This window comes from Chitinimonas violaceus (assembly GCF_052601015.1).
The window spans coordinates 1342-46080 of record NZ_JBQXDJ010000036.1 but is presented as its reverse complement, the minus strand read 5'-3'; the positions used below and the strand labels follow the sequence as shown (position 1 = coordinate 46080).

Below are 44739 nucleotides of genomic sequence, written 5' to 3'. Positions count from 1 at the left end.
CTTTTACAACCGCCAACGACGCCACTCTCGGCTAGGTAATTTGGCACCGGCGGTGTTTGCAGAAAAATTCAGCAGGCAATTGGTCTGCATTTGAAGTGGGTGTGTCTACGGTTGTCAGGACAGGTCATGATCCCGATTCACGGTAATAATTATCGACGCAACTGCATCGATATTAGTATTGATAAGCAACGTTTATGGATGCAACAGAACCTCAATAGGATTAACACTGGACCTATATGACGGACTATTTCTGGCTGCCTGTTGTAACTAAATAAGAGTCAAGAATTACCCACTCCATAGGTGTCTAAGTAATCCAGCCCAGAGAGATTGGCTTAGGATGACCCCCTGCTTTTAAGGAGCTGGAAGACACACAAGTTGGCATTGCTACCTAATTCTGTTGCCGCCATTTTCCCGCTGAGGGTTATTGAATGCAGGCAATTATAATGGACGTCTCGGATAGGTAGAAGTGGTCATGACTAACTAGCATGACGGGCTGTCCATTTTTGAGCTGGTACCGAACCTCCGCTTTACGCTCCTGCAGTGCCTCGCCAAGGGGTGCAAAGCTTACGGTATCGGTAATTTCGAGCACGGTATAAACATTTCCAAAAACATCTTGCGCAGGAAATATGCGCGTCACTTTCGTATTCACTATTTACCTCTTTTGGTACGTTTGGGGACCAAGAGGGCAAAATGAATAAGCACTTTGTCGAATTGGCAGGAAATTTCCTGATTCAACAGGCAACACTATGCGCCATGTCGGCCAACAACCTTACGTTTCCGGTTGTAATTAGAGTTTGTCAAACCTTTCAAGGACAAAGTTCAAATAAAAATCGGACGCGCCTTGTCGAACCCGCTAGTTCTGCTTTTGGCTGAGGCTGTGTAAAAACGGGGGGTGCGGACGATTTCTTGGACTAATTTATGTTGCGATGCCCAAATGGCGCCGATATTGGACAGGGCTCATAGCCCCCAGCGATATCTTGATGCGCCGCTCGTTATACCACCGGATGTACGAGTCTAGTTCATGCATGAATCGCTCTACCGTTGTGCCAACCCAGTCACCGCAATAGTACATCTCATTTTTCAGACGCCCGAAGAATCCCTCGCACGCTGCGTTATCCGGCGAACACCCTTTGCGTGACATCGACCGAATCAGCTTTGCATCGTGTATCCGCGATAACCATCCAGGCGTCGCCTCAGAAAACGGAATTTAAAGCACGTTAGGCTTTTGTCATGCCTGATGCTAGGCTCTTGGCTAGTAGTCTAGCTACCGTCGACGGGTGGACATTAAATAGCCGGGCCGCGTCAGCGGCAGTTTTCTGGCCAGAATGCACCAGTTGGATGATTTCCTGCCGCTGCCTTAATGTGAGCTTGGGGCGACGACCTCCTACACGCCCATCTTTGCGTGCTGCTTCCAGTCCGTTCTTGGTCCGCTCCCTCAGCATCGCGCGTTCGAACTCAGCAAACGAACCAACGATTTGCATCATCATGCGTCCCGCGGAAGTGGCAGTGTTGATGGCTTCGGTCAAACTCTGAAAGTTCGCGCCAGATCCTTCAATCTTCTCCAATATCAGCAACAAATCTTTGAGCGAACGTGTAAGGCGATCCAATTTCCATACCACAACCACGTCGTTCTTGCGGAGTTGGTCAAGAAGCCTATTCAGCTCTGGTCTATCCCACCGACCACCCGATGCTTTTTCCTGAAAGATCAACTCGCACTTTGCTGCTTTTAGGGCAGCGATCTGAGCCAGAGAGTCCTGCTCTTGTGTCGAAACACGTGCATAACCAATACGCATTATTGCAAAATCCTGTTGCCATCAGATTATATTTTGCAATATGTTTTTGCAACGCACAAAGCCATTTGTTTTGTCGCCTCGGCTGCAATAGCACAAACGATCGTTTGTGCACCGATTAATATCAGGAACGCTTCAATTGCCCCGACGTTCCATCCTGTCCGCCGCCGAGCGGGAAAGCTTGCTGGCGTTGCCGGACACCAAGGATGAGTTGATCCGTCACTACACGTTCAGCGAAACCGACCTGTCCGTCATCCGGCAGCGGCGCGGCACAGCCAACCGCCTGGGCTTCGCCGTGCAGCTCTGCTACCTGCGCTTTCCCGGCCTCATCCTTGGCGTCGATGAGCCGCCGTTTCCGCCCTTGTTGAAGCTGGTCGCCAACCAGCTCAAGGTCAGCATCGAAAGCTGGGACGAATACGGGCAGCGGGAGCAGACCCGGCGCGAGCACCTGGTCGAACTGCAAACGGTGTTCGGCTTCCAGCCGTTCACCATGAGCCACTACCGGCAGGCCCTCCACGCGCTGACTGAGCTGGCCATGCAAACCGATAAGGGCATTGTGCTGGCCAGCGCCTTGATCGACCATCTACGGCGGCAGTCGGTCATTCTGCCTGCCCTCAACGCCATCGAGCGCGCCAGCGCCGAGGCGATCACCCGCGCCAACCGACGCATCTACCACGCCTTGGCCGAACCGCTATCGGACGTGCATCGCCGCCGCCTCGATGACCTGCTCAAGCGCCGTGACAACAGCAAGACGACCTGGCTGGCCTGGCTGCGCCAGTCGCCAGCCAAGCCGAACTCGCGGCACATGCTCGAACACATCGAACGCATCAAGGCGTGGCAGGCACTCGACCTGCCTTCCGGCATCGAGCGGCTGGTTCACCAAAACCGACTGCTCAAGATCGCCCGTGAGGGCGGGCAGATGACGCCCGCCGACCTGGCCAAGTTTGAGCCGCAGCGGCGCTACGCGACCCTGGTGGCGCTCGCCATCGAGGGCATGGCCACCGTTACCGACGAAATCATCGACCTGTACGACCGCATCCTGGGCAAGCTGTTCAACGCCGCCAAGAACAAGCACCAGCAGCAGTTCCAGGCGTCCGGCAAGGCGATCAACGCCAAGGTGCGATTGTTCGGCCGCATCGGTCAGGTGCTGATCGAGGCCAAGCAAGCTGGCCGCGATCCGTTCGCCGCCATCGAGGCCGTTGTGTCCTGGGACGCCTTCGCCGAGAGCGTCACCGAAGCGCAGAAGCTCGCGCAACCCGAGGACTTCGATTTCCTGCACCGCATCGGCGAGAGCTACGCCACGCTGCGCCGCTACGCACCGGAATTATTGGATGTGCTCAAACTGCGGGCAGCGCCCGCAGCCAAGGACGTGCTCGATGCCATCGAGGTGCTGCGCGGCATGAACAGCGACAACGCCCGCAAGGTGCCTGCGGACGCGCCGACCGCCTTCATCAAGTCACGCTGGCAGAAGCTGGTGATGACCGACGCCGGCATCGACCGACGTTACTACGAACTGTGCGCGTTGTCGGAAATGAAGAACGCGCTGCGCTCCGGCGACATCTGGGTGCAGGGCTCGCGCCAGTTCAAGGATTTCGAGGACTACCTGGTGCCGCCCGCGAAATTCACCAGCCTCAAGCAGGCCAGCGAATTGCCGCTGGCCGTGGCCACCGACTGCGACCAATACCTGCATGAGCGGCTGACGCTGCTGGAAACGCAGCTTGCCGCCGTCAACCGCATGGCGCTGGCCAACGAGCTGCCGGACGCCATCATCACCGAGTCTGGCCTGAAGATCACGCCACTCGATGCGGCGGTACCTGACAGTGCGCAGGCCCTGATCGACCAGATGACCATGATCCTTCCGCGCGTCAAGATCACCGAACTGCTGCTCGAAGTCGATGAGTGGACGGGCTTCACCCGACACTTCATGCACCTGAAGTCGGGCGACCTTGCCAAGGACAAGAACTTGCTGCTGACGACGATCCTGGCCGACGCGATCAACCTGGGCCTGACCAAGATGGCGGAGTCCTGCCCCGGCACGACCTACGCCAAGTTGGCCTGGCTACAAGCCTGGCACGTCCGCGATGAAACTTATGGGGCTGCGCTGGCCGAGTTGGTCAACGCGCAGTTCCGGCATCCGTTCGCCGAACACTGGGGCAACGGCACCACGTCGTCGTCGGACGGCCAGAACTTTCGCACCGGCAGCAAGGCCGAGAGCACCGGCCACATCAACCCGAAATACGGCAGCAGCCCAGGGCGGACGTTCTACACCCACATCTCCGACCAATACGCACCGTTCCACACCAAGGTCGTCAACGTCGGCGTGCGCGATTCGACCTACGTGCTCGACGGCCTGCTGTACCACGAATCCGACTTACGAATCGAAGAGCACTACACCGACACAGCGGGCTTTACCGATCACGTCTTCGCGCTGATGCACCTCTTGGGCTTCCGCTTTGCGCCGCGCATCCGCGACCTGGGCGACACCAAGCTCTACATCCCGAAGGGCGAAGCCGCCTATGACGCGCTCAAGCCGATGATCGGCGGCACGCTCAACATCAAGCACGTCCGCGCTCATTGGGATGAAATCCTGCGGCTGGCCACCTCGATTAAGCAGGGTACGGTGACAGCTTCCCTGATGCTCAGGAAACTCGGCAGCTACCCGCGCCAGAACGGCCTGGCGGTGGCGCTGCGCGAACTGGGCCGCATTGAGCGCACGCTGTTCATCCTGGATTGGTTGCAAAGCGTCGAGCTGCGCCGCCGTGTGCATGCCGGGCTGAACAAGGGCGAGGCTCGCAATGCGCTGGCCCGGGCGGTGTTCTTCAACCGCCTGGGTGAAATCCGCGACCGGAGTTTCGAGCAGCAGCGCTACCGGGCCAGTGGTCTCAACCTAGTAACGGCGGCCATTGTGCTGTGGAACACGGTCTATCTAGAGCGGGCAGTAAACGGACTGCGTGGCAACGGCTATACCGTCGATGACACCCTGTTGCAGTACCTGTCGCCGCTTGGCTGGGAGCACATCAATCTGAGCGGCGATTACCTTTGGCGTAGCAGCGCCAAGCTCGGCGCGGGCAAGTTCAGGCCACTGCGCCCCATGTCAATGGTTTAGCAATTTTTGTAGAACGACTTCCATGCCAATTCACTACTCAAGAAAACTTACGGGAAGAAACCGAAGCAAAGACGCAAACAGGCAGCTCGGATTTATCTTGGCTTTCGTTGCAGGCGCTGTCAACGCAGGAGGCTTTCTAGCTATTCAGCAATACACCTCGCACATGACAGGCATTGTATCCGCTATGGCCGACCATATCGCCCTGGGCGCATATGACCTTGCGCTGGCAGGAATTAGCGCACTGTTTTCATTTCTTATCGGGGCGGCATGTTCTGCCGTGATGGTGAATTACGCTCGACGCCACAATATGCACAGCGAATACGCCTTTCCGCTTCTCGTAGAAGCAGGATTGTTGCTGTGTTTTGGCTTGCTAGGAGCTTGGCTTTCTGACATCAACAGCATATTTGTTTCCGTCACCGTGATGCTGCTGAGTTTCATTATGGGACTACAGAACGCACTTATTACCAAGCTATCCAGTGCGGAAATTCGTACGACTCACATCACAGGAATCGTGACAGACATTGGCATTGAACTAGGGAAACTCTTTTATTGGAACTGTGCACACCCCGATAATCCCTCGAAGGTAATGGCAGACCGACCGCGCCTGAAAGTACTGATCTCATTAGTCTGTTTTTTCTTTATGGGAGGCGTGACTGGAGCACTGGGATTCAAGCACGTCGGTTACGTTGCAACTGTGCCGCTAGCGTTGACGCTCATGGCCCTTGTTGTCGTACCAATCGCTGACGATCTCAATGATTTTGCTAAAAATCAAAAGAGTCGAAGGCGACCTTAACGTGCTTTATTTTCCGTTTTCTGAAGCGACCCCGAGAAGGCATCTCGCATTTCAGTGCTCCACACCACTGTTTCGTTCTCGTCGTTCGCCTCCAGGGCCGTCGCCCAGGCTTCATCGGGTCCCGGTCTGCCATCGGCAGATTCCAGCCGTTCCAATATGGCAGCCAGCGTCAGGCGTCCAGACAAGTCGCGTCGGCAGCGGTCCAGGGCACTCATCACCGCCCCAAGGGGATGTTTCAACAGGACTTCCACTATCGCCGCTTTGGCGTGTTCGGAAAGTAACGTGCCGGTCAGTTCGGCCGTGACGGTCAGGGCTTCCAGGATCTGAGGGGCGCTCATATCAACCCCTTCCGCTGCAGGATGGCCAGGGCACCGTTGTGGCTTTCCAGATTGGCCTGAGTGGCTTCTGCCTGCTTGGCGGCAGTCCCTGTCATTTGCTGGCCACGGCTGCAGTCAGTGCGTACACGTTGCAGGGATTTCAGCAGCAAGCCGATCGGATGGCGCTCCCGGACAAACCAGGCATCCTGGTGGCTCACGTAGTAGGCCGCCAGGGTGGGCGCTTCCTCGCCGACCTGTTTGACGATGTGTCTGACCTGGCTGTTCACCATGGCGCTGCGGATGGGGTCCACCCCATAGCGTTGCCAGTAGGCGGCGGCGTAGGCATTCCAGGTGGCGGTGTTCAAGGTATTGGAGGCGGCAGATTTAGGCTTCGTGGCAGCGCCCGGCAGGGTGTCTGCAAATACTGATGGTTCTACCTGACGGTTCAATGACGGTTCTTTATTAGAGCAATGTGCAACCGTTGCACCTACCCCCTGCAGGATTTGCACATTCGGGGGTGCAACCGTTGCACATGCAAAATCTGCACGTGCAAACGTTGCATGTGCAGAATCTGCACTTTCCAATGCATTGCCGCGTCCTGCCACGGGATCATTCACTGCGTTGGCATGCGGGTGTTTCTGCCGCACTCCCCCGGACGGAACATACTGGTCCAATGTCAGGGTGTACCGATTGGTCTGGCGGGTGTTGCCTTGTTGTCTTTGCTCGATCTGGAGCAAGCCATGATCGGCAAGCCAGGCGACTTGGTTGATGACAGAGCGAGGGGACATGCTGCACAAGTTGGCCAACTTACTCTGCCCTGGCCAGCACTCACCGTCTTCGTTGGCGTAGTCCGCCAGTTTCAGCAGGACCATTTTGGGGCTCAAAGGGATGGCCATACTCCATACATCGCTCATCAGCTTGATACTCATGGATTCACTCTCTTTCGTTTCTGATTCAGATGGGTATTCGGTTTCTTGCGGCAAGCCGATCCCCTTGCGCCCCGAAGGCGTTTGAAAATCGACGGGTGTTCGGTCGTGCATGCCAGTAGCGGCAATCCGGCAGAGGGTTGCCGGGGCTACTTGGCGATATCGCCAGCAAAGGTGTGCTGGCTGGGGCGTTACAGGGCCTAGCAGGCGCTCAATGCTGCTAATGGGCAAAAGCGTTACTCAGCCACGCTTACGGGGCTTGTGGAGCCTTGCAGGTTAACCCCCCCCTCCCTTTCAAAAAGCTGGCCATAAAAATGCGGTTAACCCGGCGGTCTAGGGCATGAGGGGTCAAAACTTTTGACCGCCCCCCCCTGGTGGATACGGACTGAATCCGCTGGAACCGTGCAGACCAGATAGGGGCTGGCCATACCGTTTCGGCAGCGCAAAAAGCAAAAGCCCCGAGCGGTGAGCATCGGGGCTTCATTTCTTCCGGGCGCGCGCTGGCAGCCATACGGCAATCCAAACACGCACTCAAGCGGAGTCAACAATTGATGAACAGATTATACGTCGGTAGTCTCGCACCGACAATGCTGCTGTCACCTGCAGATCCCGCACAAACAGTACTGCGAGGGGTTCTTACCGCTGGAAAACAAAAGCCCCGAGCTGGAGCTTCGGGGCTGCATTTTTTCCGGGCGCAACAAAGGTGCCGCACTGGCACCATTTTTACACGCACGGGGCGGAGTCAACATTGATGGGCGGAGTATACCCGCATTGGCTCGCTTGATGGCGTGCATATTGGTTTTCATCCACTTGGGCATCGGGCTCGCTCAAAAGCAAACGCCCGACTGGCAAAAAGCTCAGTCGGGCGCAGAAAATAAAAAAGCGCTGGAAACCACCTTTTCAGTGGATCAGCGCGTCGTTACTAGCTTCACATTTCGCCTAGGCGCAGCGGTAGAAAATAGCGGTTTTGAGATTATCACTCGCCGCCTAAACTTGCCTAGTTGTGACGTTCCCTAGCAGGAGATAAAACAGTTGTTAGAAGCCACCTCATCAGTGGATCAGCCCGTCGTTACTAGCTTAGAACGTAGAAATGGAACCTAGCGTTTTCTAGGATGCCACTGGTGGGCTGGTTTTGCACGTAAACCCAGCAATATTGGGTTATCCCTAATGCGGTGGAATCCTACGTACTCGTTACTCGAGTCGGATATGGTGTTTAAGACAATAGGGAAGCTATCGATACGCCCAAGCGGTGATTTTCCGGAAGCTTGACCCGGTAAATTAAGGTTGTTCGTTAGCAGATGAAACATCAAAAAGCCGGTGCGGATTGCTCCTGCACCGGCCTCTACTCAAAAGCACTTGATACTCAATCCAGTTTAACTGGAAGATGGGATTGCAGGTTTGCAGTGATCAAGTGCTTCTGCCTCGCCTTCTAGCGCTCTAATAAGGCAGGAAGCGCCGGGTGCTTGGGATTTATTTACTTCAGCTAATATTCTGTTCCTTTCGTCTACACTTAAGCTGCTAAAGAGCTTTGCGTACTCAACTTGAAGACGATATTCGCCAATAAGTGCTCCTTTGAGTAGCCAGTATTGTGCTAAGTCGGCAGCCCCGCTCGTTTTGTAATAGTAAAAGAGCGCTATAGTTGCCAGACCATCGCCATTGCTTGCTTTTTCGCTAAGCTTTATCAATACAGGGTCCTCTATGCCGCTATCGATTTTAGGTAAGAAAAAATAACCTAAAGCAATTACTGCGAATATCGAGATTACAATTACTAGCTTCTTTTTCATTTACCACTCACTTGAAGGGTAATAGGTCTTCCACTTTCCAGGGAAGTAGGGAACCCCTCTTCCGGTAAATGGAATTTTCATTGAATGCCAAGGACCTAAATCCCATTCTCCAGCGGTGAGCGTTCTAGAGTCTGGTGCAGTCACTTTGGTGTCTAGCTCTTGTGACAAGTTCTTAGCAATGTTTTTGTCACCTTCACCAGTTCTACAGGCATCAAGTGTAACTGGCATTTTATCTTTCCACTTTCCACTATTCCGGATGAGATCGGCCAGTTGTCTTGCGTCGAGTCCAGAAACGCGATCAGGATTACCGTGAGAATGAACCGTCAAAATACCTGGAATATCAGGAGCGGCAACTGCAGCTGGATAATTAGCGTCGCCCGGTTTCAGAAGAATCATTTTTTCCAGTCCCAGCGGATCGCTGAAGGACAGAGGGTTCCCGCCCACATAGACGAACGTATTAATTCCCCCTTCTAATCCAATCGGATCGGATTCCAAGTAACGGCCGTTCTTCGGGTCGTAGTTACGGAAGTAGTTGTAATGGGTGCTGGTTTCCTTGTCGAAATATTGACCAGGGAAACGTAAGTTGAAGGCGTACTTACCACCCGTGCCTTCCGGGTCTTCTTCAGCTGCAGAAGCACCGAAGGGCTCACCCAGCTGCCAGGACCAGATAGCGTGCTTGGTGGCATCGGTGATCAGACGCGGTGTACCAAGGTGGTCGGGATGGATGTTACGAACATCCAAACCGTTATCGACCAAGGCAATCGGAGTGTCGCCTAGGTAGATGTACTCGCGCTTGGTGACACCCAATTGGTCCGACTCGGCGATCAGTTGGCCCCATTGGTTGTAATGGAAGACCGTCGTGGTGCCCTGGAAGGTCTTGGCAACCCGCTCACTGTTCGCATTCACCGTGTACTGCGCACCCGATGCTTCAATCAAGCGACCGCGTGCATCGTAGGTGTAACTGCCACTACCACTGGTGCGGCTGCCATTGGCATCGTATTGGAAGACCGGACTATTACCACCAGGAATTGACGCTGCTGTTAGCCGATTACTCTTGGCATCGATATCTTGTATGAAAACCGCATCATCATCTCTAATCTGTTTCCGATTGCCATTTTCGTCGTAGCTGAAACCTGTGTCGGGCATGGCAAGGAAGCCGTTACGCGTAACGGTTACCCCGTTCCGCCAACTACTCAGGCGGTTCAGATTGTCATAGTCATAGCTATGCCTTAGTCCAACCGGCAGGCCGAGACGCTGCAGCATCCTTTCCCACCAACCGCCACTGACTTTCTGACTGGTGATCCGGTTGGCAGTGTCGTAGGACAGGGTAACCGTGCTGTCACCCATGCTGTAGCTGGTCATCCGGTTCAGGTTGTCGTAGCTGCTGGTGCGGACTTCACCATTGCCGTAGGTCCAACCCGTGATCTGTCCGAATGGCCGGTAGGTCAGGTTCTGGACGACAACTTTTTCCTCGCCGGTTCCCTGCTTCGTGCTGATCTTGCTGACTTGACCAGCAGCATCATAGGAAAAGGTAACGACGCGGCCGCTAGGGTAGGTTACCGTGCCGAGCCGGCCTGCAGTGTCATACCCATAGCCGGTGGTGTATTCCTTATTCCAGATCGTGCGCTTTTCGCTGGTGATCCTGTCCAGGATTTCATAGGTGTAAGCGATCTTGCCGCTGGCGTCGGTGACTTCCGTGACCAGACCTGCACCCGGCGCACCGTTTGGCCCATAGGCAAAGGTTTGTTCCTTGTTATCGGCAAACGTGATCTTCGTCAGGCGGCCTGTCGGGGTGTAGTCAAAGCGAGTGACTTGGCCTTTAGCGTCGGTTTTGGTCAGTATCTGTCCACCAGGACGACGGGTGTACTTGGTGACGCCGCTATCTGGGCTGGTGACTTGTAGGACATTACCCATGCCGTCCCGAACATAGGTGGTCACAAGACCACGCGGATCAGTCACGCTGGTGATGTTGCTCGCTGCGTCGTAGCCCAGGCGGGTAACGCCACGCTCGGGGTCGGTGATGCTGGAGACCCGGTTCAACGCGTCGTAGGTATAGGTAGTGACCCGGCCCAGGTTATCGCGGGCTTCGGTGCGGTTGCCGTTGGGGTCGTAGGCATAGCTGACCCAGCCGCCATCGGGGCGGGATTCTTTTTGCAGGCGGCCGAGAATGTCGAATTCACGGTCAATGCTACTGATGATGGTGGCATTGGCAGGGGTCACGAAGGCGCAAGCGGCGGCAAGCGCCAGCAGGCGTTTGTTTAAGCGGAGAGTCATGACTTAGCTCGCTTGGGGAATAGGTTGGGTGAGGGCGATCAAATCGGCTTCAATGCGCTTTGCCAGGGCACTGACGCTGCTACTGCCGGCCAAAACTTCTTCACGGGTACGGTTACCGGCCGGGTTCAGTACATAGCGAACGCTGTTGCCTAGCTTGTCGCGTACGCCAGTCAAGCGTCTCGCATCGTCATAGGTGTAGGTCAGCTGATTGCCATCGGGGGTGGTGACGGTGCTGAGCAAACCAGTAGGGGAGTAGGTATAGGTCGTCGTCAACCCACCGTCTGACTGGCTGAGCAAGCGCCCGCGCTGGTCATAAGTCAGGGTGATCACCCCGCCATTTGGACGGGTGATGCTGAGCGGGAGCCCATCGGCATTGTATTGGGTGTAGCGGGTGACCAAACCTGCAGGGTCGGTAGCTGTGGCCAAGTTGCCGGTTGCATCGTAGGTGTAGCGTGATACCAGTCCAGCTGGGTCGGTGCTTTCCGTCAACCGGTTCTGCGGATCGTAGCCCCAACGCCAGGTTTCACTGCTGTTGTTGCTCAGCGCAGTGACCACCTTGTTCGTCAGATTGCCTTTGGGATCATAGGTCAGGTCGGTACGGAGGCCCCCCTCAGTGATCTTGGTTGGCAGGCGGAGTGTTGGGTGCCATTCGTAATCGGCAGTTAAAGCTTCCGGTTTACCGGCAGCGGCAACACGCTGGGTGGTCAACCGTCGAGTTGCATCGCTCTGATACTGGGTCGCAGTGCCCAACCTGTCGGTACGTTTCGTCATCAGCCCGTTCGGGTCCACCTCGAACTGCTGTGTGGTGGTCGTGCAGGTTGGGCAGGATTCGGTAAGGGTCTTCAGCACCGTCCGGCCTTTGACAGACTGGAACGTGTAATTGGTGGTTAGGCCCAAGACGTTCACTGCCGTCGCCTGCGTGCTATCGGGGTAGCTGATCGTTACCTTTTCTGCACCACCGCTATGCTCGCTGCTGATGGCGCGGCCTTGTGCATCGTAAGCCCAGGTGGCGAAGCGGATACCGGCTTCATCCTTGATGCCTGTCAGGGCATTGGGAAGGCGGGTGTCTTCGTAAAGATACTCGCGCGTCTTGCCATCCGGATAGGTCACGGTCGATAGCCGGCCTTTAGCATCGTAGCCATAGGCAACGGCCTTTTGGGCTGGATCTTTGATCGACGTAACGCGTCCCAGAGCATCGTGGGTGTAGGTCAGCACACGAGCATTGCTGTCGGTAATCGTCGTTAGCTTGCCGGCCGTATCGTAGGCATAGGTCAGGGTATAGCCATCACGTTGCTGCACACTCAGCAGACGGCCATTCAGGTCGTACAACTCAACGCTATTGGCTGGCGTGGTCAGCTGCAACCGGTCTGCTGTGATCTGCAGGTTGTAGCCCAAGCCATTGTGGTCCGCGCCGCCACCCACCAAGGGGAAGCTGATAATTTTGCCGTCGCCACGTGTGGCTTGCCATGTTTCACCGACATCAACTCCGCTGCCTGGTGTAGAGGGTCCGCCAGGATTGGTGACTGGACCGGAGCCGCCAGTTGGAGCTTCGCCATTGAGATAGACGACAACGGCGCCTGGTAATGAACCTGGCTTCTTCTCGAACTTGGCTAACTGCCTGATATTGGCGTCATTCCAGATGCCAGTGAGGCTGTTGTAATGGCGGATGATGCTCAGGCGATTTGCGCCACCACCTTGATAATCCACTTCCGTTTGGAACTTGTTGCCAGTACCCGGCTGGATCGGATTACCGCATTCTGCAACAGGCGGTTCTGGCACGTCATCATTGCTACTGCCAGGGCAACCACTGCCAATATTGCCGCCTAACAGCAGATCACCGACCATGCCGCCATCGGTACTGCATTTGGCATGGGTATCTGCGTAATACAGCATGCCGGGAATAGACTTGGGTGGCGTCGGGCCAGAGAAATCGACACCGTTGATGACGCCTTTGAAATAGTTGTTGATAGCGACCTGATGCGTCTTGCAGCTATTTGAATAGTAGCGTCGCATGTTCATCGCTTTGACTTGGCGTTCCATATCGTCCGGCGACATGATCACTGCGGTGCCGCCATCCACTGAGACGATTTCACCGTTGACACACTTTAACGATGACATGGCCAATTCATAAGTACCGTCACCAAAATTATTGGATAGGGCAGCTACTTCCGCACCTATGGAAGGAATACCGTTTTTGGGATCGCAGGTTCCAGCTGCATAAGCCGTGCTGGATAACAAACCACCTGCCAGCGCGATAGCCACCGCGCGAGTAAGGGTGCTAGATGTAAAGTTCATTGAAGACATTCCTTACCTTCTATATGGGCCGCAGCCCGAGAGAGAATGACGAACTATCAGGAATTACGATGAAGCCCGCGTCAGATGAGCGCGCGGGATATGACTATTAGTGAATTCTAAAATTCATCGTATAGACAAGATTTAATGCTCTTGGAATCTTGCGGCGCGCAGACTAGCGGCCGTAGAAAGGGCTGTCAATTTGGCCCCAGCTGTGCCTTAAGTGACTTTTCTGCCTAAGTCATGTTGAAAGATGACAAGGTCTGAATATGACAAATTCAAGCTAAAGCTTGCCAATGCTGGGATAGGGGTTAGCCCGGATGTCAGGATATAGGTGGCATTTTCTATTGGCGAATACCGCTTACAAACTCTCGACTCTAGGGAAAATACCTACACATATTTACACCCTACCGTAGGGTGAAAGTTCGCTAAAAGAAAGCGAGGCATGCCTTTATGCTTAACGGAAATCAAGCGCAGCTTAAGTATTAGTCTCGTATTAGCATCAGAACTGGCATATATATGCAACAATGCTGCTTACAGCAATAGCGAATAAGAATCATGAATTGTCAAATTGCTATCTTCCCAAGATAAATTGTCAAACTGTCGCCATGAAAATGATGAGTAACACCTACTTAACACCACAGGCTAACATTGTACTGAGAGTAATGGGTGGGCTATTCCTTCTTCTTTTAATTTGGGATGTTTATTCATATTCAAAATTCCCAATGAAAAGTATAGGAAATGCCCTATTTCATGTGGGGTTGGCAGGTCTATTGGTTAGCATGTCACTAAAATCAACCAACAAAATTAGAATGCCTACCTATTGGACTGCAGTAGGAATGCTAATTCCATCAATTATCATCACTTTCTATTGTCTTTACGTTGAATATTCTGCTTTATGAGAAATCACGATATAGGAACATTTGACTAAACATTGTTTAGTTCAATGCTGTCCAATTCTGACACTTGATGAAAATCCTGCGTGATCTTGCCCTTATCGATTCGTATCACCCGCTGCGCCATGGCAATGGTTTCGGAGCGATGGGCAATCACTACCCGTGTCAGACTTAGACTGCGGATTGCTTCGTTAACTTGGCGTTCTCTGACGACATCCAAATGGCTGGTTGCTTCGTCCAGGAACAAGATACGGGGCTGTTTGTACAGCGCCCTAGCCAGCAACAGCCTTTGCTTCTGGCCACCCGATAACGCTGCACCCATATCCCCAATCAATGTCTGGTAACCCATCGGCATCGCTGAAATATCGTCATGGATAGCAGCAAGTCTGGCAACTGCTTCAACTCGCTCCTTATCGACCACATCGTTAAAGAAAGCGATGTTGTCTTCTATTGAACCGGCAAATAGCTGATCGTCCTGCATGACGGTCGCAATCATGTCGCGATAGCTGCTCAAGCCCAATCGCTTAAGTGGTACACCACCTACCAGCACATCCCCTTCATTGGGCTGAACCAGACCTAGCAATACCTTAAGCAAGGTTGTTTTGCCACAACCTGATGCACCCACAATCGCTACGGACTCTCCGGCATTGATGTGCAGATTCAACCCATCCAGCACCCAAGCATCCGTATCGGCATACCGGAAACGAATATTCCGCAATTCAATGCTGGGTAAGGCTGTGGTGAGTACTTGCCCTGCTTCACGATGGGGTTCTGGCTCGGTTAGTACGATGTCGGCCAAGCGGTCGCAATGTACCCGTAGCATGCGTATCTGAAAGAACAGATCGACCAGACTACCTACCCGGCCACTGAATTGGGCCTTGTATGCACCGTAAGCGAAGATCATCCCAATGGTGAATTGATTGTCCATCACCATCATTGCGCCAAAGTAAGTGACCAGAATGCCCTCGATGCCGAACACCAAGCCATTGGCCGTATGGAAGATCACCCCAAGCCTCTGGGTAGCCAATGCTCTGTTGGTGGTGTTTACAACCAGGTTAAGCCACTGGGAACGTCTTTGATCCTCCCTGTTAAAAAGCTTTATGGTCTGAATACCTCGGACTGACTCAAGGAAATGGCTCTGCTCCTTTGCCGAATGAACAATCTGTTCTTCATTCGCTGCTTTAAAGGGGGCATACGCCACCCAGCGTACCAAAATGTATATCGCAAGCGCTGTGAAGCTGATCATTGCGAGCTTGACGCTATAGAGCAGCATCATGCCTAGTGCGACGACCGCCATCAGACCGTCAAACAGCGCACTCAAGGCCGTCGTGGTCAAAACACTTTGAATGGCCTGGATAGAACCGAAGCGCGATACAACATCGCCCATATGGCGTGTTTCAAAGTACCGCATGGGTAAGCGGGTAAGCTTGGTAAACAGGCCGGAGACCCACTGCAGACTCAGTGTCGTTGAGAAATAGATGACAACCCACTCGCGAAAGGTCTGGATTGCCATCTGAATCAGCATGAGTAGGAAAAAGCCGATTGCCAGCACCTGCAACAGGTCTCGGTCCTGCGAGACGATCACACCATCAATCACCCACTGTTGGAAGAAGGGGGCAAGTACGGCCAGCACTTCCAAGCCCAGGGAAAGTGCAAGCACTTGGGCAATCGCCCTACGCATCCCCACTACTTGGCCTACCAGCTGGCCGAGCCGTATAGGCTGAACCTCTTCCTTCTTCTCGAATTGCGGCGTGGGGGACAGTTCAAGCGCGACACCCGTGAAGTGCTTGCTAACTTCCTCATACTGCAGCTTGCGTAGGCCATAGGCAGGATCGTGGATCTCCACCCATTTAGGGCCGGCTCTTTTCAGCACAACAAAGTGATTCAGATCCCAGTGCAAAATACAGGGCGTTTGAAGATGCTCTAGCGCATCAAGTTCCACCCGAAGCGGACGACCTGCCAAATGCAAAAGATTCGCGAATTGGATAACTTGACCGAGAGTCGCTCCCTTCAATGAAAGCGTAAACCGCCGACGAAGTGTAAGCAGGTCTGTGTGGTGTCCGTGATAGTTAGCAATCATGGCCAATGATGCTAAGCCACATTCTGACGCTTCCGATTGCAGGAGGATGGGAAGACTCTTTGAAAAGCGGAAATTCAATAGTGACATAACAAGCTATTTGAGATCGTATCGAAAATACTGCGTACTAATTTCTGATTATTTTGAAATGCAAAAGGTACACATTAAGTGTACCTTTGTATTACTAGCGGCTAGTCTATTGGCATTTCAGAATAACCTAGACCCAAATCATATTTATCTTCAGCAAATCGAGTATGCTCAGCTCTGCTGACACCTGGACTAAAGAAAATTGACATTTTAGCTGCGTAGTCAGCACCTAATGTCGATTGATTACCACCAGCAACAGCTTCAACTTCATCTACAAGCAAACTTCTCATTTTCCAACCTAGGTAAAACTTACTATTATTTAAAACACACTTGATTTCATGTGTGAAACGGAACCAACTTAAACCTTATGAATTAGGTTTCAAGATCCTGCCATTTTTTCGTACCCTTATTGCCATGCCCACCACTTACAGTGAAAGAACCGCCGCTGTAGCCGCCACTTGAACCAGAAAAGTTCATTTCTACTTTGTCACACAAACTACCTCTACCGCCGTTACCGCAGTAGTAGGTATCAATTGCGCTGAATGCCCAGCTGTCAATGCTTGCACCAATTGCAATGCCACCAGAAACGACAGCCACACCTTGTCCGCCTGGAGTTATCGCGGAAACGGCAGCGACAGCAGCAGCTCCCTGTGCAACACCGCTTGATGCATCGGAAATAACCTTTGCAACTGTTTGACCCTCAGAGCCGTTGACAAAAGCAATCTCTTCGCAAGTTAGAAGACGCATAGATTTGTTAAGCATGTTGCCTCTTGTAGATACCGGAAATTGGAAAAACTTACGTTAACCCGGTTTATAGAACGTAAGTAGGCGCATTTGATTCAGGCGTTAACCATTGATTTGGAATTGAGTGCTTGAATCAGATGCTAATACTAGCCTGACACATTACGCTTATATTTTAAATAGAACGTAAGAATAGTTAATCTAACAACTTAACTATTTTTACCCGAATTGCTGGTAGGCTTTGGTCTCTTTTCATTAAACTTTGACATATCAATTCTTCCTGAACCACCACTGCTGTTATTTGAGCTACCACCACCAAAATTCATTGGCACCTTGTCGCAAAGTGCGCCACGGCCGCCATTACCGCAGTAGTAGGTATCAATTGCGCCGAACGCCCAGCTATCAATGCCTGCACCAATTGCAACGCCTCCCGATACAAAGGCCACAGGTTGTCCGCCAGGAGTTAAAGCGGCAACTCCAGCGACGGCAGCTGCGCCTTGTGCAATACCGGTTGACGTATCAGAAATTACCCTAGCTACCGTTTGAGCCTCGGAACCACAGACAAAATCAATTTCTTCATTAGTAAGAAGACGCATAGATTTATTAAGCATGTTACCTCCTGTTAATGCCGGTTGTTGAAATGCTTACGTAAACCCGGCTTATAAAGCGTAAGCAGAAAATCTAATTCAATTAGAGCAATAATTTCAATTCAAAAAATAGTAACTGCAGAATTTCAAGCAATCAATACACTTTCTGAGAGAAATGAAAATATATGATTGCTTGAATTCTGAATAATTACCCTTTAATGACGAATTGGGCCTTCAAGTCACGCTGAATTAATTCGAGTGAAGGTTGCATGGCTTTGAATGCATCTGGCTGACACACCACTGTGCCTAATGGTTTAGATGCAATCTCACGTTTTGCATTTAGAATTTTTCCATTTAGCCTGTACTTTGACTGATAGGAAAAATACTTGTCCTCATGACTTAGGGACTTAGGCATATCAATTACCTTTACCTTGGGTGGAAGTTGGTAATTGACCTCTTCAGTAATCTTGCCGGAAAAGCACATGAATGGCTGTGTCCGATTTTCTTCTACTGCTAACTGATTAATTGCTGCAAACATCCCACCGCCGAGACTGCTGACAATTTGAACGCCCGTAGTCCCTGGTAGATTTATATATCCTGATAAATCCGCATTGTAATTAACGGATTGCTTATGAGTATTTCCTTGATCTTTGTCTAGATCGATGTAACCATTACCCTTGAAGTTGTTACGATGCAGTAAAGCACTAACATAATTGTCTTTCATCTCTCTCGTTAAATTGCGGAACTGGTATCTCGTCAATTCAGCAGTCCAACCTATGAGGTCTTCTTTTGCCTGCAGCTTAATATTCCCGTTCTCGTTAACTGAATAGTCAATCTTCACTTTCAGTTCACTGCGCTGCTCTATCGGAGTTCTGCTGATAACACCACTCTTTGTAAGTAATACGGGTTTATCCAACAGTAGCGGGGGTAAGTAGCCTGCCTCTACCGGTACAGCTGTCGTGTCTAAGTAGAGATTTAGTGATGGAACATAAGTGATTGCATGATTAAAAGCAGTCCATACAGGGACAGCAGGTAAACTGTAACTGTCGGTACTGTTTATTAGTGCTGTAGTGCTTTCAATACCAACCGCAGCAAGCATTGCCTCAAGCAATGTCGTATGGTCCTTACAGTCACCGTATCTATTACTTAAAACATCATCTGCTGCGTGAGGAACAACGCCACCACGTCCTAAGTAAATTGCGACATACCGAATGTTCTTCCTTACCCAATTCGCCAGAGTGATGGCTTTTTCTTCTTGAGTTGAAGCATTCTTTGTTAAGTCCGTTGCCAATTCAGCAATCTTATCTGTTGACATTGATTTTGTACTGGCGACTTTCTCATATTCATGTGCAATTGCTGCATAGTCTTTAAATGAGCTTACTTCGAGACGATTGCCATAGTCGCGGTAGGAGATAGAACCAGCCTCGATGCGGTGCTTGGGCATTAATTCATAATGCCATGCGTAAATCTTGCGGGCATTTTCTTCAATAACTTTATCGCCCTTATACCCATCAGCGATAAATGAAAGTTGCATGTTTGATGGGGCATCGAACTGAATAGTCGATTCTTTATAAGGATGAAATTGCGGTATTGTAAAATCGCTATAAAACCCCGGAAACATGGGTGACCGCTTACGAGAAAACTTGAAATACGTCCTGTCGCCAATAGCCAATTCGGGGAATATGACTACCTTATATTCACTGTCATTAAACATCGGTGCATTGAGTGAAGCAGGATCGGCTTGGGTCTTGATTTGATCCTGCGCTACAGTGATCTTTCTTCCATCTGGTTTGATGGTATAGGCTTCAAGCGAAATTAGTTTATCTAGTTGTTTATTTAGATAAAGGTACTGCTGACCCTTAAGCTTAAGTGCTCGTTCTTCATTCAGTAGATACTGCTGTTCTATGGTATCTGTATAGCTACCATCAGTTTCAATTTTGATGTAAGCATTGTCTTTCTCAATCAAGACGGAATTGTCATCGCCATTTGCTGCTGCAGTATATAGGGGCGCGACTAAGGATATCAGTGTTACAAATCTGAGTTTCATGGAGACCTTAACGATGGTGGTGTAGTACTAGTAGTACGTTAGGAATTCTTTTTAAAGACTAAATGCCTTTGATTGAAAATATCGGCTCAAGAATCCATTCAATGATTTTTCTCTTATCAACGAGAATGTCTGCTTCAACCGCCATATCAGGCATCAGATTTTCATAGTTTCCGTATGCCCGGATGGTTTGCTTTTCTGGAATAACAGTTATCCGATAGAGTGCTTCATTACCAGTTTGAGCCTTTTGATTGATGGCACTTTTCGAAATCTCTGATACCAGACCGGCATGCTGACCGAACTTTTGATAAGGGTATGCGAGGTATCGTAGGTTCACTTGCTGCCCTGTTCGGACAAAGCCAATCGCATTTGAGGGTGCATAGAAGTGTGCGACTAGCTTTGAACCTGTAGGGATTATGGAAGCCAGTGATGAGTCTCCGTTCACAACTTGACCCGCTTCAGCTTGTAATGAAGTGACCATCCCGGAAATGGGCGCAGTGATGATGAGTTCTCGTCTGGCTTCATACTCGGCTGCCTCTGCATCTAAAGTGGCAATGTGCCTTTCCAACGTGGAGCGCTTACTGACTTCACGCAAGGGTAGCGCTACAACTTCAGAACGAGCAGCCGCAATAAGGCTCTCAAGTTCCCCTATGCTACGTTGTAAGGCTGATAGACGCCCTTGCTGAGCTAGTAGCTCATCTGCTCTTTGCTGCACCTGGAGATCAGGCGCAAAGTTGGACTTGGCTAGCTCCTGATATTTTTTGTAAGTAGCGTCAGCCAGGGCAACACGGGACTTCTGACCAGTAACTTCCTCCTTTAATTGGAATAGCTGTATACCAAGATCAGACAGTCTCTGCTTTTGCGTGCTTAATTCCTTTTTAAAGAGTTCTGTTTGCGTCTGTAACTCATTATTAAGGCTGATTCGACGCTCAGTAATCGAACGTACTGTCATTGCTACCGTAGAACCCAATTGGGTGTGCCTTTCACTGGATAATGTGAAAAGCGCCTGACCAGCTTTGACGTTTTCTCCCTCTTTGATATGTCGGGTAACAACACGTCCTACCTGTTGAGGGTATATCTTTACCAACCCTGAATCTGGGACTAACGTGCCGTTACTTTTTATTTTTCGTGTGAAGTCTTTAAAGATTAACAGGCAAAGAACGGCGACAATTAGAACAGTGACTATGATCGAAAAATAGAGGAAGGATCGCGGCTGTCTTAATATGACCCTGCCGAAAACGTTGTGAGAGCGATGCTCATAAACTTCGTTACGAAACAACTTCAATGTTATCTACCTGATGCTAATTGGATAATTAGTAATGTTTTTAATTTCCAGCATTCTGTTGCAGATACAATTTTCCGGTCAATTAAAAATACCGACAGTTGTTAAAAATGAACCATTAATATATTAAATATCAAATTAGTCGCTTTTAGCGTTTTGCACAAATAGTCTGACTCGGCTTCAATGAATACCTTTTAATTCATTTACTTAAACAATTTACTTTAATTCTGTACTGAGGAAATCCCGTACTTTAAATAGGGTACGTAATAACCCTATTAATTTGAAGTTTCTTAAAAATTTGCATTCTTCTTATATTTATGAATTTGTAAGTCTCTTGGCATTTACAGTAACTGTATGGATGCGCAATAAGGCTATAACGTAGCCGGATGTGAGTTATCTGAACTATCCGGCAACGGCAAGCTACAAGTTAGCCACAGAACCGGATGCCTACACCCCTACCCTCTTCATCTAGTGATGCATTACTTGGCGATTCATGAAATACGCCTTTGTGCCAGATGTACTGTGGGGGCCAGAAAGAATATTTCCTGACCAAAGCGATGACCTCTTCAACGTGCTCTGGTATGGATCTGCCGGTGAATCTGAAAAACCCATAGCTCCTCAGATCCTCGTCAGCCCATTCTTTGAGCTCAGCGAGCGAGAACTTCTCGCATAAGGGCACGCCGTCATCGTCGATGGCCTCGCACATAGCCCAATAGAGGTCGTCTGCGCACAAAGCAAAGGCTTTGTGGTCTTCAACAAAAGCACCTGTCTCGTCACGAAAGCCCTGCGCGTCCTTCATGTCCATCGCGATGATCACACCGAAGTAATAGGCGGCTTCTGTCGGCGCGAAAGTCTTTGCAGACTCAGCTACATGGTGCCAGTGGTCAAAGCCAACCGATTTGGCGACTTGATCTAACGCCTCGTGATGGGAAATACCGTTGGCTTTTTTGAGTATACGGGCCTGTTGCTTCAGTTTTTCAACATCAGCAGTGGTGACAAGGAATTCACGGCGCAAATTGATACTCCTATCCAATTCACAGGTAATCGGTGCCCACTGCCGAGTCCCGTCCAATGGGTAGGAAGCTCAACTGCAACTTGATGATGATCGTCCCGTCCGGGTGCGCCAAGGTGGGCAGCAGGCTTCGATCCAGCCGACGCGAAGGCTAGCAGCTACTGCTGGCGCTTTGCAATGTCGAACCCTGAGACACCAGGAGTGATCGATGCCGTTGAAATTCTTGCGGGAAGGTAATCCTGTTTTCGCCTTTGACTTTTCATTGGAAGATTGGGAGGCATTGAAAGTCGAGAGCCGCAAGCACAAGCATCTTTCGATGCCGTGCTGTGATGCCAAGGCAACGCCTAAGACATCGAAACTCGGCAATCACTTCGTTGCCCATGCCCGCGTTGAGAACTGTGCGGCTTCAACGGAGACGGCAGAACATATCCTTGCAAAAACAACCGTTGCCCAGGCAGCCAGGCTGGCAGGTTGGGACGTTGATATCGAGGTGCCGGGATGTACGCCTGGGGGCGAGTCGTGGGTCGCAGATGTGCTCGCGACCAGGGGTAGCGCCAAAGTTGCGATTGAGGTGCAGTGGTCACGACAGACTTTGGATGAAACAAAGCGGCGACAAGAAAGGTACAAACAGTCGGGAGTTCGTTGTCTCTGGCTCTTGCGGCACCTAGAACTGGTCGTTGAAAAAGAAACTCCTACATTTCGACTGCGCTACGAAGAGGTATCACGCAAATTTGTCGTCATGATTCCGTCACCACTGTTTGACTTGGCCTGGGTGCATCAACGAAACAAGAACGAGCCGAAATATTGGCAACAACAGATAGACCTGACGACTTTCGTTGTCGGAGCACTTACAGGCGCGTTGAAATTTGCTCCGGCAGTTGGTCAGCGAATACCGATGATGGTCAGTACCGTAGAGATTGCGTGCTGGCAATGTAAGCAACAGACACGCACTGTGCTAGAAGTCGAGTTCGGCATGGCAGCGCGCTTGCCGGGGTACGAAAATATCAGCGCTCAACTATACGATTTCGAACGCCTTGATGACGGTGGAGCCTTTCTTGCTGCCGCCTTTCCGAAAAAGCTACTGTGGCAGCACGGAATCGGCGTGATCAAGCGTCGGTACAGTCGTACCGCTGGCAAGAGCTACCTTTCCAATGGATGTTTTCACTGTGATGTACTCCAGGGGCGTTTCTTCGACCAAGAGTACAAGCTTGAAGCCAAGCTAACCTACACAATCGAGGTTGAATTGAGCCATCAATTGGCGAAGCAACTCCCGGGCTCTGAGCTGCACATTTTTTTCTGGTGGTTCAACCATCCAGCTGTTGCTGGATGACTTTTTTAACGGTCATGGTTTGATCGAGTTACCCGAGGGAATCGCTCCCTCAGGCTATCACGCTACCGGTCATGAACTGGCGATTCAGCCAGTATCTAGCGTTGTGTGATGCTGGGTAAAGGCAAGCAACCAATTACAGGTGCTTGGCGATACCCATTAAATAGTGGGCAGCCAATGTGGGTGGCCAGGGTCGTGAGCAAGCCGACTGGAAGGGGTAGAAAAGGGCCAATGCTAAGGGTGATAACCACCGTGAAATGACCCGAAAACAGGGGAGAGGACCGTAATGCCAGAAAGCCACCCCTGCAAACAGCGAGCTAATTTAACCAAACCCAGTGGTGATGCGGCTTATAGCGTGGTGAGTAATGAAGATGAAAAGAGGGGTTGAGGTCTAAAAAGCGTAACTTTTCGTAACTTTTGACCCTATGTTTTTGAAACCGGCACAGGCCAGCAATTGACTAGACAACATCGAGCGCAACAATCGTGAGTACTGATGCGGGTTTTAGCCTGGGTGCTTCGGGCAACTGTCTCGGCAGTGACAAAACATGAGGCAGATCCGGGCTCTGAATGGCCGTAATTCAGCGTGTTTTAGACGTAAAACAGTAACGATTTTGCTGTGATTGGGTTACGCCTCTGAAGTGTTTCAGCGTAACGGACAGCAGAGCCGACGCCTACAAAAGGCATGGATCGTAGGGAGTCGTTATCCCCGGTGTCTGTGGATAGTTCCGGGTATAACGCACGCAAATGGTTGAGCACAGGCTATCCCAGACGGGTGCTTATTTTTTAGGCACCTCAGCATTGCACAGCAAGGGAAGCAATACACACATGAATACTGAGACGTCCCCTTCTTCGCTGGCCAAGCAAGTTGGCTAAGGCTTGATGTCTCTGATCTGCTGTGTCAGCGAATCTACCTTCTGACTGAGTTCGTTCACTTTTTCAGTCAGTAATTCCAGGCCGGCCACCTTGGTGGACAGGATCAACTCCCCGCCTTCCATGCGGGCATACAGGGTGTCGTCAATCTCGACACCCAGCTCGGCCATTATCGCGGAAGGCAGACGAATCGACGCCGAATTTCCCCACTTTGCGATCTTGATTTCCAAGGCAAATCCCTATGTTTTTGGTATCGACAATTGTATGAACAAACGGGTATTGACGCACTGGATTTAAGGTAGATACACTTGTAGATACATACGTGTTGTTTTCACAGGCTACTAACACATTATTGGTATCTACATGCCCTTACCTGCGCTTCAAACCAACCTGATTTTTGTGTCCTCTAAGCTGGTGCGGTACGCCAGAAAGCACGCTATCTCGCTTCCCGTTTTACTGGATCGGCATATCACCGGAGACTGGGGCGTGGTGGGAACCGCGCAGCGTGACAGAAACCAAACTGCACTGCAGGGACGAGGGGTGGTGACCTCCTGCTTTCCTATCTGGCAGGTAGCACAGCCGTTTGCGGTCCATATCGATACTGATCTGGCTACCCATACCTCAAGCATGCGGCTGGTGATGACCAGAAATATCTTTGGTGATGTCTAAACATCTGCCGTTCCCGTCTGGCCATCTATGAGTAGCCTGAAAACAGCGCGTGATATCCGCTTATTCCATCACCATGATGACCCTGGCCTTCCCATGGCTTCGCTGGCTGACGCAGTGGCGGCTATGCCATTGAGCCTAGGTGCCAGGGTGACGATCAATGACCGGCTCGTGGTAACCGTACAAGGCCATTCCTGGCGAGATTTGGAAATGCCTATAGCGTTCATCGGCCACACAACAGAAACCCGTCTGGCATTGGGCTATCGCGATGCAAGAGAAGCCTTCCAGCAGCGTTTAACGCAGATTCACCGCAAACACTGCCGGGCATTGGACGTCCTGGTGTTGCGCTACCGACTACATTGGCTGGATGCGGTAGCAGAAGAGCACGAAAAGCAAGCTGGCCAGCATCACTACTGACCCACCGTAACCTTTCCATTTTTCTAGGTGCTGTTACGCTCTGCGGGCAGCACCGCTGATTGTGCTTTCTCTTGTGCCAACGACAAGGTGGCAAGTGCTTTATCTGTCTCGATATTATTGGTGGTTAGCAATGTATGAGGCATAGGCAGACAAGGGGGGATTTACCTCTCACTGCCGTAACTTTTTGTAACTTTTTTGGGCTGTTTTTTCCTACCCAATTCGGCAGTTTCCACCCCTAATTCGGGGTGGGTTTTGACCCCGACGAAGTGCGGCAGCATTCAGCGGCACGAGCGCAACGCTGCTCGGTCCCCACCCTCCCCGCTTTAGCCTGGATGGCTGGAAGTTGTCACCAAGGCGTATAGACGGCCAGTACGCCATTGAAGCACCCATCAAGCTGGGGGTTGCCTATCTACCACAGTTTGAACGCCTTCTATGCGGCGTTATACGTCAGCAATCCCTATTCAGTCAGCCAGTCGCTACTATCAAAGTCAGAAATATGGCAATTTCCAGCAATCGGGCTGTTCGGCGGTCTATCATCCCTGGTTTTGCGGTGGGTGCTGCGATACACCTTTTGGCACAGTCGGCTCTCAGCTCGTCAGCCGTGGCTGACACTTCCGAACGAAGTGAGGAAGTAATACTTGTGTATTGAGGTTGTTTATTGTGTGTGGCGTTTTGCCACGGTTGAGCGTGGCATTTCGCCACGTTCGTGGTGCTCTCCGTGGTGTTTTGCCACGCCCCTGAAAGCCCGCTTAGAAGCGTGATTTATAACTCAGTAGACCCATGCTAGATGCAGACTTGCAAACCCGCCTTTTGGTCTCTGTCACCGCTAAGAATGGTTGCCGCATTTCGTGCGTTCGTCGCATCTGAAAGACGGCATAGCAGGGACAAAATACCTTGCTGAATGGGGTAGCAAGTGGTGTATACTTTGCGTTGGCAGGTAAAGCCTGGGTTAACTGCGATACCCGCAAGGCGTCGTAAGCGCGCTGTAAGCGCGTCAGTTCCAGGGTCTGCCCATGTTTCCCGATGGCCTCGCTATTGCGAGGCCATCTGCTTTATGGGGATTGGGATTGGCGCTATTGGTGTACGTCGATGAGAGCGGTGACCTCGGCTGGTCATTCGACAAGGCTTATGGCCAGGGTGGCTCCAGTCGCTACCTCACCATAGCCGCTGTCTTGCTACCTGAAAGCAAGGATCACCTCCCCGAACGCAAAATCCGTGACCTTTACAAGACATGGAAGTGGGAAACTGCCCGCGAAAAGAAGTGGGTAGACATGCCCGATGTATCTCGTGAGGCATTTGCACGGTCCGCGAGCAAGCTTGCTTTAACGCATGCCGATATCGAGTACAGGGCCATAGTTGTGGCAAAAGAGCGTGTACAGCAATCCCTCCGCGCTGACCCGAACAAACTGTACAACTGGATGCTCAAGCTACTCCTGCTTGATAAGCTCGCGCAACACGATCGGGTCGTATTGATTCCAGATCCAAGGTCGATCAAGGTATCCCACGGCAAGATGCTAGATCACTACATGGAAATGGCCTTGTACGAAAAAGGGGCTGTTACTCACCTGGAAGTTACGCTGCTAGATAGCCGTCACTGTCTCAACCTTCAATTTGCAGACATGTTAGCGGGTGTAGTGCAAACCCATTTCGAGCTTGGTAAACCTGCCCATTGGGATATTCTCAAGCACCAAGTTTTCCTTGAGCGCCTTTTCTTCTCACGTTAACGACTGTGTTCAGATTAAAAAATTCCGATCAATGCAATTTGCAATACTCTCTACCTGACTGCGCCGCGTTCCGACACAGTCTCCCTTTGTCCTGCAATTCATGCGAGCACCTGTGTACTAACTCCGTGCGGACGTATTGATAAGTGCACCCTGTTCCCTCTTTTGGCGCTTTCTCGTAGATATCCTGGTGATAGGTTCGCCACGGTCCGTTCCATTGAACAGGGCCTTGCATGACCAACATATCGCCATCATCGCCTTGTGCAAGCCAAGTTTCGCGAATAAATGCCAACTGATCTCGACAAGCCATACTAGAGATTGTCAATTCAAAACTACCGTCTGAAGCACCTGTAAACAGACAGGTTATTTTTCCTCTCATCTGTCATCCCTCCAACTAAGTCATGACGTTTGTAGGACCTGCTCGTTGTGTGGCGACGGTAGATTGCGTGACTGTCGTATACGTGTAAATAGCGTTGGGTGTACAAGGCGACTAAGTGTAGTAGAAAGAAGAACATCCCCTCACTGGCAGAGCAAGGTGACATGCTGAATTGTCGAGGAGTCCTGAGAAGGAGAAATTCGTGACAACAAGCGACATCATCGCAGCCTCGGCCGCGCTTATTGCTCTCTGTTCGTTTTATGTGGCCAAAAAGCAAGCAGAATTGGCCAGAGAGCATAATCGCCTTAGCGTTCGGCCATTTTTAGGGATCTACAGGAAAGAATTTGGTAATCACCCAATCGAGTACAGTGTTGAGAACAGAGGTATCGGTCCAGCTGTTATCAAGCGCTTCCATGTTCTCATAGACGGCAAGGAGGTTATCGCACCACATGGAAATTACATTCATGCAGCAATGGATATGCTAGGTCTTGATCGCAATGAAGTCAGCGGCCACCTATTGGGAGTAAATGAAGTCCTTAAAGCTGGCCAGGAAGTCGTACTCGTTCAATTCCCTAACTCTGACACCAACAAGTCTTTGCATAAGGAGTTGCTAGGAAAACTTCCTCGCATGAAGTTCAAGATTTTGTACGAATCCATCTACGAAGAAAAATACGAATACGAAGGAAACGGCTGATCGGCACATAAGTGGTCGCATGGACTTATTTGATCACTTCGAACATGCTAGTTGGAGCGAGATTTGGGAAATCTGCAAACTCTTCAAGGAATTCTTCCTTCAAAACTAGAAGGTCACCACCACGGCTGTCAGCACCTGTAAGTCTAAGCGCTGTCCGTTGTGTTGGATTCTGTTGGAATGCGATCCCTTGCCATGTGGCCATATATACACCGGGCATGATTTGTAGCCGGGCGCTGTCACGATCAATCGCATACCCGGCAATGATACGACCATCCTTAACCCTTATTTTATACGTTTCCATATAACTCCCTTTGGAACTGCGAATGTCAAAAACCGGGTTAGCCTTTATTCATTGGTTTGATGGTCGGGGTGCCTGGAGGACGCCAAGTGATCTCAGATTCAGAAGTACTTAAAGTGACAGTTGGGGCCTGCAGGCGAGGCTTAGCAAGCCTTACATTGTCGAGAGGCTCCATGTTCGAAGGCTTTCCAACTGGGGCATGCGGACCGGCAGCGGAAATCGTCGGTCGTATACTAGAGGATGAGCTCGGCTTAAATGGGACTTATGTATGTGCAAACGGCCATCCTGATCTCGGAATACAACAGACCCATGCGTGGGTAGAACTCAATAACTGCCTCATTGATATAACACATGATCAGTTTAAACAAACTGGGCTTTTAGGCTGGATATTTCCTTTGAACACACTGTGGTATTCCCGTTTTTCAGAGAGGGATAGGCGACCTGGCTTTTGCAGGCCGCCGGACTGGCCTTCGTATCCTCATGACGGGTATCACGCCTGTATAGACGCGTTACTTGGTACACGCTAAGAGTGGCCCCGGTTCATCAAACCAGGTTCTTAAGGTGCCACACACAAATCCGGCTTAGGCTTTTGTCATTGGTTTCGAGCGAGAATTGGTGGCTAAGTGGTACTCGCTCTTTCCCTAATTCGCATAATGGACTGACGGGTTGTCTGATAGTCTCTTGCCAGCTGAGAGACCGATTCCCCAGCTGAGAGACGATGCAAAACTTCTGCTTGATGTTCCTTGGTTAAAGTCGGTGGACGCCCCAGACGCTTACCTTCTTCCCGGGCCCTGGCCAGCCCCGATTGCGTCCGCTCAATGAGTAGATCACGCTCAAACTCGGCCATTACGATGAGTACGCCCATGGTCATCTTTCCAGCTGCGCTGGTCAGATCCATTCCCCCAAGCGCCAAGCAATGAACGCGAATCTCATCGGCAGCCAGTCGTTCAATCGTTGAGCGCACATCCATGGCATTACGTCCCAGTCGGTCCAGTTTGGTCACAACCAGCACATCACCCGGCTCTAACCGGTCCAGCAGTTTGGCAAATTGGGGACGCTCGTTTGCAGCCACACTGCCACTAATGCACTCGGTCACCACACGCCGGTCGTTGATAGCGAAGCCGGCTGATTCAATTTCTAGTAGTTGGTTATCGGTGGTCTGGTCTGCAGTACTGACACGGGCATAGATGAAGATACGGGACATGGTTCCAAAGCTTCTTATGTGTACGAAATCGATGTACACATTAATTCATATGTCCGTATTGCGCAAAGGCTTTTTTACGTACATAGTCGCAGTTACCTGTCCGAAATCGACCGGTTTCGGACAGTATGTTCTCAATGATGGAAGGTTTTAGAGTATTAAGTAAGATTTAATACGTTTTAGGCAGAAAAAATGGCTTTTTTCTTTTGTATATCAAACCCTTGCTAGGTTGCTAAGTGTGTAATGTACGGAGTTTAGTGTGTAATGTACGGTTTCGGGTGTGTAATGTACGGTTTCGGGTGTGTAATGTACGCTACTAGGTGTGTAAAGTACGGTTTATGGTGTGTAAAGTACGGGCTAGCTGCAAACAGATAGTTGAACCTATACAAGGCTAAAGCTCGTATTAGAGTGTTTTGGTACTCTTTTCCATCCGTACATTACACACCATCTGAGCTGGCAGGATTTAGTGTTACGGTCGAGCGGTGAGTCATTAATAATTGCGGGCCTTTCTGTCCGGCTTCTTCCCGCAAGTCGTATTCTGGTAGGTCGTTGGAATCAATAATTTTGCGCAATATTCGGCAAAACTCTTTAAACGCGCTTGCACTTCCGCTGTGTTCGTAGATTGTTTGGAAGGACCACTTAGCATTGCTCTTGCCAGCAGCCCGACGGGCAAGGCGGTAGAGGAATCTACCTATGCCAGGGTCAATGAGGAAATAATCGGGGTGCACGGTAAGGACATCGGGGTTTTTACCGTCCACAACTTCACGGAACATCCAATCGGCTAGTTCGATCTCGATATATTCCAGTCGACCATTCTCGCCCTTAATTACCTTATATCGGCTAATCAGGGCTTCACCCTCGGATATAGTGACTGTACGTCCGTTCTTGGCTTTCCTGGTTCGTTGCATGGAAACGTGAGTTGTATTCAGGCGGAGGCAAGTCTCTAGCAAGTCGTCCTTTTGCTTCCCCCCATCAGCTCTGCGGCAGAACTTGAGCACATCTGCAACATGGGGCCTGAATACGCGACCGGGTTTCTCGCCTCTTCCCTCACGATAGCGATTCATCGCTTCCGTGAGGTGAGAAACAGCCATTAACACTAAGTCGTAGTCCCATACTGAAGCCATGCCAGCTGGGCCGGCTGAAACCTCTACATGACCATCTGGTAGTTCATAGCGGATTACATCCCCTGCTCTTCGGTCCTTCTTCGATAAACGAAATACTGCAACATCCATAATACTGCGGCTATCTCTGGTGCCGACGTCATAAAGGGTCGGGATGAAGAAGTCAGATTGTTCATCCCCCTTGGGTGGCTTTCGAATTGACGCAGAAGAAGTGGGTGCTTTTGGGTGATGCTCCGCCCTATTCTGAGACTCAAGCTGTTCCTGCTTGCGTAGTCGGTCGGCGGCTTCTTGTTGTGACTCTCCGGGCTGAATGATGGCGTCAATTCGCTTCTGGCGGATTGCGTCATGTGCCAACTTGAGCTTGTTCAAAGCCTCCCCTATGGTGTCCTTTACCTGTTTGGGGCCCTTGTCCTTCCGGCTCACACGTTCCTGGTCTGCCATACCCTGCCCTATTTAGTTCTTAAATCAAGACCGCTGATGTTTTTTTTCATACTCATCAAAAGCGAGGCGTAGTAACTCGTTAAGCTTCAAGTCATGCGCAGCAGCAAACATGCGGAATCTACGGCGTAGTTCGGCTGTAACTCGAAAGTTCAGGGGAACATTGTTTTCCTCAGTTTCATGTTCTGCTGGTGCCGCGCTGCGCGTTGGTACATTGGCAACAGGTACGGCGTTGCCCTTGGTGGAGACTAGACCGGATAGGTCAGTGGTAAGTTTTTTTGCAGACATTACACAGTTTCCTTCTTTTTGCGTTTCGTTTTTGCGTTCATTCGTTCAAGCACGAAAGCAAGCAATTGTCTCATTTCTTCAGCGCTACGCCCCTTTGGATCTACTTCGACTACAGTACGTCCGTCCACCATCGAGCCGGCATAATCCACACGGTCATGGATGATTGCGGGAGCTACGGCACCATGCAATGAAAGAGCAGCTATAGCTTGTAGTGTCAGCTTGGCTGTAGGTTTTGCTTGTGTTACGGCAAATGCGAATGGTCTGCCGGCTTCTTGGACAATATCGACGGTGCTGCCTACAGCTCTTAAATCGTGTGGACTAGGTCTTGTCGGAATTAGAACTAGGTCGGCCAACTTCACCACATCGCGTATTGCGTTAGTAATGGCCGGTGGGGTGTCAATCACTGCTAACTTAAATCCTGCATTGGAAAGTGCCTCAAGCTTGGCTGGTAGTTCAGCCAAAGTGGAGGAAGCCAGAGCTGGGGTGTCAGATTTCCGAGAATTCCACCATGCCGCTAGGCTGCCTTGAGGGTCAGTGTCGATGAGAACGGTACGCCCAACTCCTTCCTGTTCTGCTGTCACTGCAAGATGTGCCACCAAGGTGGTTTTCCCGGCGCCACCTTTCTGGCTCGCTATAACGATGATTTTCATTATTCCGCGCTTTCCGTGCTTTGACGATAGGTAAATATATACCAAAAACGTTTTCACGCAAGATAAAAAGCACGCAAACACGCTTAGTTAAGCAGTTAGTCATTTGTCCTTATGCCAGAACGCTAATCTCTATCGTTCATGGTTATTTATTGTGCTAGCACGATATGTAACAAAAAAGTAAAGACGTTTTTACGAAAAAAAAATAGCACGCAAGCACGCATTTGTATGTGAGATGAGGCTTGTGGAGAGATCAAATAAGAAGTATTGGTTTTTATGAAAAGCAAAAAGCACGCAAGGTAGAAAGCACGCAAATGTACTTGTCTATTTGTTCTCTTGCTGTACGAAAAGTAAAGATACCGTAGAGACGTTTTTACGAAAAAAAGAATGCACGTATGAACGAATGCACGCAAAAACGCATATTTCAGAACCCACTCTTCTTTTTGCATGCCTAGACTGCATGAAAACGCATGATTTTTTTCACCTTGTAAACCCCTTTCCGCACCAGTAATGACGCGGATTACAACCCATCATGCACCTGCATAAAAACCGCCCTATCTAGTGCGCGGGCGTGGCGGGGATACGAGCGCGCGCCAGCGGTCTGAACCGCCTTATTTTCCAGATCCACCAAGCAAGTTAACGGTCATGGGTAGATTGACCCATTCCGGGTCATGCAGCGCATAAGTAACATTGTTGCGGTGATTCCCCACGCCTTACACTGCGGGCGCATATAACTAGAACGAGCGCGGTAAACCGTCAGCCGTCTACCCAATGAGGAAACCCCATGCCCCCGTCGCCTGCCGACTTGCCGAAGGCATTTGTCGAGCTATTTGACCCCACAGCGCTCTTCGAATCGTATACCCGGCTCTTTGCCATCAAGGTGGCGGGCCTGCCCGACGACAAGCTACTGGTCGAAGCCTTTCTGGGCATCGAGGCGCTATCGACGATGCCGGTCATGGAAATCAGTTGCCTCTCTACCGATGCCTATATCGATCTCGGTGATTTGCTGGGGCTGCAGGTCGCCTTGGAAATCAGCCTGTCCGATGGCTCGCGCTGCAAGCGTACCGGTTATATCGCTGAAGCCAGCGACGACACGGGGGATGGTGGCCTGGCCCGTTACAAGCTGGTCGTCGTGCCCGGGCTTTGGTATGCGCATAAAAATGTGCGTAGCCGGGTGTTTCAGCAGCGCTCCATTCTCGATATCGTCGAGGCAGTCTTGGAACCCTATGCGCCTTTTGTGGTGTGGCAAGCCACCAATGACGCCAAGGCGGAAGAGCTGGCCATCACGCCACTGCACTACTGCGTCCAGTACCGCGAAAGCGACTATGTCTTCATCCGCCGCCTGCTGGCCAACGCAGGTTTGGGTTTCTTTTTCGAAGAGAAAGGCGAGGCCGATGAGGAGATGGGAGTGGCTGCCCAGCACCGCCTGGTGATCTTTGGGGACTCGAAACAACTGCTGGAAGACAGCAGTTCCCTGCACGCCCTTGGCGGCCGTGGCATCCGCTTTCATGGCGACAGCAGCGTGGAAGAGCAGGATACGATCTTCCAACTACTGCAGGGCTACTACGGCGATGGTCCAGCCGTGTTGACTGCGCAAGCCTGGAATGACACAGGGCGGTATTCGGTCACTGCCAGTGCAGGTGAAACCAGTGGGGTGGAACAATTCTTACCGATGTCGGGGGCGCACCTGACGACGCAGGCATTGATTCAGGCCCGTGTGGATCTGATTGCCGACGTGTTGAACTGCTACAAGGAAAGTCTCCGGGCGGCAGGCACCGTGCGCAGTCTCCGACCGGGACGGCACTTTACCCTTACCCAGTACAACAACCGTCTATTTGGTGAGCCGCGCGATGGTGATCCAAAGCTGCTGCACTGCGCCCAGCGCTTTGCCGGCATCAACAACCTACCCAAGGCCGCCAAGGAAACCGTTGCCTCCCGCCTGGGCAAGGATAAGCAGTTTGCCACCCGGTTCGATTACACCTTGCAGCGGCTGGGTTTGCAGGATGAGATCCACAACATTGTCTGGCGCGAATCCCCCACCGACTTCAGTGGCTTTGCTGAAGCCGCCGAAACCAAGGGGTTTGTGCACCTGAGCCAGCTGCTGCGCTGGGAATTGCCGTGGCGGCCGCTATTCCACGCCAAGCGTGCAGTGCCTGGCCCACTGGCTGCCGTCGTGGTGGGCGATGGCCCGATCCATACCGACCGGCTCGGACGGGTAAAGGTGCGTTTCCCCTGGCAGCTGGGCGAAGCACCGGACGATACGGACACCTGCTGGATGCGGGTGATGCAACGGACTGCCGGCGCCACTCGCGGTATGCAATTTACGCCACGCCCTGGTCATGCGGTCTGGGTGGACTTTTTGAATGGGGATATCGACCAGCCGATTGTGATTGGCAGCCAATATACGGGCGTGGGCGAAGGCGATGCTACTTACTCGCCAGCCCGTACAACGCGCGACAGCAATGCTAACTTCACCCCGCCTGACACCAAGGTGTTCAATCAGGCCAACGACCGCAACCCTTCGGGCCAAGGCAATCTGCAAGGAGGGAACAGCCCGGTCTGGCATGGCGCCGCGCCTGGCGACGATGGTCACCGCCATGCCGGCGCCTTGCTGGGCATCCGCAGTCAGTCGCTTGATGGCAATGGCTATAACCAGCTGCTGTTCGACGACAGCGATAATCAGCTCGCGGTGCAGCTGGCCACCACCCAAGCCTGCAGCCAGCTGAACATGGGCCATTTGATTCACCGTGCCGACAATTACCGGGGCAGCTTCCGTGGTGAAGGTGTGGAGTTGCGTACTGATGCCTATGGTGCATTGCGTGCTGGCCGGGGTTGGTTGCTGACCAGCTACAGCATCCGCCACGACAACAACACCCATGAACCGGCAGGTGAATTGGCTGGACCGCTGGCCCTGGTCAAGCAGGCACAGCAACTATCTCAGGCGTTAAGCCAGACTACCGCCACCCATAAGGGCATCGCGGCAGCGAGCCAGCTGGGCACCACCCGATCGGAATATTGCAGCCTTGATCCCAAGCGCAGCCCGATTCCTGCCTTTCTGCATGCGGTGCAAGGACAGGTTGATGCCGAAGACGTGGGCAAAGCGCTCTCGGATGCAGGCGACAAGAACATCAAAGCCAAGCCCAACAGCACCAAAACACCGGGTACGGTACCGGCGATGACCGACCCGATCATTCTGCTGGCCGCCCGTGGTGGCATCATCACTGCCAGTGAGAATGCGTTCATGCTCAGCAACGAAACCCAGTCCTGGTTAGCTGGTAGACACCTGCACCTGATGACAGGCAATCAGCTGCGTATTGATGCCAACCAGGGCGTCAGCGTTGTTGGTGGACTGGCTGAGGGTGAGAAGGATGAGCAGCAGGGCCTGAGCATCATCGTGGGAGAGGGGGACTTGCTTGCTCAGGCTCAGGACGGGGCGATGCAGATTGCATCCAAAGGCAAGCTCACGCTCGAATCGGCAAGCGGGGATGTGACGTTGGCCGCCGGTAAGAAGATCGTGATCCGCACGGCAGAGGGGGCCAGTATCACCCTGGAAAACGGCGGCATAACAGCAGCCTGCCCCGGGGAGATGCGGATACAGGCCAGTAAGATCACCTTTGTTCCACCGGCCAACATGACCTTCCCCTTACCGACCTGGACAAAGTCGGATCTGAAGCTACCCTGTGCGGAAGCAGCATCAGCCAATAAGAGCACATTCATCCCCTTAACTTAACGCCATGACCAAGCTCAATCCAACCTATGCCCACACGCCCATTGAACTGGTGCGCTGGCTACAGACCGCTTGTGGCCAGCAGTCCAGTAAAGTACCGGATGCAGATTTCCACCTTTACGTACTGATTGATCAAGCCAGCTTGCCAGATTGGGATGAGCACGCACAGCAACTCACCGCTAAGGGGGTTTTCAAAGGCGAACTGGTTAATCTGTATGACGATCTGGAAGGGCAGGAGATTGCGAAGACCGGACCGGTGCTGGCAGAAGTAGCGCAAAGCAATGAAGCTTTGCTCACGCTGACAGAGTTTGCCATCAACCAGGATGTTGCCAGTTTCCTGGTGGCGGATTACGACCCTTCCGATCATCTGCGCAATATCCGTGAAGTCGTCATGCCCGATGGGTCGGGTGCTCTGTTCCGGTTTCAGGAACCACAGTCTATCGCTGCGCTATGGCCATTGATGACATCAGGTCAGATCCATCGCTTGCTGGGCCCAGCTCGGCTATGGGCGGTACGCGATGTCTGTGGCGAGGTGTTTTCCATTGTCCGCCAGAGGACGGATCAATTGGAAGGTGCAATCCAATTCACGAGCGAAAACATCAATGCGCTTGATGAAGCCATGTTTCCTTGGACTGTGGCCACCCAAATTAGAGTGATAAATAAGACCTTGTTGAAAGGCATGAATGGCTGTGAAATCCGCACGTTGCTTAATGAGCGTATTTCAAAGGGTAATAGCCTTGGTTTGAAACTCAGACCGGATTTATCGCTTTACTGCGCCTTAAGCTTGCAATTACCAACAGGGTTTGAAAATAAATCACCATTTGCTGCAGCTTTAGAGAAAGTGCGTGCAGGTCATTCAAGTTTCGTATCTGCACTGGATGACGTCACATCAGATGAATGGTTAGCGGTTAGCGAAGTGGAATAAGGGAAACTGCAATGAAAGTAAGCCACTTGAACCTGAGTTTGATGCGCATCATGCGTACCAGCGTACAAACGACAACATTGGTGTTGTTGATATCAAGCTGCCAGGCCCAAGAACCTGAAATGGTCGGTGGCATTACCGGAAAAGCTTACAACTACTCTCAAGAGTCATTCGCATTTGTAAAGATCAATGGAAAGACCGTTAGCACAGCGTTGAGAAAAGCCAAAATTGGCGGTGTGCAAGGTGGGGGAGGGATGTGTTGTATTGTGCTACCGCTTGGGGTGAAAACAGTGGACGTGACACTTGACCCTTCAAAAGGGGAGGCTGTGACCGTCAAGGCACCAGTAGAAAAATGGTGGCCTGATATGGCAAATAGCGCTGTCGTACATATTCTGCCCGGTAGAAAAGTCGTCGTTGAAATTAAGACTGCCTATACGTGGCCGAGACGTGATTTGATGGAAGCCAGAATCAAAGAGCTGGGGCTGAAGAAAGAAGAAGAATATGACGGCATCTATACAGATGGCCCAAATGAACGTACCGATGGGGTGAAATAGCAATGGCCAATGCAATACCCCCAAAGATTCAATCAGTTGAGAATATGGTGAAGCGGGCCATTGATACGGTTCGTGTGACTAGCTCGCCAGCTTGCCCAACATGCCACGTGAGGCTTTGGACCAGCTTCTTTTTTGATGGAACAGGTAATCATCGTGAACGTGACTTTCCTAAATCTCATTCCAATATCGCGGCATTATTTGATGCGCATCTATTCGATGAAGGTAAAGGCATTCATCGCCAATATTACGAAGGGCTTGGCACGCCTTTCGAATTTAAAGATCGATACGAGAAACGGCGGGTGCGAATCGACCATGGCCTATACACCGAAGTAGAAGAGTTCGGCTACAAGGAAGAAGGGGAAAGCGCGGTAGGTCTTGGTGTCGCAGCCGGCATCACGCAGCGGCTGGAGAAAGCGACCTTTGATCTGTTTCTGCAGATTGAAACCTGGAAGAAGAAACGTCGTCTCGACGCGATCAATCTGGCTGCATTTGGTTTCTCACGAGGTGCGACTGAGGCTAGGGCATTTATGCATTGGTTGGCCGGTTCGGAGAAGATCACCAAGGAAGGCAATAAGCTCCGCTACGAGGGGATACCGCTCAATATCAAATTCCTAGGGGTTTTTGATACGGTCGAGTCGGTTGGGTTGCCGGCGAATAATCTGATGTCAGGGTTAATCAAAACGACTCTACCGCCCTATGTCGAGAAGTGTACCCATATTGTGGCAGCCAATGAGCTGCGGCACGCGTTTTCGTTAACGGTGGGGGATGGTAAGACTCGCCATATTGTGTATCCCGGCTCCCATGCCGATGTAGGTGGCGGGTATGACCTTTTGGCACAAGGAAGACCCAATACTCTGGCGAGGGTTGCGTTACTTCAGATGCTCGATGAGGCTCGTGGCGCGGGGCTCAGAATGTTGTCTGTTGAAGAGATGAAAGAGGTTGATGATTGGGACAAGGTGTTCTCACCTTCATTTGATGTACCCAAACAAACATCCCAGACTCTCACTCAATACATAAACGCCGTGAAGCCTTCCGGCTCCGTGCAAAGTCACTTTGAAACGCACAGCAAGCAGTATTGGTCCTGGATCGACTCTGGCTTGGCCAAGACTGATGCAGACACCAAAGCCAAGTCCCCTCAGTTTGCCGCGAATGGAGAAGCACTGCGGAAGATGTCTTTATTGCTGAGTATGCTGGCTCGCACCCAACAGGGAAAAGGTGAACAAGGGGCGTTGCCAAACCCCAATATGGTGTTGCCTGTTACCAGGGAGCTATTCGCCAACTATGTTCATGACTCTTTCGAACACTTCACTGTGCCGGGCTCTACGCAGCAGTTAGATTTGACGGGCGCGGACTATTACAAAATCAGGCAGATATTGAAGCCTACTGCGTAACATCGCACGGCCTTTGTCAGGGCAGCGATAGACCTAAGTCAGTTAAGTGATTGCATTAACGGAACAGGATCAAGTTATGGCGGACGATGATAGAACGAAGCGACTGCAAGCCATGCTGGGTAGCCGTGACTTGATTGCCTGGCTGTGCCCTGTCTGTAAGGTGGCCAGCCGCAGCAGGCAAGTTGAACGCAATGGCAGGACGATATGCGAACGTTGCGCCCGAAAGCTGGATGAAGCGTACAGCTCGGTAGTCAAGTGCTCCTCTTTGGCAGGAGTATCCCGCCACTTGAAACTGGATGATGCATTGCTGAACTTTAACGCTGCCCCTGAGAACTGTCTGAGCATTTATATACCCAGCATGAAAGTGCGCTTCGAACTGCTGGAGATTGAACCGGTTAATACAGACATCTATGTTTACACGCACAGCTTGATTGTCGATGCCGGAGAAGAGCGCAATATCTCGATGAACTTAAGTGGCAAACAGGAAGCGCAAATTGCAGCGGACTGGTTTATTAGCCATCGTTTCAATGTGATCAATGGCTTGGATATGTCTACCCGGTAACTGCATTGGCGTTGATGAGCCGTCCTGCTTTTACCAGATCAACCAAACCCCTGGAGTTCGCAGCGTGAGAGTTCGCACTACGCCGGTTCGCGCGTAGGGGTGCGTACTTGATGCGAACTTTGCACCTTATTCCTGGGTTTTATTTGCTAGAGCGCCGTCTTTTGAACTGTTCGAAGCGGTCTCGATACGAAAACAGATAGTCCAGAATTGCGTTTGTGAATTCAATCGTGTCCTTGGCATCAGGCTGCGAGAGGACGACGCCGACATCGTGTACCGCTTCATTTCCAACAATTCGCAAGACATCAGACCATTCATACAATCGGTCATCTATCAACGACTGTTCCTTCATTTTCTTTATCGCAGATTGAAGGTTTCGTTCGTTGATACCGTGAACAATGCAGATTCCTTCGAGTGTCTTTCGGCACATGATTGCCGATGCTGTATAAGCCTGTGCCCTGTAACATGTACAAGCTTCCTCAAATGCTGTGCGAATTTCACGAGGAGCTATTGGATTTACGCGAATATCACTTTCGGGGAAAACAATAACTGGTGTATCCCAAATGTCACCATCAGCTATGTTGCCAATATTGGTTTGGCTAACAAGGATAGGTTCCTGGCATGTAGGGCATCTAAGCAATGTGTATCGTCTAGCAGGCCCTAGGCCATTGTAGTTCCGCCAATATGAGCCTGCCTCCTGGGCATCAACATACTGGCGACAATGGAAGCATTCAACAATCATGTTTGGCGTGTCCTACTAGACTAAGTTCCACCATAGTTGACGCCGCTGTATTGGCGTTGTGTTGATTGCTGGTCGAATAGGTCAAAGTAATATCTCCACTCAGGCGCTAACGTCAGCGTATTTGAAGCGCTCGTTTAGTTCGCCATTGGCAATCACTTTTTAGCCTCTTCCAAAGAAACTTGTCCGCTACTTCCAAGGTAACCCAGTTAGGCAGTAAAGGTGTGCATTTCCAGGAACGTGTCCGGCTGAGGGATAAAGAGACAGGGCAACGTTTGTGCAAGATCATGAACCAGCAACGCCAAACAGAAGCGGTACTGCAGCGGATGGCAAGAATCATGGCAGAGTTGGAACGTTCCGAAACACAGCTGGAGCATTTGGTGTCCGGCTTAGTCACGACAAAAGATCGATAAATCACTCTCTCATGGGTGGGAAAGCCAAAAATTTTCCCATGGGAAAATGTGTGGCCGGTATGGCCACCGACAATCAGCCGTTGGATTAACGCAATGAAGCGCCCGTCAAAACTTGCTCCCATCAAGCGGACGTCCTAGAAATTTTCCCATGGGAAAATTTGCTGACTGCGAGTCAGCTTAAGCAGCGCAATACACGTAGCCATCCTATCCAAATGGGAGACAAGCAATGACAACCGGACACATTGTCAGCCGGACTATCGTCGAGCGATACGCAGGAGGTATCACGGTCGTTGAAGGTGAGGTCCTGACCGACCAGGGCGAAGTAACGTTCTGCTGGGTTGAGCAGGATGGTGAGCGTGTTTCGGCTTTCACAGATATTGACGAAGCCTTAGCAATCGCAGAGCAGAACCAGTATCAAGATGAAGTCAGCAGCGACTTCGAGATGTAGGGCGAATGCCTTCTCTCGGGTGTCGCTCTAAAAATTTTCCCATGGGAAAATGATAGCCCGGCACGAATTACCGCCGATTTACCGGTGGGAGAAAGCAGGGCAGCGCCTGTGCACCAAGGTTGATGACACGCAATTTCATAGAAAGGGCGTCCTGCAAATTTTCCCATGGGAAAATGTGGCGGCTGCTCATGAACAAAATGGTTGGACTCATAGCTTGCGAAACGAAGCGGGTAGCTTTACTGTTGCGCATAAGGGTGCCACCCAAACCTGTCGGCGGGTTAAATATGGTCAGTATTTTCCTGCTTGCACGTAGCTCCTATTGACTTGGGACACATGGAATCGCCGATATGTAGTCCATAAAGCAATGGGGTTGCTATGACTGCAATTCATTTCCACATCGATACTATCCACGCACTCAAAAAGAGCGCCTACCGTCAGATCGTAGGCGTGAAGCACAGCCATTGGTATGAAGCACTGGCAAGGGCATTCTCCTACAACAATAGCGCTGCTATGAAGATGGCCGCAAAAAGTGTAGCGCCCTTCAGTTCTCCAGAGACAGCAGATTACCGCCCTGTAGATCTGGAGCAACTTGTTGCACGCCTATGTGAGTTTGGATATGGCCACCTTGCTCTGAACAAATTGAGCTTTACCGCCATAGAAAATGGCCGAGATATCATTGCAGACTCACTTGTAAGTGAACCTTCAACGCAGGCAGGTCCACTTTTCTCTGTTAGTCCAAGCGACCCAGGATTGCAGAAGCGATATCAGCATTACTTTGAATCGCTGGGAATCCACCAGGCATTGATAGATACGGTAGTAACACTTGCCATATACCGGAATCTAGATGGCGATTGGAATCCAGAAATTACTTCCGTTATCGAATGGCCACCCAGTGTAATGATGGTGGAGCAACCGGGCTTGTTCACACTTCCTATAGCTAGACGACTTGAAACGCTTGGTCTCATGGCGGCAAACTTTAATCTACTTCTCCGTCACCGAGTTATTTCACAAACGGGAAACAGAACGCTGTCTTTTCCTGTGATTGATGACTTCAAAGTGTCATTTGATGATGCCGTTGTGTACGTAAAGTTTAATCCCGAAATCACCAAGTGCCTTAACGGTATCGATTCTGAAGTTTCTGCAAAGCATTAGAAACTTGTGACGATCCCACATTAAGCATTTGGCATCTGACTTGGCAAAGTAAGCAGTGTTACCCCCTTCCCCGTTGTTGGGGATTGCTCGCTGCTCACTACATGTTGCAGGCGTTGCAAGGGGAGGGCCAGGGTATGGGTCCTTCCTGGGTTGTTTTGATTGCGGGTGATTTGGACCCCCCTCTGCCGCTAGGCTAAGGCGATTTCGTTAAGGCAACAGCAACAACGGTGCAACAACCCACCCCAGAAGAAGGCAGGCTGCCATTCTGCGTTACAATGGCCTGCTGATGATTGCAGGCCACGATTTCTTCCCCAGTTTTGATGCGAAACGCATGTTTGTTCCGGGTTCTAGCAATTTGTTCCGGGTTCTCATGTCTTTGTTCCGGGTTCTGAAAATAGCAAACCCGCGTCATTACTGGGTTGTTCCGGGTGTTCCGAGTGTTCCGGGTCTAACGCGCCTATGTGTGCGCACGCACTAATAAACACCCCTGAGACGGGTAATTTTTTTATTCCTCTCATGTGCGTGAAAACAACCCGGAACACCCGGAACACATGGAACAAAAGAGATAAATAGGAAATAAATCAGAGAGATAGTCTGTTCCGGGTTGTGGGAACACTCCCCGGTTTACCCGGAACAAATTGCTAGAACCCGGAACAAAAACAGGTTTTCGCTATCTTCGCCCCTGTCTGCGGCCAGCCCAAAGGTGACAGAAACAGCGTTTTGTCCCAGGTAGCGCTGCTTTGTCCCACTTAGGTGGGACACGCCAAACCCAGTATTGACGGGGATGTCCCGTTTGTCCCACTTGTCCCACCCACTTTCACGCACGAGCGCGTGCAGACTTTTTTCGTCTGTACGTACCTCGCTATTTTTTTGTCTCGCACGTAATGATTTCTACCCGGGACAAGTGGGACAACTGGGACATCGTTGATTCATAAGCAGAAAAGTTGTCCCACCTAAGTGGGACAAAGCAGCGCTACCTGGGACAAGGCTTTAATGCTTCCACTCGCGTCCCTCACAACGGACCAGCATTACCCGCTAACCCGGTGCCAATAGCCATTCATGACGCATAAACAGGCATGCACGGCATCAAAAACCCATGCAATGTAGGGGTGTGGCAAGATAGGCTTTCGAAGCCTTTGCGCTATGTTTCCGTGGAAACGGTGCAGGCTGCCTACTATCGCGGCTATTCCTGGTCTGGCCCATATTTGCCCCGGTGTTGCCAGGACATGCATTACTTTGCCAATTAGCTGCCTGTTGCACGGCAAAGCCGCGCTGGCAGGACGCACTTGGACTGCCCCTAAAAGTAGGCCCGAAACTCGCCAAATTGTTTGTCCTTAACTCGCGTCAAAATACCCCCACACCAGACGCACCGCTTTGCGGGCTGTAAGTCACTGAATTTAAAGGAATGTGCCTGTATACAGCTGTATACGATGTTTACATTTCGCGTTTAATCGATTGATTCCTAAAGGCGATCCCTGTCTACGGTGTATACACCCCGATGGTCTCCCAGGGTGCAGCATTCAGGGGCTGGATAGCGGCGTCGCGCAGCACCTGGAGCGCTGCGGCGTGGCACAATCGGTTTGCACAAATCCAGATGGCACGCACACCCAGCAAGGGCATCCTCCATCGCTCCCGCCAGGATGACCCATATCGCACCTGAAATTGCCTTTAGCTTGTCCAGACAAGCTCACGCTATCGGCACGCGTCATGGTGTTAACACCTGTTAACAGAAATAGCTTTTTTTATTCATGCGCTTAAGACCGAAAGTGTTAACACTGATAACAACTGTTAACACCTGAATCCCTTATACTTCAACGCGTTAGGAACCACAAGGTGGTGCGTCTGGTGTGGGGGTATTTTGACGCGAGTTAAGGGCACACAATTTGGCGAGTTTCGGGGCCATTTTTAGGGGTGTCCAAGTGCGTCCTGCCAGCGCGGCTTTGCCGTGCAACGGGCAGAAGATCTGCTGACTTTTGCCGCATGAGCGCAAAATGGGGAATCTGGGTGGCAAACCCTGAGCAGCAGACACGATCCCTGCCAACGCCTTGCATAGCGCCAGATGGCACATAAACAGGTATGGAAGGCATCAGAACCCTTGTCTGCTAGCAATGTGTAACAAAATGGTTCTATCGCCTTAAACGGCATTTATGTGGAAAGTGCGTTACCCAACCTGATGCACTGCAGCTTGTCGTTCCCGTTGGCATCGTTCCACTTGCCGTAAGTAGGCGGCGCGTCTGGTTTCAAACTCGAACCGCTCGGCATTGGCGGCTTGCTCACGCTGCGCGGCCATTTTTTTCTGACCATTTACCAGGATGGCCATGACGCCTTCCAGGTGCCGCTTGTTGTGCGCAAGCTTTTCTTTGCTGAGCGTAGCCGGTGCCGCAAGCAGGGCAGTGGGCAGCACTGCCGGTCCCACCAGATACCCCGCCACGTCTTTCGCGGAGAGGCGTCCCCGCTCCCTGGCCAGGCACAGGGCCTGCTCTCGTCGTACCTCGTCCCAACCGAGCGATGCTACCCAGCGCACCGATTGACCGCGTTCCCTGTTTTCTCGTACCAGCCGGTTGTAAGCATCCTTGAAGGCCATGCGTGCCCCGATCTTGTCGCCCGTGGTCAGTACCGGCCTGGCCAGCGAGAAGGCGTCGCCTCAGAAAACGGAATTTAAAGCACGTTAGGCTTTTGTCATGCCTGATGCTAGGCTCTTGGCTAGTAGTCTAGCTACCGTCGACGGGTGGACATTAAATAGCCGGGCCGCGTCAGCGGCA

The 44739-nt window shown here is 51.3% G+C and carries 37 protein-coding genes and 2 pseudogenes; 16 read left to right on the top strand and 23 right to left on the bottom strand.

Features of this window, described 5'->3' with window-relative positions:
* Window positions 1-916: 916 nt before the first annotated feature.
* Window positions 917-1186, bottom strand: a pseudogene (locus ACUHMQ_RS12960) (IS3 family transposase); the annotation flags it as partial.
* 31 nt (window positions 1187-1217) lie between these two features.
* Complete coding sequence (locus tag ACUHMQ_RS12955) at window positions 1218-1793, bottom strand: recombinase family protein (RefSeq protein ID WP_445295884.1); 576 nt, start codon at window positions 1791-1793, stop codon at window positions 1218-1220.
* Between the two features lie 136 nt (window positions 1794-1929).
* On the opposite strand from ACUHMQ_RS12955, the gene ACUHMQ_RS12950 reads away from it, so the two are divergent.
* Both ACUHMQ_RS12950 and ACUHMQ_RS12945 read left to right on the top strand, forming a co-directional pair.
* Entirely contained in the window at window positions 1930-4896 is a 2967-nt protein-coding gene (locus ACUHMQ_RS12950) for a Tn3 family transposase (RefSeq protein ID WP_445295883.1), read from the top strand.
* A 22-nt stretch (window positions 4897-4918) separates the two neighbouring features.
* Window positions 4919-5647: pseudogene (locus ACUHMQ_RS12945) on the top strand (YoaK family protein); the annotation flags it as partial.
* 38 nt (window positions 5648-5685) lie between these two features.
* On the opposite strand, the gene ACUHMQ_RS12940 reads toward ACUHMQ_RS12945, so the two are convergent.
* Both ACUHMQ_RS12940 and ACUHMQ_RS12935 read right to left on the bottom strand, forming a co-directional pair.
* Window positions 5686-6027 (bottom strand): hypothetical protein, encoded by a 342-nt coding sequence (locus tag ACUHMQ_RS12940; RefSeq protein WP_445295882.1) that lies wholly within the window; start codon window positions 6025-6027, stop codon window positions 5686-5688.
* The gene (locus tag ACUHMQ_RS12935; protein ID WP_445295881.1) at window positions 6024-6935 is read right to left on the bottom strand and encodes a helix-turn-helix domain-containing protein; all 912 of its coding nucleotides are present in this window, start codon (window positions 6933-6935) and stop codon (window positions 6024-6026) included. Before ACUHMQ_RS12935 ends, ACUHMQ_RS12940 begins: the two co-directional genes overlap by 4 nt.
* Window positions 6936-7703: 768 nt before the next feature.
* Here ACUHMQ_RS12935 and ACUHMQ_RS12930 point away from each other — a divergent pair.
* Complete coding sequence (locus ACUHMQ_RS12930) at window positions 7704-7949, top strand: hypothetical protein (protein ID WP_445295880.1); 246 nt, start codon at window positions 7704-7706, stop codon at window positions 7947-7949.
* 356 nt (window positions 7950-8305) lie between these two features.
* Here the strand turns inward: ACUHMQ_RS12930 and ACUHMQ_RS12925 are convergent, their stop codons facing one another.
* The 10 genes from ACUHMQ_RS12925 to ACUHMQ_RS12880 all read right to left on the bottom strand — a co-directional run bounded on the left by ACUHMQ_RS12925 (window position 8306) and on the right by ACUHMQ_RS12880 (window position 22011).
* Window positions 8306-8716: a type II secretion system F family protein gene (locus tag ACUHMQ_RS12925; RefSeq protein WP_445295879.1), complete on the bottom strand. Its 411-nt coding sequence runs from the start codon at window positions 8714-8716 to the stop codon at window positions 8306-8308.
* Complete coding sequence (locus tag ACUHMQ_RS12920) at window positions 8717-10990, bottom strand: RHS repeat domain-containing protein (RefSeq protein ID WP_445295878.1); 2274 nt, start codon at window positions 10988-10990, stop codon at window positions 8717-8719. It abuts the gene before it with no gap.
* 3 nt (window positions 10991-10993) lie between these two features.
* Window positions 10994-13285 carry an RHS repeat domain-containing protein gene (locus ACUHMQ_RS12915; RefSeq protein ID WP_445295877.1) on the bottom strand — a complete coding sequence of 764 codons (2292 nt, stop codon included), beginning with the start codon at window positions 13283-13285 and terminating at the stop codon, window positions 10994-10996.
* 924 nt (window positions 13286-14209) lie between these two features.
* Window positions 14210-16345, bottom strand: coding sequence for a peptidase domain-containing ABC transporter (locus ACUHMQ_RS12910; RefSeq protein ID WP_445295876.1), 2136 nt, complete (start codon window positions 16343-16345; stop codon window positions 14210-14212).
* 101 nt (window positions 16346-16446) lie between these two features.
* On the bottom strand, window positions 16447-16632 hold the full coding sequence (locus ACUHMQ_RS12905; protein ID WP_445295875.1) for a hypothetical protein: 186 nt from the start codon (window positions 16630-16632) through the stop codon (window positions 16447-16449).
* An 82-nt stretch (window positions 16633-16714) separates the two neighbouring features.
* Entirely contained in the window at window positions 16715-17104 is a 390-nt protein-coding gene (locus ACUHMQ_RS12900; protein WP_445295874.1) for a hypothetical protein, read from the bottom strand.
* 188 nt (window positions 17105-17292) lie between these two features.
* On the bottom strand, window positions 17293-17694 hold the full coding sequence (locus tag ACUHMQ_RS12895; RefSeq protein ID WP_445295873.1) for a hypothetical protein: 402 nt from the start codon (window positions 17692-17694) through the stop codon (window positions 17293-17295).
* Between the two features lie 184 nt (window positions 17695-17878).
* Window positions 17879-19717 carry a DUF3857 domain-containing transglutaminase family protein gene (locus ACUHMQ_RS12890; RefSeq protein ID WP_445295872.1) on the bottom strand — a complete coding sequence of 613 codons (1839 nt, stop codon included), beginning with the start codon at window positions 19715-19717 and terminating at the stop codon, window positions 17879-17881.
* 58 nt (window positions 19718-19775) lie between these two features.
* Complete coding sequence (locus ACUHMQ_RS12885; protein ID WP_445295871.1) at window positions 19776-20999, bottom strand: HlyD family secretion protein; 1224 nt, start codon at window positions 20997-20999, stop codon at window positions 19776-19778.
* Between the two features lie 424 nt (window positions 21000-21423).
* Window positions 21424-22011 carry a P-loop NTPase family protein gene (locus ACUHMQ_RS12880; protein ID WP_445295870.1) on the bottom strand — a complete coding sequence of 196 codons (588 nt, stop codon included), beginning with the start codon at window positions 22009-22011 and terminating at the stop codon, window positions 21424-21426.
* A gap of 205 nt (window positions 22012-22216) precedes the next feature.
* Here ACUHMQ_RS12880 and ACUHMQ_RS12875 point away from each other — a divergent pair, with 205 nt between their 5' ends.
* Complete coding sequence (locus tag ACUHMQ_RS12875) at window positions 22217-23338, top strand: competence protein CoiA (RefSeq protein ID WP_445295869.1); 1122 nt, start codon at window positions 22217-22219, stop codon at window positions 23336-23338.
* 866 nt (window positions 23339-24204) lie between these two features.
* On the opposite strand, the gene ACUHMQ_RS12870 is transcribed toward ACUHMQ_RS12875, so the two are convergent.
* Window positions 24205-24435, bottom strand: a complete 231-nt coding sequence (locus tag ACUHMQ_RS12870) for an AbrB/MazE/SpoVT family DNA-binding domain-containing protein (protein WP_445295868.1) — start codon at window positions 24433-24435, stop codon at window positions 24205-24207.
* Window positions 24436-24568: 133 nt separating this feature from the next.
* Between ACUHMQ_RS12870 and ACUHMQ_RS12865 the strand changes: the two genes are divergently transcribed.
* The 4 genes from ACUHMQ_RS12865 (at window position 24569) to ACUHMQ_RS12850 (ending at window position 28079) form a co-directional block, all read left to right on the top strand.
* Complete coding sequence (locus ACUHMQ_RS12865; RefSeq protein ID WP_445295867.1) at window positions 24569-24874, top strand: hypothetical protein; 306 nt, start codon at window positions 24569-24571, stop codon at window positions 24872-24874.
* Between the two features lie 27 nt (window positions 24875-24901).
* Window positions 24902-25288, top strand: a complete 387-nt coding sequence (locus ACUHMQ_RS12860; protein ID WP_445295866.1) for a hypothetical protein — start codon at window positions 24902-24904, stop codon at window positions 25286-25288.
* A 1013-nt stretch (window positions 25289-26301) separates the two neighbouring features.
* Window positions 26302-27012 (top strand): DUF3800 domain-containing protein, encoded by a 711-nt coding sequence (locus tag ACUHMQ_RS12855; protein WP_445295865.1) that lies wholly within the window; start codon window positions 26302-26304, stop codon window positions 27010-27012.
* Window positions 27013-27587: 575 nt separating this feature from the next.
* A complete protein-coding gene (locus tag ACUHMQ_RS12850) occupies window positions 27588-28079 on the top strand; it encodes a hypothetical protein (RefSeq protein ID WP_445295864.1) in 492 nt (163 codons plus the stop codon).
* A 25-nt stretch (window positions 28080-28104) separates the two neighbouring features.
* On the opposite strand, the gene ACUHMQ_RS12845 is transcribed toward ACUHMQ_RS12850, so the two are convergent.
* The 5 genes from ACUHMQ_RS12845 to ACUHMQ_RS12825 all read right to left on the bottom strand — a co-directional run bounded on the left by ACUHMQ_RS12845 (window position 28105) and on the right by ACUHMQ_RS12825 (window position 32075).
* Window positions 28105-28380, bottom strand: a complete 276-nt coding sequence (locus ACUHMQ_RS12845) for a hypothetical protein (RefSeq protein WP_445295863.1) — start codon at window positions 28378-28380, stop codon at window positions 28105-28107.
* A gap of 616 nt (window positions 28381-28996) precedes the next feature.
* Window positions 28997-29581, bottom strand: a complete 585-nt coding sequence (locus tag ACUHMQ_RS12840; protein WP_445295862.1) for a recombinase family protein — start codon at window positions 29579-29581, stop codon at window positions 28997-28999.
* Between the two features lie 434 nt (window positions 29582-30015).
* Window positions 30016-31140: a replication initiator protein A gene (locus ACUHMQ_RS12835; RefSeq protein WP_445295861.1), complete on the bottom strand. Its 1125-nt coding sequence runs from the start codon at window positions 31138-31140 to the stop codon at window positions 30016-30018.
* Between the two features lie 24 nt (window positions 31141-31164).
* Window positions 31165-31425 carry a ribbon-helix-helix protein gene (locus ACUHMQ_RS12830; RefSeq protein WP_445295860.1) on the bottom strand — a complete coding sequence of 87 codons (261 nt, stop codon included), beginning with the start codon at window positions 31423-31425 and terminating at the stop codon, window positions 31165-31167.
* Complete coding sequence (locus tag ACUHMQ_RS12825) at window positions 31425-32075, bottom strand: AAA family ATPase (protein WP_445295859.1); 651 nt, start codon at window positions 32073-32075, stop codon at window positions 31425-31427. The genes ACUHMQ_RS12830 and ACUHMQ_RS12825 overlap by 1 nt, the downstream gene beginning before the upstream one ends.
* 781 nt (window positions 32076-32856) lie before the next feature.
* Here ACUHMQ_RS12825 and ACUHMQ_RS12820 point away from each other — a divergent pair.
* The 5 genes from ACUHMQ_RS12820 (at window position 32857) to ACUHMQ_RS12800 (ending at window position 39228) form a co-directional block, all read left to right on the top strand.
* Window positions 32857-35802 (top strand): type VI secretion system Vgr family protein, encoded by a 2946-nt coding sequence (locus ACUHMQ_RS12820; RefSeq protein WP_445295858.1) that lies wholly within the window; start codon window positions 32857-32859, stop codon window positions 35800-35802.
* A 4-nt stretch (window positions 35803-35806) separates the two neighbouring features.
* Window positions 35807-36724 carry a DUF4123 domain-containing protein gene (locus tag ACUHMQ_RS12815; protein ID WP_445295857.1) on the top strand — a complete coding sequence of 306 codons (918 nt, stop codon included), beginning with the start codon at window positions 35807-35809 and terminating at the stop codon, window positions 36722-36724.
* 11 nt (window positions 36725-36735) lie between these two features.
* Complete coding sequence (locus ACUHMQ_RS12810; protein ID WP_445295856.1) at window positions 36736-37275, top strand: hypothetical protein; 540 nt, start codon at window positions 36736-36738, stop codon at window positions 37273-37275.
* Window positions 37276-37277: 2 nt separating this feature from the next.
* On the top strand, window positions 37278-38666 hold the full coding sequence (locus ACUHMQ_RS12805; protein WP_445295855.1) for a T6SS phospholipase effector Tle1-like catalytic domain-containing protein: 1389 nt from the start codon (window positions 37278-37280) through the stop codon (window positions 38664-38666).
* Between the two features lie 76 nt (window positions 38667-38742).
* Window positions 38743-39228, top strand: coding sequence for a hypothetical protein (locus ACUHMQ_RS12800; RefSeq protein WP_445295854.1), 486 nt, complete (start codon window positions 38743-38745; stop codon window positions 39226-39228).
* A gap of 139 nt (window positions 39229-39367) precedes the next feature.
* Here ACUHMQ_RS12800 and ACUHMQ_RS12795 read toward each other — a convergent pair whose 3' ends face one another.
* On the bottom strand, window positions 39368-39967 hold the full coding sequence (locus ACUHMQ_RS12795) for a DUF4145 domain-containing protein (RefSeq protein ID WP_445295853.1): 600 nt from the start codon (window positions 39965-39967) through the stop codon (window positions 39368-39370).
* A 179-nt stretch (window positions 39968-40146) separates the two neighbouring features.
* On the opposite strand from ACUHMQ_RS12795, the gene ACUHMQ_RS12790 reads away from it, so the two are divergent.
* The 3 genes from ACUHMQ_RS12790 to ACUHMQ_RS12780 all read left to right on the top strand — a co-directional run bounded on the left by ACUHMQ_RS12790 (window position 40147) and on the right by ACUHMQ_RS12780 (window position 41977).
* Entirely contained in the window at window positions 40147-40377 is a 231-nt protein-coding gene (locus ACUHMQ_RS12790; RefSeq protein ID WP_445295852.1) for a hypothetical protein, read from the top strand.
* A 226-nt stretch (window positions 40378-40603) separates the two neighbouring features.
* On the top strand, window positions 40604-40825 hold the full coding sequence (locus ACUHMQ_RS12785; RefSeq protein ID WP_445295851.1) for a hypothetical protein: 222 nt from the start codon (window positions 40604-40606) through the stop codon (window positions 40823-40825).
* Between the two features lie 375 nt (window positions 40826-41200).
* Entirely contained in the window at window positions 41201-41977 is a 777-nt protein-coding gene (locus ACUHMQ_RS12780; protein ID WP_445295850.1) for a hypothetical protein, read from the top strand.
* A 1479-nt stretch (window positions 41978-43456) separates the two neighbouring features.
* Here the strand turns inward: ACUHMQ_RS12780 and ACUHMQ_RS12775 are convergent.
* Together ACUHMQ_RS12775 and ACUHMQ_RS12770 are read right to left on the bottom strand one after the other, a co-directional pair.
* Entirely contained in the window at window positions 43457-43597 is a 141-nt protein-coding gene (locus ACUHMQ_RS12775; RefSeq protein WP_445295849.1) for a hypothetical protein, read from the bottom strand.
* A 541-nt stretch (window positions 43598-44138) separates the two neighbouring features.
* Window positions 44139-44561, bottom strand: coding sequence for a hypothetical protein (locus tag ACUHMQ_RS12770; protein WP_445295848.1), 423 nt, complete (start codon window positions 44559-44561; stop codon window positions 44139-44141).
* Between the last annotated feature and the right edge of the window lie 178 nt (window positions 44562-44739).

What these genes read in the sequence shown, in the direction of transcription:
- ACUHMQ_RS12920 (WP_445295878.1), bottom strand. Translation starts at nt 10,990, where the DNA reads ATGACTCTCCGCTTAAACAAACGCCTGCTGGCGCTTGCCGCCGCTTGC.
- ACUHMQ_RS12800 (WP_445295854.1), top strand. Translation starts at nt 38,743, where the DNA reads ATGGCGGACGATGATAGAACGAAGCGACTGCAAGCCATGCTGGGTAGC.
- ACUHMQ_RS12820 (WP_445295858.1), top strand. Translation starts at nt 32,857, where the DNA reads ATGCCCCCGTCGCCTGCCGACTTGCCGAAGGCATTTGTCGAGCTATTT.
- ACUHMQ_RS12830 (WP_445295860.1), bottom strand. Translation starts at nt 31,425, where the DNA reads ATGTCTGCAAAAAAACTTACCACTGACCTATCCGGTCTAGTCTCCACC.
- ACUHMQ_RS12940 (WP_445295882.1), bottom strand. Translation starts at nt 6,027, where the DNA reads ATGAGCGCCCCTCAGATCCTGGAAGCCCTGACCGTCACGGCCGAACTG.
- ACUHMQ_RS12875 (WP_445295869.1), top strand. Translation starts at nt 22,217, where the DNA reads ATGCCGTTGAAATTCTTGCGGGAAGGTAATCCTGTTTTCGCCTTTGAC.
- ACUHMQ_RS12785 (WP_445295851.1), top strand. Translation starts at nt 40,604, where the DNA reads ATGACAACCGGACACATTGTCAGCCGGACTATCGTCGAGCGATACGCA.
- ACUHMQ_RS12935 (WP_445295881.1), bottom strand. Translation starts at nt 6,935, where the DNA reads ATGAGTATCAAGCTGATGAGCGATGTATGGAGTATGGCCATCCCTTTG.
- ACUHMQ_RS12925 (WP_445295879.1), bottom strand. Translation starts at nt 8,716, where the DNA reads ATGAAAAAGAAGCTAGTAATTGTAATCTCGATATTCGCAGTAATTGCT.
- ACUHMQ_RS12775 (WP_445295849.1), bottom strand. Translation starts at nt 43,597, where the DNA reads ATGCCCTTGCTGGGTGTGCGTGCCATCTGGATTTGTGCAAACCGATTG.
- ACUHMQ_RS12810 (WP_445295856.1), top strand. Translation starts at nt 36,736, where the DNA reads ATGAAAGTAAGCCACTTGAACCTGAGTTTGATGCGCATCATGCGTACC.
- ACUHMQ_RS12895 (WP_445295873.1), bottom strand. Translation starts at nt 17,694, where the DNA reads ATGCTTAATAAATCTATGCGTCTTCTTACTAATGAAGAAATTGATTTT.
- ACUHMQ_RS12825 (WP_445295859.1), bottom strand. Translation starts at nt 32,075, where the DNA reads ATGAAAATCATCGTTATAGCGAGCCAGAAAGGTGGCGCCGGGAAAACC.
- ACUHMQ_RS12890 (WP_445295872.1), bottom strand. Translation starts at nt 19,717, where the DNA reads ATGAAACTCAGATTTGTAACACTGATATCCTTAGTCGCGCCCCTATAT.
- ACUHMQ_RS12845 (WP_445295863.1), bottom strand. Translation starts at nt 28,380, where the DNA reads ATGGAAACGTATAAAATAAGGGTTAAGGATGGTCGTATCATTGCCGGG.
- ACUHMQ_RS12835 (WP_445295861.1), bottom strand. Translation starts at nt 31,140, where the DNA reads ATGGCAGACCAGGAACGTGTGAGCCGGAAGGACAAGGGCCCCAAACAG.
- ACUHMQ_RS12805 (WP_445295855.1), top strand. Translation starts at nt 37,278, where the DNA reads ATGGCCAATGCAATACCCCCAAAGATTCAATCAGTTGAGAATATGGTG.
- ACUHMQ_RS12865 (WP_445295867.1), top strand. Translation starts at nt 24,569, where the DNA reads ATGCCCTTACCTGCGCTTCAAACCAACCTGATTTTTGTGTCCTCTAAG.
- ACUHMQ_RS12905 (WP_445295875.1), bottom strand. Translation starts at nt 16,632, where the DNA reads ATGAGAAGTTTGCTTGTAGATGAAGTTGAAGCTGTTGCTGGTGGTAAT.
- ACUHMQ_RS12855 (WP_445295865.1), top strand. Translation starts at nt 26,302, where the DNA reads ATGTTTCCCGATGGCCTCGCTATTGCGAGGCCATCTGCTTTATGGGGA.
- ACUHMQ_RS12915 (WP_445295877.1), bottom strand. Translation starts at nt 13,285, where the DNA reads ATGAACTTTACATCTAGCACCCTTACTCGCGCGGTGGCTATCGCGCTG.
- ACUHMQ_RS12860 (WP_445295866.1), top strand. Translation starts at nt 24,902, where the DNA reads ATGAGTAGCCTGAAAACAGCGCGTGATATCCGCTTATTCCATCACCAT.
- ACUHMQ_RS12815 (WP_445295857.1), top strand. Translation starts at nt 35,807, where the DNA reads ATGACCAAGCTCAATCCAACCTATGCCCACACGCCCATTGAACTGGTG.
- ACUHMQ_RS12770 (WP_445295848.1), bottom strand. Translation starts at nt 44,561, where the DNA reads ATGGCCTTCAAGGATGCTTACAACCGGCTGGTACGAGAAAACAGGGAA.
- ACUHMQ_RS12840 (WP_445295862.1), bottom strand. Translation starts at nt 29,581, where the DNA reads ATGTCCCGTATCTTCATCTATGCCCGTGTCAGTACTGCAGACCAGACC.
- ACUHMQ_RS12910 (WP_445295876.1), bottom strand. Translation starts at nt 16,345, where the DNA reads ATGTCACTATTGAATTTCCGCTTTTCAAAGAGTCTTCCCATCCTCCTG.
- ACUHMQ_RS12780 (WP_445295850.1), top strand. Translation starts at nt 41,201, where the DNA reads ATGACTGCAATTCATTTCCACATCGATACTATCCACGCACTCAAAAAG.
- ACUHMQ_RS12955 (WP_445295884.1), bottom strand. Translation starts at nt 1,793, where the DNA reads ATGCGTATTGGTTATGCACGTGTTTCGACACAAGAGCAGGACTCTCTG.
- ACUHMQ_RS12900 (WP_445295874.1), bottom strand. Translation starts at nt 17,104, where the DNA reads ATGCTTAACAAATCTATGCGTCTTCTAACTTGCGAAGAGATTGCTTTT.
- ACUHMQ_RS12795 (WP_445295853.1), bottom strand. Translation starts at nt 39,967, where the DNA reads ATGATTGTTGAATGCTTCCATTGTCGCCAGTATGTTGATGCCCAGGAG.